This is a genomic window from Photorhabdus stackebrandtii (genome assembly GCF_011189495.1).
Taxonomy (GTDB): Bacteria; Pseudomonadota; Gammaproteobacteria; order Enterobacterales; family Enterobacteriaceae; genus Photorhabdus; species Photorhabdus khanii.
Genome location: NZ_PUJV01000018.1, coordinates 1 through 57671 on the forward strand (window position 1 = coordinate 1; position 57671 = coordinate 57671).

General features: G+C 43.1%; 39 protein-coding genes, 8 tRNA genes and 1 pseudogene (1 of these 48 running past the window's edge). 29 read left to right on the forward strand and 19 right to left on the reverse strand.

Annotated elements, in window-relative coordinates; translation table 11 throughout:
- A partial coding sequence (locus tag C5470_RS22890; protein ID WP_339916738.1) for a transposase occupies positions 1-132 on the reverse strand: 132 nt, incomplete at its 3' end.
- 990 nt (positions 133-1122) lie between these two features.
- Here C5470_RS22890 and rtxA point away from each other — a divergent pair.
- Positions 1123-11373 (forward strand): MARTX multifunctional-autoprocessing repeats-in-toxin holotoxin RtxA, encoded by a 10251-nt coding sequence (rtxA, locus tag C5470_RS14790; protein ID WP_166290312.1) that lies wholly within the window; start codon positions 1123-1125, stop codon positions 11371-11373.
- A gap of 167 nt (positions 11374-11540) precedes the next feature.
- On the opposite strand, the gene ybfF is transcribed toward rtxA, so the two are convergent.
- Complete coding sequence (gene ybfF, locus C5470_RS14795) at positions 11541-12326, reverse strand: esterase (protein ID WP_166290314.1); 786 nt, start codon at positions 12324-12326, stop codon at positions 11541-11543.
- A 471-nt stretch (positions 12327-12797) separates the two neighbouring features.
- Here ybfF and C5470_RS14800 point away from each other — a divergent pair, with 471 nt between their 5' ends.
- On the forward strand, positions 12798-14051 hold the full coding sequence (locus tag C5470_RS14800; RefSeq protein ID WP_166290316.1) for a C4-dicarboxylate transporter DctA: 1254 nt from the start codon (positions 12798-12800) through the stop codon (positions 14049-14051).
- Between the two features lie 135 nt (positions 14052-14186).
- Here the strand turns inward: C5470_RS14800 and C5470_RS14805 are convergent.
- Positions 14187-14519, reverse strand: a pseudogene (locus C5470_RS14805) (integrase core domain-containing protein); the annotation flags it as partial.
- Entirely contained in the window at positions 14453-14680 is a 228-nt protein-coding gene (locus C5470_RS14810) for a transposase (protein ID WP_166290318.1), read from the reverse strand. The gene C5470_RS14810 and the pseudogene C5470_RS14805, both read right to left, overlap by 67 nt.
- 154 nt (positions 14681-14834) lie before the next feature.
- Between C5470_RS14810 and cysM the strand changes: the two genes are divergently transcribed.
- Positions 14835-15716, forward strand: a complete 882-nt coding sequence (gene cysM / locus C5470_RS14815) for a cysteine synthase CysM (protein WP_166290320.1) — start codon at positions 14835-14837, stop codon at positions 15714-15716.
- 386 nt (positions 15717-16102) lie between these two features.
- Here cysM and crr read toward each other — a convergent pair whose 3' ends face one another.
- The 5 genes from crr to cysZ form a co-directional block, all read right to left on the reverse strand.
- Entirely contained in the window at positions 16103-16612 is a 510-nt protein-coding gene (crr, locus tag C5470_RS14820; RefSeq protein WP_133814940.1) for a PTS glucose transporter subunit IIA, read from the reverse strand.
- A 49-nt stretch (positions 16613-16661) separates the two neighbouring features.
- Positions 16662-18389 (reverse strand): phosphoenolpyruvate-protein phosphotransferase PtsI, encoded by a 1728-nt coding sequence (gene ptsI, locus C5470_RS14825; RefSeq protein ID WP_166290322.1) that lies wholly within the window; start codon positions 18387-18389, stop codon positions 16662-16664.
- A gap of 184 nt (positions 18390-18573) precedes the next feature.
- Positions 18574-18831: a phosphocarrier protein Hpr gene (ptsH, locus tag C5470_RS14830; protein ID WP_021323875.1), complete on the reverse strand. Its 258-nt coding sequence runs from the start codon at positions 18829-18831 to the stop codon at positions 18574-18576.
- 612 nt (positions 18832-19443) lie between these two features.
- On the reverse strand, positions 19444-20397 hold the full coding sequence (cysK, locus tag C5470_RS14835; RefSeq protein ID WP_166290324.1) for a cysteine synthase A: 954 nt from the start codon (positions 20395-20397) through the stop codon (positions 19444-19446).
- Positions 20398-20512: 115 nt separating this feature from the next.
- Positions 20513-21283 (reverse strand): sulfate transporter CysZ, encoded by a 771-nt coding sequence (cysZ, locus tag C5470_RS14840; protein ID WP_166290326.1) that lies wholly within the window; start codon positions 21281-21283, stop codon positions 20513-20515.
- A 224-nt stretch (positions 21284-21507) separates the two neighbouring features.
- On the opposite strand from cysZ, the gene zipA reads away from it, so the two are divergent.
- From zipA to C5470_RS14860, 4 genes are all read left to right on the forward strand, one after another.
- Positions 21508-22440 (forward strand): cell division protein ZipA, encoded by a 933-nt coding sequence (gene zipA / locus C5470_RS14845; RefSeq protein WP_166290328.1) that lies wholly within the window; start codon positions 21508-21510, stop codon positions 22438-22440.
- 61 nt (positions 22441-22501) lie between these two features.
- The gene (gene ligA / locus C5470_RS14850) at positions 22502-24520 is read left to right on the forward strand and encodes an NAD-dependent DNA ligase LigA (protein ID WP_166290330.1); all 2019 of its coding nucleotides are present in this window, start codon (positions 22502-22504) and stop codon (positions 24518-24520) included.
- Positions 24521-24750: 230 nt separating this feature from the next.
- Positions 24751-25935: a NupC/NupG family nucleoside CNT transporter gene (locus C5470_RS14855; protein ID WP_166290332.1), complete on the forward strand. Its 1185-nt coding sequence runs from the start codon at positions 24751-24753 to the stop codon at positions 25933-25935.
- 124 nt (positions 25936-26059) lie between these two features.
- Complete coding sequence (locus tag C5470_RS14860; RefSeq protein WP_166290403.1) at positions 26060-26275, forward strand: DUF3820 family protein; 216 nt, start codon at positions 26060-26062, stop codon at positions 26273-26275.
- 94 nt (positions 26276-26369) lie between these two features.
- Here the strand turns inward: C5470_RS14860 and C5470_RS14865 are convergent.
- From C5470_RS14865 to gltX, 3 genes are all read right to left on the reverse strand, one after another.
- Positions 26370-26445: transfer RNA gene (locus C5470_RS14865), tRNA-Ala, on the reverse strand.
- 55 nt (positions 26446-26500) lie between these two features.
- Positions 26501-26576, reverse strand: a tRNA-Ala gene (locus tag C5470_RS14870).
- A 250-nt stretch (positions 26577-26826) separates the two neighbouring features.
- The gene (gltX, locus tag C5470_RS14875; RefSeq protein WP_166290334.1) at positions 26827-28245 is read right to left on the reverse strand and encodes a glutamate--tRNA ligase; all 1419 of its coding nucleotides are present in this window, start codon (positions 28243-28245) and stop codon (positions 26827-26829) included.
- 270 nt (positions 28246-28515) lie between these two features.
- Between gltX and C5470_RS14880 the strand changes: the two genes are divergently transcribed.
- The 6 genes from C5470_RS14880 (at position 28516) to glk (ending at position 30244) form a co-directional block, all read left to right on the forward strand.
- Positions 28516-28591, forward strand: a tRNA-Val gene (locus C5470_RS14880).
- Between the two features lie 29 nt (positions 28592-28620).
- A tRNA-Val gene (locus tag C5470_RS14885) sits at positions 28621-28696 on the forward strand.
- A 44-nt stretch (positions 28697-28740) separates the two neighbouring features.
- Positions 28741-28816: transfer RNA gene (locus C5470_RS14890), tRNA-Val, on the forward strand.
- A gap of 41 nt (positions 28817-28857) precedes the next feature.
- A tRNA-Lys gene (locus C5470_RS14895) sits at positions 28858-28933 on the forward strand.
- Between the two features lie 37 nt (positions 28934-28970).
- Positions 28971-29046 (forward strand) — tRNA-Lys (locus tag C5470_RS14900).
- Positions 29047-29278: 232 nt separating this feature from the next.
- Positions 29279-30244, forward strand: coding sequence for a glucokinase (gene glk, locus C5470_RS14905; RefSeq protein WP_166290336.1), 966 nt, complete (start codon positions 29279-29281; stop codon positions 30242-30244).
- Between the two features lie 675 nt (positions 30245-30919).
- Here glk and C5470_RS14910 read toward each other — a convergent pair.
- Positions 30920-30994, reverse strand: a tRNA-Arg gene (locus C5470_RS14910).
- Positions 30995-31183: 189 nt separating this feature from the next.
- On the opposite strand from C5470_RS14910, the gene mlaA reads away from it, so the two are divergent.
- On the forward strand, positions 31184-31936 hold the full coding sequence (mlaA, locus tag C5470_RS14915) for a phospholipid-binding lipoprotein MlaA (RefSeq protein ID WP_166290338.1): 753 nt from the start codon (positions 31184-31186) through the stop codon (positions 31934-31936).
- Positions 31937-32011: 75 nt separating this feature from the next.
- Here mlaA and fadL read toward each other — a convergent pair whose 3' ends face one another.
- Entirely contained in the window at positions 32012-33325 is a 1314-nt protein-coding gene (gene fadL / locus C5470_RS14920; RefSeq protein ID WP_166290340.1) for a long-chain fatty acid transporter FadL, read from the reverse strand.
- Positions 33326-33882: 557 nt separating this feature from the next.
- Here fadL and fadI point away from each other — a divergent pair.
- The 3 genes from fadI to sixA all read left to right on the forward strand — a co-directional run bounded on the left by fadI (position 33883) and on the right by sixA (position 38132).
- On the forward strand, positions 33883-35193 hold the full coding sequence (fadI, locus tag C5470_RS14925) for an acetyl-CoA C-acyltransferase FadI (protein WP_166290342.1): 1311 nt from the start codon (positions 33883-33885) through the stop codon (positions 35191-35193).
- Positions 35193-37376, forward strand: a complete 2184-nt coding sequence (gene fadJ, locus C5470_RS14930; RefSeq protein WP_166290344.1) for a fatty acid oxidation complex subunit alpha FadJ — start codon at positions 35193-35195, stop codon at positions 37374-37376. Before fadI ends, fadJ begins: the two co-directional genes overlap by 1 nt.
- Positions 37377-37649: 273 nt before the next feature.
- Positions 37650-38132 carry a phosphohistidine phosphatase SixA gene (gene sixA / locus C5470_RS14935; RefSeq protein WP_166290346.1) on the forward strand — a complete coding sequence of 161 codons (483 nt, stop codon included), beginning with the start codon at positions 37650-37652 and terminating at the stop codon, positions 38130-38132.
- Between the two features lie 4 nt (positions 38133-38136).
- Here the strand turns inward: sixA and smrB are convergent, their stop codons facing one another.
- A complete protein-coding gene (gene smrB, locus C5470_RS14940; RefSeq protein ID WP_166290405.1) occupies positions 38137-38679 on the reverse strand; it encodes an endonuclease SmrB in 543 nt (180 codons plus the stop codon).
- 236 nt (positions 38680-38915) lie between these two features.
- On the opposite strand from smrB, the gene hutI reads away from it, so the two are divergent.
- The 3 genes from hutI (at position 38916) to hutC (ending at position 41966) form a co-directional block, all read left to right on the forward strand.
- A complete protein-coding gene (hutI, locus tag C5470_RS14945; protein WP_166290348.1) occupies positions 38916-40175 on the forward strand; it encodes an imidazolonepropionase in 1260 nt (419 codons plus the stop codon).
- Positions 40172-41128: a formimidoylglutamase gene (hutG, locus tag C5470_RS14950; RefSeq protein WP_166290350.1), complete on the forward strand. Its 957-nt coding sequence runs from the start codon at positions 40172-40174 to the stop codon at positions 41126-41128. The genes hutI and hutG overlap by 4 nt, the downstream gene beginning before the upstream one ends.
- 106 nt (positions 41129-41234) lie before the next feature.
- Positions 41235-41966 carry a histidine utilization repressor gene (hutC, locus tag C5470_RS14955; protein WP_339916725.1) on the forward strand — a complete coding sequence of 244 codons (732 nt, stop codon included), beginning with the start codon at positions 41235-41237 and terminating at the stop codon, positions 41964-41966.
- Between the two features lie 102 nt (positions 41967-42068).
- Here the strand turns inward: hutC and C5470_RS14960 are convergent, their stop codons facing one another.
- Positions 42069-42710, reverse strand: a complete 642-nt coding sequence (locus C5470_RS14960) for an HAD family hydrolase (RefSeq protein WP_166290352.1) — start codon at positions 42708-42710, stop codon at positions 42069-42071.
- Positions 42711-43120: 410 nt separating this feature from the next.
- Here C5470_RS14960 and hutU point away from each other — a divergent pair, with 410 nt between their 5' ends.
- From hutU to C5470_RS15000, 8 genes are all read left to right on the forward strand, one after another.
- On the forward strand, positions 43121-44800 hold the full coding sequence (gene hutU / locus C5470_RS14965; protein ID WP_166290354.1) for a urocanate hydratase: 1680 nt from the start codon (positions 43121-43123) through the stop codon (positions 44798-44800).
- A gap of 8 nt (positions 44801-44808) precedes the next feature.
- Positions 44809-46353, forward strand: coding sequence for a histidine ammonia-lyase (hutH, locus tag C5470_RS14970; protein WP_166290356.1), 1545 nt, complete (start codon positions 44809-44811; stop codon positions 46351-46353).
- Between the two features lie 85 nt (positions 46354-46438).
- Entirely contained in the window at positions 46439-47836 is a 1398-nt protein-coding gene (locus tag C5470_RS14975; RefSeq protein ID WP_166290358.1) for an amino acid permease, read from the forward strand.
- A gap of 181 nt (positions 47837-48017) precedes the next feature.
- Complete coding sequence (prmB, locus tag C5470_RS14980) at positions 48018-48950, forward strand: 50S ribosomal protein L3 N(5)-glutamine methyltransferase (RefSeq protein ID WP_166290360.1); 933 nt, start codon at positions 48018-48020, stop codon at positions 48948-48950.
- Between the two features lie 105 nt (positions 48951-49055).
- Positions 49056-50141, forward strand: coding sequence for a chorismate synthase (aroC, locus tag C5470_RS14985; RefSeq protein ID WP_166290362.1), 1086 nt, complete (start codon positions 49056-49058; stop codon positions 50139-50141).
- Positions 50142-50228: 87 nt separating this feature from the next.
- Positions 50229-51029 carry a sulfite exporter TauE/SafE family protein gene (locus C5470_RS14990; protein ID WP_166290364.1) on the forward strand — a complete coding sequence of 267 codons (801 nt, stop codon included), beginning with the start codon at positions 50229-50231 and terminating at the stop codon, positions 51027-51029.
- Positions 51030-51051: 22 nt separating this feature from the next.
- The gene (locus tag C5470_RS14995; protein ID WP_166290366.1) at positions 51052-51603 is read left to right on the forward strand and encodes an elongation factor P hydroxylase; all 552 of its coding nucleotides are present in this window, start codon (positions 51052-51054) and stop codon (positions 51601-51603) included.
- Between the two features lie 21 nt (positions 51604-51624).
- Positions 51625-51903, forward strand: coding sequence for a YfcL family protein (locus C5470_RS15000; RefSeq protein ID WP_036838273.1), 279 nt, complete (start codon positions 51625-51627; stop codon positions 51901-51903).
- Positions 51904-52064: 161 nt separating this feature from the next.
- Here the strand turns inward: C5470_RS15000 and mnmC are convergent, their stop codons facing one another.
- Together mnmC and C5470_RS15015 are read right to left on the reverse strand one after the other, a co-directional pair.
- Positions 52065-54107 carry a bifunctional tRNA (5-methylaminomethyl-2-thiouridine)(34)-methyltransferase MnmC2/FAD-dependent 5-carboxymethylaminomethyl-2-thiouridine(34) oxidoreductase MnmC1 gene (mnmC, locus tag C5470_RS15010; protein ID WP_166290368.1) on the reverse strand — a complete coding sequence of 681 codons (2043 nt, stop codon included), beginning with the start codon at positions 54105-54107 and terminating at the stop codon, positions 52065-52067.
- Positions 54108-54604: 497 nt separating this feature from the next.
- Complete coding sequence (locus C5470_RS15015) at positions 54605-55150, reverse strand: hypothetical protein (RefSeq protein WP_166290370.1); 546 nt, start codon at positions 55148-55150, stop codon at positions 54605-54607.
- A gap of 605 nt (positions 55151-55755) precedes the next feature.
- Between C5470_RS15015 and fabB the strand changes: the two genes are divergently transcribed.
- Positions 55756-56970 (forward strand): beta-ketoacyl-ACP synthase I, encoded by a 1215-nt coding sequence (fabB, locus tag C5470_RS15020; protein ID WP_166290372.1) that lies wholly within the window; start codon positions 55756-55758, stop codon positions 56968-56970.
- Between the two features lie 457 nt (positions 56971-57427).
- Here the strand turns inward: fabB and C5470_RS15025 are convergent, their stop codons facing one another.
- Positions 57428-57671, reverse strand: the end of a protein-coding gene (locus tag C5470_RS15025) for a tripartite tricarboxylate transporter permease (RefSeq protein WP_166290374.1). Its footprint extends 1277 nt past the window's final position; the window shows 244 of its 1521 coding nt (coding positions 1278-1521); its start codon lies off the right edge, out of view; the stop codon is at positions 57428-57430.

The following is a 57671-nucleotide window of genomic DNA, read 5'->3' on the forward strand; positions in this document are numbered from 1 at the left end:
TAACACCCAGAACATCCCATTCATCACACGGCGGTGTTCAACATGTGGACGTCCTGCTCGCTTTGAATGTACAGGGGGCAAACAAGGTTCTATCAATATCCAGGCGTCATCAGGAATGTCGTAGCGGACCATCATCTTTTTCCAGTATTAAACTAATTAGATGATAATACTATCAACTTACATTAAGGGACACAGCCTAGTATTAAGAAGTTCCGTCGGCCGAAGTTTACATTGTCATAGGGATGATATCTTTCCTCGCTGAATTTCGGTGAGGAATATATTTAACCTGAGCTCGCTTGAGCAGGAAACTAAGAGTAAAGAATGGGTTGAATATCCTGACGGACGAATTGATATTAATAGACAAACGATAGATTACTAAAACAACGGTTAAAACCTGATTGTACTGGTTTAAATCGGAGGTTAAAAAATGGCTTGCTTTTCTACGGTTTGATTTAAATTATGCCTCTTTTTATACCTTTAATATGATTTAACGCTAAAATACCCATTTAATCATTATAACCTTTTTGGTTTATTAATCCGTCAGACTTTTCACTCAGGGCGAGATCTCATATTTTTAATATTGATGTTTTACTTAAAAACAAATTAATTAAAACTAAAAAAAGTACACGCTGAAGTTATCAAAGCCTATTAATAAAAGCGTATTGAATGGACAAGATTATCAATGTCCATCTATTGGTTGTTTTTTTGTGCAAAGTGAAATCCTGCCTTTGGCAGAGGGTTGTGACGAGAAAGTTTAGTAATAAAATTATTTTCGCAGTTATTATGGGTTTAATATTAATATCATTGGTCATAATGCACATTATTATATTTTCATAAAGATAAAATAAACAACTGTTCATAATCACGTAAAAATTATATTTTATGTGGGCGAAGATAGGCTTTTTGTGTTAAATATTGTTTTTGGATCTTTGATTTATTTTATTCGATGAGTTCATTTGAAAGTGACTATTGATGTATCAGATTGGGACTTTTATGAGTTTATTGTTTTATTGTGCATTTTTTATTAATAAATCATTTCAAATAAAGCTTAATTGAATATTCAACCGGACCATTATATCCGTCAAATGTGGTTTTAACTTCTATTAAACTAAGGGATTGTTTATGGGTAAATCATCAAGCAGGGGGGCGCAGTACTTCTTTACTGGCGATTATTCTGCTGACGATAATGATAATGACATTAATGCCATTGGATTTGGTGGTTACATTTATGCCCGCGGAGGGAATGATTATATTACGTTGGGATCGATTGCGGCCAAGGTGTATGCCGGTGCGGGTGATGATACGGTAGTGGGTGGGGCGGTCTATTTAAAGGTCGTGGATACCACCGGTAATCTGACAGTAAAAGGCGGTGAGGGTTACGCAGGGATTGATAAAAATGGCGATGGGAATATTTTGTTTTCCGGCATTGCGGGTGGCGTTGCTATGGATCATACAGGTAACCACGGTAATCTGGATTTTACCGGAGCGGCTATTTATAACGAAATGAACCGCAACGGTTTGACAGGGAACGTATTCTTCAAAGGTGCTGGTGGCTACAATAAATTGTGGCACGAAACTAATCAGGGCAATTTGTACTTTGAGGGTGCCGGAGCGGGTAACAAAATCGATCGTATCTGGTATAACCACTACAACGGCAGCCGTGGCGATGTCACACTTAATGCCGCCGGTGCTGCAAACAGTATTAGCTCGCGGGTGGAAAACGGCGATATCGTTTTCGATGGTGCAGGGGTTGATAATCACATTATACGTCAAGGTAAAGAAGGTAATATTACTTTGCATGGTGCGGGGGCATCTAACCGAATTAAACGTACTCGTCAAAAAGAAGATATCTATGTGCAGACTCGTGGTGATATCACCTTTAACGGCGCAGGCGGCTATAACCGAATTTATTCTGATATTGCGCATGGTAATATTAATTTTTCCGGTGCCGGTGCTTACAATGAAATATCAAGATTAGGCGCGAATGATGGTTTTCGTGATGAGGCGCTGGAATATGCTAAGGCCGAAGATATCCTATTAACGACAGCAACGATGGAAGGAAACTGGATTAAGGAATCCCAGCGAGTGACGGGTATTAAATCGACTGCCGAGCCTGATACTTATCTCTTCGCGTTTGCTGATAAGATTTATACGAAAGTCAGCAAAATTAGACTCAAAAATGATCCTGAAACCGGAAAGCTTAATTATTACGCTACTTCCTGGTATAAGGAGGGCGATTACCTTAAAGATCTTGCTGCAACAGCTATTTCTTCAGATAACGGATTTACCAATATAAACCTCAATGGCGCTTACCGTCTTTACAATTTAATTGTTGAACATCATCAGCCTGTCACTATTCATTCCGTTGAGGAAAGTTTATCTGAAAACAAGTGGGTTATTTATGCCGGCGGGACGACGGTCAAAGCGGAAGATATCACCCTCTCTGATGCGAAAATGGGAGGACGTTCGATCTTTTCCAACAATCAGAAAGTGGATGTTTCCGCAGTGAAATCGCGTCGACAGCCAAATAGTTATGTCTATGCCAAGTATATGGGGCAATACACCAAGGTGGTGTTGGTTAAGCTGGAAAACGATCCTGTTACACAGGAGCTCAAATACTTTGCCAGCGCGTGGTATAAAGCGGGTGATCATACCAGCAATTTGGCTGATGAAGAGATTTCAACCACAAATGGTTATCACACGATGGGCCCCGGTGGCTACATGCTAAGTCAACTGCAATATAGCCTGAATACAACGATACGTCGTGCTTCTGATCGGTTGGCGCATATCGAAGAGTACCGTCAGCAAGAACTTGTGAATTCATCTGTCAACAACGGCGACAGCTCCGGTGATATTCAGTTTAGCGGCCTCGGCGGTGGAAACGTTATTACATCCAGCGTCACCCGTGGCAATGTCAATTTTGAAGGTGCCGGTGCCGCTAATGTGATTGTGAAAAGGGGGGAAGAGGGCAATCTGACATTCCGTGGTGCAGGTCTGGCAAACGTCGTTGTTCACCAAAGCCAATGTGGAGAGATGAATGTTAATGCCGGCGGTGCGGCAAATGTTTTCGTGCGGGTTGGGGATGGACGGTATTTGGCTCATCTGCTGGCGGTTGGCAATATCTCGATCCATAAAGGCAATGGCAACAGCCGGATTGTCATGTCGGGTGGTTACAACACCCATAGCCAAATAGGTCATGGCAGAGCGAGTTGGTCAGGGGCAGGCGGTTTTAATGTCATGGTTCAAAAAGGTCGCGGGGATGTGTTCTCAGTACTTTTTGGCGGCGCTAATGTGCTGACTAAACTTGGTGCCGGTGATCTGTTTTCGGGTATGTTCGGCGGCGCCAACATTATCACGCATCTCAGTGATGGGATGGAAACGTCAAATACCACGGCAGTTGCGCTGGGTGGTGCCAATATTCTCACCAAAAAAGGGCAGGGCGATACACTGGCAGTCATGGGTGGAGGTGCCAATGTACTGACTCACATCGGTGGGGGTAACACAACGGGTGTCATGCTAGGTGGCGCTAATATCCTGACCAAAGTAGGGAACGGCGATACTACCGGCACTATGCTTGGGATAGGTAACGTACTGACTCATGTCGGTGATGGTCAGACATTGGGTGTCATGGGAGCTGCCGGCAACATCTTCACTAAAGTTGGGGATGGAACGGCAATTGCGGCTATGCTCGGTGCAGGTAACATTTTTACTCATATTGGCAATGGTGACGCATGGGCGTTGATGGGCGGTCTGGGTAATATTTTCACCAAAGTGGGGGAGGGCAATGCGCTGGCGCTGATGGCAGCGGTTGGCAATGTGTTTACCCATATTGGCGACGGTACCAGCGTTGCCCTGATGCTGGCAAAAGGCAATATCGCCACCAAAGTGGGTAATGGCATGACTCTGTCAGCAATGATTGGTCAGGCCAATATTTTTACCCATGTGGGTGATGGCGATACTTTTGCCGCCATGATCGGTGGCGCTAATGTGCTGACAAAAGCCGGTGATGATCTGACAACCGCTTTGATGATCGGTAAAGCCAATATCTATTCACATGTGGGAGGTGGCGCCAGTATTGGTTTGTTTGCCGGTGAACTGAATGTCATGACCAAAATCGGCGATGGTATAACACTGGCGGCCATGTTTGGTCAGGCCAATATCATGACTCATGCAGGTAAAGGTTTAACCGGTGTTTTGGCACAAGGTGAAGCGAATATTGTTACCAAAGTGGGTGATGATTTTATGGGGGTGCTCGCTGGGGCGAAAGCTAACGTCATCACTCATGTTGGTGACTCGACAACCGCGGCTGTACTGCTTGGTGAAGGCAATATTCTGACGAAAGTGGGAAAGGGCGCAACGATTGGCCTGCTGGTGTCCGATGTGGGTAATGTCATGACGCATATTGGTGATGGACTGACAGTGGGTTTCGCCAAAGGTCAAGCCAATATCATGACTAAAGTGGGGAACGGCGCCAGTATTAATGCAGTTTGGGGGGAAGCTAATATCCTGACTCATGTGGGCAATGGCGATCGTTATAACTTCACTAAAGGTAAAGCGAACATCATAACCAAAGTGGGTGATGGACAAGAAGTGACGGTAGTTCAGGGTGATGCCAATATTATCACTCACATCGGTAATAGTGATGACTACATGGGAGCCTGGGGTAAAGACAATGTGATTACCAGAGTCGGTGATGGGCGTAATGTGGTGCTTGCCAAAGGTAAGGCGAATATTGTGACTCAGGTCGGTCACGGTGACAGTTTTAATGCTTTATGGAGTGAAGGCAATATCGTTACCAAAGTGGGTGATGGTATGCAGGTGACTGCGGCAAAAGGCAAAGCCAATATCACGACCACGGTGGGGAATGGTTTAAGCGTGATTGCGACGTATGGCGATTTTAACGTGAATACCAAAGTGGGTGATGGTGTTTCAGTTAACGTGGCGTGGGGTGAGCACAATGTTAATACCAACGTTGGAAATGGCCTGAATGTTGCGGTGACGAAAGGTGAACATAACGCTAATATTCACGTTGGTGATGGTCTGGGTATCAATGCTGTTTATGCGCGTAATAACGTGGTCATTAAGATTGGTCATGGTGATTCCTACAACCTTGCTGTTGCAGAAAGCAATACCCAAAGCAACAAACTCTCTTCCTTCTTTGAGCAAATCAAACAGACGGTATTAGGTGTGGGTGGCAGCCAGGCGATTAATTATCTGGTTCAGGGAGATGAGGCGAACACGTCTGGAACACATACCGCTAGAGGTGCGATTAATTTAACCGAAATTTCTGCGATTGACGGCTTTAAGATAGGTGAAATTGCGCCAATAAGTTCAGATTTAAGCAGTCGTCTTAGTGGTCTTGTGACAGAGGTAGAAACGCCTAAGCTCGATCATCTTCAGAGTGTCTTCGATATTAACGATAATTTTGATTCAGACCAGCAAACCAACCTGATCATTAATGGTGATTTTGAGCAGAATGGTTATGGCTGGCAGGCAACTCATAGTATTGAAGCCAATCATTCGGCGGTGACTTACGGTCTTGATAACACTGGTCATGGCTTATGGGTGAGTGAACTTGATGTGGATGAAAACACCTCTATTTATCAGGATCTGCAAAATTTATTTGAAGGTGAAAATATTTCATTGCGCTTTGATTTTGCAAGACGTGCAGATTCTTATACCGATGATGGTATGGAAGTGTTGTGGAATGGCAAACTAGTCTTCTCAGTTGCCGATGATAAGGTTGGATGGCAAAACAAAAATCTGAATTTAACCGCCAAAGCGGGTAATAACCGAATTGAATTTAAAGGTACAGGCAAGAGTGATGGGCAAGGCTATGTTCTGGATAACATTGTGGCGAAATCTAACGGGCAAGGACAATTCGATATTGTTCGTGAATACATCAGACAGGACAAAGCAGCACAACAGGCGTTAGGTGATAAAGCGAGCGTTGAAGCGGATCGGCAGCATCTGGAACAAGAGAAAGATAAGCAGTTGGCAGCGATTGCAGTAACACAGTCTCAATTGGAATCAATCGATCAGGCAGCGCTAAATGCCAATGGTCAAGTACAGCGTGATGCAGTAAAAGAAGAATCACAGGCAGTAACCGATGAATTGATCTCCATGACTCAAGGTCTGGATAAACTTAATGGCTGTGCAAATTACCACGGTAAATCAGGTGAACGGTGGCGAAATCAATTTGCTGCCGGATTTCTGGATAGTGTTCAGCGTAAATGGGATCACACTAAATCCATTGCACAGGAAAAGTTAATCAGTGCGCAGCAACATGTTACCGGTAATCAGCAAAAAGTAAGAAAAGCGATTGTGCAATCGGAGGCTGGCGTAGTGAAAAGTGAGCAGTACCGTGCTAGCGCGAAACAAAATATTACCGACGCGCAGAAAAAAGCCGAATTGAGAAAGGAAGAGGCCTTTTTACAGCAACAGCGGGCAGAAAAAGCTAAAGGTGACGCCAACGTCGCCTGGCAGCAGGCGGAAAGTCGGGGCAACCGCGATATTGCCACGGCTGAGGGTAAAGTGGTTCAGGTACAAACGGATGTGAAAAGCGCGAAGCAAAGTGACGACGCCAGACCGCAGCGTACGGGCGCACTTGGCAGTGGTTTGTCTGGAAAGGCTTATAGACCAACAGATATGTCTGAAATCACCAGCCATGTTAATCCTGAATTTATCGTACATGCTGATGGGCGATTCAGCACAAAACTGATAGCAGAAGATCCAGCTGTGTTGCAAGATGCAAAAGATCTTATTAGTCAATTGCAGGTCAATGATGGCCTCCGTTATTTGGTCAAGGATCGATTCCCGGTGGATAAAAATTTGCTGACAAAATCTGATGGCAGCATGTTGGGTGAACAAACCGCTGATCCCCAAAGTCATGAATTAATAAAAAGGGATATACTGCAAAAAATTGATAATAAAATCTTTGACTTTACCGCGCATGGAAAAGAGCTGGAGGCTTATTCATTCTATTTTAGCCAGGATAGTAATTTGTTGGAAAAAATCAGCAAAATCATTCCTGAAATTGGCAGTGTGCTCCTGACTAAAGGAGATACGGTTGAGTCCAAGAGACTCATGAAAGGATTATGTTTTGCTTTATCTGCCCGCTACTTAATGGAAGAACGGGTGCATGGTGCCGGGGGCGGTAAAGCTTATATGATGTGGTTGAAGGATGCCGTTAAAGCTTACAACGACAAATCAGTCAATAAGAAAACAGATATCAACGCCATTGAATCCTCTCTGCTGACCCAATATCGCCGCCAAAATATTGGTCCGGCGATTGAAGATTTACTGTCGATGCAATACAGCCAATTTATGGACAGCTCTACCCCAGAAGCCTATACAAAAGCCAATGCAGCCTATGGTGGAAAACTGAAAGCGAATGGGTTGGCTGGGTCGAACATTAATAATGCGTTGAATTACTCCGCTGAAGGCTATGAATCTGTCATGGATAAGCTGCGTGATGTAAAAAAATCGACTTACATGACATTTATGTCTGAAGATCATGCAATGTCAGTGGTAGTACATAAAAAAGATAATCAAACGGTTTGGTCATTTTATGATCCTAACTATGGAGCCAAGTCGTTTGCTAACTATGGTGATTTCTGCCGTTTTATGGACTCTTTTCATAAGGGGTTTATAACCAATTATAAATTTCAGGCGAGTGAAAAGTCTGGTCAAAGCTTCTATGTTCAGTTCAATAAGTTTACCGAGGGAACCATTGCGAAATATGACGGTGTTTGGAAAACGTCGCGTGATGGTGAACAAGACTATGTATTGCGGGCGCTAAAAGAGCAAGGAAAGACGTTTACCCTAGGTTCAGGCGTTATCGGGCGTGTGGTTGATTACCGTGAAGGTGATATCACCCTGGAAGTGACAGTGAGGCAAGGTAAGCAAAGTAAGACAGTTCTGGTTGAAGTTGGCAGTAACAACTTTAAGCAGGCTGCCAGCTTTGTGCAGTCGAATATCAATAAAGTGCTAACTTATCCGGCAATAAACAAGCTGATACTGAAAATGCCGGTTGATGGTAATACGATGTCCCCTGTGCTGGAGAAATTGTCATCAAGTGATCCGATTAAAAACAAAAATTCCGGGGTTTGGGGACGCGTTACTGTCACACCACAAGCCGATGATCGTGAAACCCGTTTTAGTAGCCAGATCATTCTCCAGATGGAAGATGATCCGATCGTCGCCAAAGCAGCGGCTAATCTGGCAGGTAAACACCCGGATTCCAGTGTGGTGGCTCAACTTGATTTTGATGGCAAGTACCGTGTTGTTTATGGTGATCCGGCCAAATTATCAGGTAAGTTACGCTGGCAGATTGTCGGTCATGGCCGTGGCGAATCAGAACAGAATAACACCCGTCTGGGTGGCTACAGTGCTGATGAACTGGCAGTAAGACTAAAACAGTTCAGTCTGGATCTTAAACGGGCGGGTAGGCCTAGCCACATCAGCATTGTGGGTTGTTCTCTGATAAGCGATGACAGTCGGGATGGTTTTGCCCACCGCTTTATCACTGCGTTGGATCAGCAAGGTATTCGCAGTAATGTTTCCGCTCGTCGTAGCGAAGTCGCGGTCGATGCAACAGGTCGTAAATTTACCCGTGATGAAAAGAATCAATGGGTCAATAACCTGCCTGATAACAAAATTGTCTTCAGATGGAACGAACAGGGTGAACTGAAGACCAGTACAGAAAGGGTGATTCGTGGTATTACTGAAAATGATATTAACCTCGCCAAAGTGGGGTACACGAGCGCTGATGCGGTTACCAGGGGAGCAATTGCGGATAATTACCGTGCTTTCACTGCACCAAAGAAGCGTAAAAAAACGCTTGAGATTAACGCAAACGATAAACTGAATCACCCGCTCAGTTATTCCGGCAATATTCAGGTCAATGTCGGTGAGGGGGAGTTTAACTTGTTCAATTGGGGAACGTCGAATGTGGGCATCAAAATAGGGAGCGGTGGTTTTAAATCACTGACCTTTGGTGACAATAATGTGATGATTCACATTGGTGATGGTGACAGCAAACAGAGCTTCGATATCGGCGGCTATCAGGCACTTGAAGGTGCGCAGATGTTTATCGGTAACCGTAATGTGAGCTTCAACCAGGGTCGCAGTAATGATCTGATCGTGATGATGGATAAATCAGTCCCAACGCCGCCACTGATTAATCCGTTTGATGGTGCTGCACGTATTGCCGGCATATTGCAAAATGTTGTCCGTTCCGGTAAGGGGCAGGGTTGGCTGACGGCACAAGATCAGCAGTGGACAATCGCGGGTGCGGAGAAGTTTGTGCAGGATATCGCGGGTCTGGATCAAACCAGCGATGTGAACTACAAGACGTTGGTTGACTTGGATTCTCAGCATGAACGCAGCAGTCGTGGTTTAAAGCATGATGTTGAAGCGACGTTGAATAAGAAATACCACCAATGGCTGAACGGTAATGTGATTGATGTGGGCAGGATGAGCCATGCGGATAAATTCCGTCAGGCCAATCAGAAGCTGGCTTTTAACTTTGCCGCAGGTGGTCAGGGTGCGGATATCCAAGTGACAACCGGTAACTGGAACTTTATGTTCGGTGACCATATCCAGTCGATTCTAGATACCAACCTGGGCTCGCTATTTGGTCTGATGACTCAGCAATATTCAGCTACGGGTATGGTGAAAACAACTTTTACCTACAATCCGCAGGATTTGCCGCGCCAGCTAAAAAACAAGTTATTTGGCCGCTTGGCGGGAGTCAGTGCGGATACCACCTTTGCAGATATCTTTGGGGTGAACTACACCGCAGAGGGTCGGATTGTCTCCCGTACGAACGAACCTGTTGATGGTGAAGCGATTCTGCGAGAGGTGTTGGACATTATTGGGGAATTTAGCGGCTTTCAACTGAAGACCTTCACTAACCCCGAGAAATTGCTTGATGGTTTGAAAGCGAGCATTGATATGGGAGAAGAAGGGGTTAGGTCATTTGCTGAAAGTCATGGCCTGAAAGAAAAAATTCCTGGTAAAAACTGGGAACAAAGATCTTTGGTCAGCGTTGATGGAGAGAGTGCTCAGGCCAATCGTAAACCAGAGCGGGCACTTGGCTTTAATTCACTGAATTTACCTAACGTGTTTGTAACGATGTTCAGCGAAGATAAGCAAACAGAAATGAAATCGTTAGTCACTGATTTGAAAAAAAATCTGACGGCGGATTTGCTTAATATGGAGGAAAAAGCGTTTGATTTCCTGCGTAATAGCGGCCATTTGCACGGTGACGGTGATATCCATGTGTCACTGGGGAACTATAACCTTAACTGGGGGGGCGACGGTAAAGATCTCGGTGCTTATCTGGGCGATAACAACAACTTTTGGGGCGGGCGCGGTGATGATGATTATTACTCGCTGGGAACCTCCAATATCTTTGCTGGCGGTGAAGGAGATGATTTGGGCGTCCTGATGGGGCAGGAAAACTGGATGTTTGGCGGTCATGGTGATGATACTGCGGTGGTGGCCGGACGTATTAACCATGTCTTCATGGGTGAGGGTGATGACCGAACGTTTGTTTTTGGTGAAGGTGGCTTTATTGATGCCGGTAACGGACAGGATTACGTCGTCGCTTCGGGTAACTATAATCAAGTGGATAGCGGGGAAGATCAGGACTACGTTGTGACCATCGGCAATAACAACCGGGTTGGACTGGGTGAAGGCAATGACTGTGCCAGGGTATTTGGTAATGACAACCGGATCGATGGTTATTCCGGCAATGATACGGTTAAACTGATGGGTTACCATGCGGTGATTAACGGTGGAGAAGGCGATGATCACCTGATAGCGGCGGCTATTTCGAAGTTCAGCCAATTTGACGGCGGTGAAGGACAGGATCTGCTGGTACTGGGGGGGTATCAGAACAACTTCGAAGGTGGTGCGGGTGCAGACAGCTTTGTGGTCAGCACAGAGGTGATTGATAATCGGGTTAACGATATCAGCGCAGAAGATATGATCCTCTTTAATAGTAATGACTGGCGAAACTTATGGTTTCAGCGCAGCGGATATGATCTGGTGCTGTCAGTGAACCGCCATACCCGGAACAAAACCGCTCAGGATATATTTGAATCGGTAGGTTCAGTCACCTTTACAGATTACTTTAATGGTCATCGTGCCAAATTAGTGGCTCAAATGAATGGCAAGGAAGCATCAACAGAGCGCGAATTTACTGCACTGTCAGATAATGCGGTTGACTCATTGATTCAGGCAATGAGTAATTTTGCTCCCAGTGCAGGCGATAATGGTTTTATCGAAAGTCTGGACAGTAAGGCAAAAATGGCTATTACGACGGCGTGGACAGATACAATGATTGGAAAAGGGAAATTTGCTTAACAAAATTGCGAAATTCTTCCGCCTAAATTCTCATTGAGAGCGAAGCGAACTTTTAGGATTAGGGGGAATGGATAGCAAACAACAAGTCACCTAACGCGTTATAATATAAAATAAGATTGGCTCACAGAAAAGTGAGCCAATTTTTATCGCGAGTTAACTTGCCTGCATTATGCCGCATCAATATTGAGAAAACGGTGAATGGCTCTTAAAACTGCATCGGGTTTTTCTGCGTGGACCCAGTGACCGCAATCGGCGACAACCCAGGCTTTAGCTTGTGGAAATTGTCTGGTGATATCATCCTGGTACTCTTCCTGAATATAAGGAGAAAGGCCGCCGCGAATAAACAGAGCGGGATGAGGCCATGCGGGTATTTCCTGCCAGCCAATAATCTTTTCATATTGATTGATTAATGTCGGCAAATTGAATTTCCATTCTCCCTGACGGAATGATTTCAATAAAAACTGAATCACGCCTTCTTCCTGAATATCTTCCCGCATAATTTCGGTGGCTTCCTGACGGGTATAAACGTTGGCTTTCGTCACTTTATTCAATGCGGTAAAAATTTGGTCATGACGGCGAACCTGATAGGCGATTGGCGCGATATCAATAAGAACAATTTTTTCTATCCGTTCTGGCGCCAGGGCGGTCATTGTCATTGCGATCTTGCCACCCATTGAATGACCAATAATAATGGCGGACTGAATTTGCAGATGATCCAGCAGAGAAATGACATCTTGCGCCATATCGTGGTAATCCATGTTATCTGCCCGTGGAGATAAACCATGATTACGTACATCAACCTGAATAACTGGATAATATTGCTGTAAATCACGGGCCAGGACCCCAAGATTATTCAGATCGCCAAATAACCCGTGGATCAATACCACAGGAGTGGAAGAGACAGGATTTTCCGGTGTCTGTATATGATGATTTAACTGACTGTTTAATTTCATGATGAGAATAGTTTTCCTTCGGGTATTGAGATCATGCTGTGTATGTTGTGGGATATTGTTGCTTAAATTGTAACAAAGCAACCAGGCTATGCAATTATAGTTAATAGTTCCTTGTAATTAAATTGTCCCTAAAACGTTCTGTGTGTCAAAAACTTGTTAATTTTCATGCTAATACTTAATAAATTAAAAAGTAAAGACTCTTCAAGTTACTGATATTTTTAAATAGGAGGTTTTAAATAACTTGTGAGATAATTGTTGGTTCAATCATCTTAATGTGGTTATTTATTGTGTGTTTATGTGATCTATATCTTAAAAAATTGTGTGTTAATTTTAAATTTTTGTGAAAAAATAATGAAAATTTACTTTATATTTTATGTAAATAAAGATATAGGGTACATTTAACAACAATCACAATGTTCTAATAAGAATAAATAGAATCTGATTTTATACTATGGATTAGGGAATTAATAAGTGAAAAAAAATTTACTAAAGAGCCTTTATTTTCAAGTTTTGGTTGCAATAACTATCGGTATACTACTGGGGCACTTCTATCCTGAGCTTGGTGCGGAAATGAAGCCATTGGGGGATGGATTTGTTAAATTAATCAAGATGGTTATTGCGCCAGTTATTTTCTGTACTGTTGTGACTGGTATCGCCGGTATGGAAAGTATGAAAGCTGTGGGTAAAACAGGCGCTATTGCATTAGTCTATTTTGAAATAGTCAGCACAATTGCTTTAATTATTGGGTTAATTGTTGTCAATGTTGTTCAGCCTGGTGCAGGGATGAATATTGATCCCGCTACGTTAGATGTTAAAGCTGTCTCTATATATGCGGAAAAAGCGGCTGAACAAGGGATAATCGCATTTTTACTTGACGTTATTCCGGCCAGTGTTATCGGGGCATTCGCCAGTGGTAATATTTTGCAGGTTCTATTATTTGCTGTGTTATTTGGCTTTGCGCTTCATCATTTGGGAGAAAAAGGGAAACCAATCTTTAATATTATTGATGGTTTTTCCCAAGTTATATTTGGTATTATCAACATGATAATGCGATTAGCGCCTTTGGGGGCTTTTGGTGCCATGGCATTTACCATCGGGAAATATGGTATTGGTTCATTGATACAATTAGGGCAGCTAATAGTTTGTTTTTATATCACTTGTATTCTATTTGTCGTATTTGTTTTAGGAACAATCGCGAAAGTGACCGGATTTAGTATATTCCGGTTTATTAATTACATTAAAGAAGAATTGCTAATCGTATTGGGAACATCATCTTCTGAATCTGCATTACCGCGTATGTTAGATAAAATGGAGAAAGCGGGATGTCAGAAATCCGTTGTTGGTTTGGTGATACCGACAGGATACTCATTTAATCTGGATGGTACTTCTATTTATCTGACAATGGCTGCGGTATTTATTGCGCAGGCAACCAATACACATATGGATATTATGCATCAAATAACGCTATTGGTTGTGTTGCTTTTATCTTCTAAAGGTGCTGCTGGTGTGACAGGCAGCGGGTTTATTGTATTAGCGGCAACAATTTCTGCTGTTGGGCATTTACCACTGGCGGGTCTGGCATTAATCCTGGGAATAGATCGTTTCATGTCAGAAGCAAGAGCGTTAACCAACCTGATTGGCAATGGGGTTGCAACGATTGTAGTAGCAAAACGTTGTCGTCAGCTTGATGAAGCTAAATTAAACGAAGTGTTAAATGCTAAATAAGCGCATCTTTAGATTTCTGCCTGCTTGATGATCACTCAATAAAAACAATTCCGGCCGTTGGGCCGGAATCTTTACATCCAGTCAAAATAGTCGAAAATAAATATTATTTTTCCTACCTTAGCAAGACTGTTGTGGTCAACGAAAATGGGTCACCGCCTGAGAGTTTTTCCAAAATAAATTTTCTGATTCATTCGGTGTCAACCCATTGTTATACCAATGGGGACGAAGTTGGCTGTAATAGCCCGTTATATAACTGATGATGGAGCGCGTGGCTTCCTCCGCATTTCGATACCCTGTCAATGGGAGCCATTCACTCTTCAGGCTCCTGAAGAAACGCTCCATTGGCGTATTATCCCAACAGTTACCCCGACGGCTCAGGCTTTGCTTGATCGGGTAATGACTCAATAATTTCCTGAACGCTTTACTGGTGTAATGACTGCCCTGATCACGATGAAACAGAACACCCTTGGTGAGAGTCCCGGTCGCTCATCCCTTAACTGATTAACCCACTTACCCATGGCAGATTTACTGACATTCATGACTCTGGCTGCCTCGGCGATAGAATAGTTGTGTTCAAGCACCAGTAGTGCGGATTCCAGTTTGAATTCTGAACTAAAACGTCTTTGCATAATGTCACCTATTTTTTATTGAGGTAAGAATATCACCTCTGTAATGGTGACCAAAATTAGTGTGCCACATCAGTGGTTGTTTAGTTAAGGTCTTGCGATATATTCCTGAATATGGTTATTTCGTTCTTTTATTAAATAAAAATAGGTAATAGCTGTGACAAGCTTGGAACATTTTATAGGTAACACTCCGCTGGTAAAACTACAACGAATGACCAATAAGCTGGGTGTGGAAATATGGGTAAAACTTGAAGGTAATAATCCGGCTGGTTCAATAAAAGACAGAACAGCGCTGTCAATGATTCAGCAGGCTGAATTGCGGGGTGAAATTTTTCCGGGTGACGTATTGATTGAAGCCACCAGCGGAAATACAGGTATTGCGTTAGCAATGATTGCTGCGGTAAAAGGTTATCACCTTAAATTACTGATGCCTGATAATATGAGTCTTGAGCGCCAGGCTTCAATGCGCGCTTATGGTGCGGAGCTTATTTTGGTGAGTAGAAACGTGGGTATGGAAGGCGCACGTGATTTAGCTCAACAAATGGAGCGTAATGGTGAAGGTAAAGTTCTTGATCAATTCAATAATCAGGATAACCCTTTAGCTCACTTTACTACTACCGGCCCGGAAATTTGGCAGCAAACACAAGGACGCATTACGCATTTTGTTTCCAGTATGGGAACCACGGGGACAATTACGGGTGTTAGCCGTTATTTAAAAAGCCAGAATAACAGTGTTCAGGTTATTGGTTTACAGCCAGCTGAGAACAGCCATATTCCAGGTATTCGCCGTTGGTCGCCGGCTTATCTGCCCGGTATTTTTCGAAAGGAGCTGGTGGATCAGGTGTTAGATATCAAGCAGGAAGAAGCTGAAGAAACTATGCGTTTGTTAGCTCAAAAAGAAGGGATTTTTTGTGGGGTTAGTTCCGGCGGCGCTGTTGCCGGTGCATTAAGCGTTGCGGCACAAAATCCAGGTTCTGTGATTGTTGCAGTTATTTGCGACCGTGGTGACAGATATCTTTCTACTGGAGTATTTAATTAATCTGGTTATAAGATGTTAGCCAATATTGTTATACCCTTCATCTTTCAAGTTGCTGCTTTGTTGGCTGCTTTCACTTACCCCAGTCACAGAGTTATCTATGCTCCTGGGGAGGCGTTCATTTGCCGCCGCGCTGCAACTTGAAATCTATTGGGTATATAAAGTTACAACAATGGCTGAAAAGAGGAAACCGCAGAGAGCGTTGGAACTGTTGTGTTGGCAGATATCAAAAGCCGTCATGAGTAGAGCAAAGTAGCGATAGGCTCTACTCACACTATCCGATTTTTGAATGCAAAGAGTGATATAAATCGAATAATGGAATAAAAAAACAGCCGTTGTTGTCGGCCGTTTTTTTAATACAAAAGGGTATTGTGGTAGTTAAAATGTTGCTACTTTTTAATACGCATAATGGGTGTTTCACCAACAGTGACAGAGCCACTCAGTTTGGACAATTCTTTAATTTCATCCATGTTGGAAATAACAACCGGTGTCAGTATTGATTTCGCTCTTTCTTCAAGGAATTGAAGATCAAACTCCAAAACTAAATCACCTTTCTGGACACGTTGACCTTCTTCAGCAATGCGCTTAAAGCCTTCTCCTTTAAGCTCAACGGTATCAATACCAAAGTGGACAAATAGCTCAATACCGCTGTCCGATTCGATAGAAAACGCATGGTTGGTTTCAAATATTTTACCGATCGTCCCATCAACTGGTGCAACTATCTTACTGCCGGTAGGTTTTATAGCGATACCATCGCCAACAATTTTTTCGGCGAAAACAACATCTGGAACATCTTCAATATTGACAATCTCACCAGATAAAGGTGCGATAATTTCAATAGTGCCGCTGTTTTTTTTATCATCTGAAACTAGAGATTTCAGTTTATCAAACAGACCCATGAATCTTCTCCTAATTGTTTATACTGGACCGCGTTTTAATCAATTATTGTTAGCAAAGTGTTTTTTCTTTGATAAATGTATCAACCAACTCCATCAACCCCTGAGCGGTAGACTGAGAAAGGGCTTGCTCAGCCAGCGCTTTTGCATCTTCGTAACGCGTATTACGAATGATTTTCTTGATGCGGGGAATAGAAATTGCACTCATACTAAACTCATCCAGCCCCATACCTAATAACAACAGTGTAGCACGTTCATCACCTGCAAGCTCGCCACACATCCCCGTCCATTTACCTTCAGCGTGTGAAGCGTCAATGGTTTGCTTAATCAGGCTCAATACTGCTGGTAGCATCGGGTTATAAAGATGAGAAATCAATTCGTTACCGCGGTCTACAGCAAGAGTATACTGAGTTAGATCGTTTGTCCCAATACTGAAAAAATCAACTTCTTTTGCCAGGTGATGAGCAATGACTGCTGAAGCGGGTGTTTCTACCATCACACCGACTTCAATTGCTTCATCGAATTTTTTACCTTCTTCACGAAGTTGGCCTTTCAGCAATTCAAGTTCTGCTTTCAGCTGTAGTACTTCTTCTACAGAAATAATCATTGGAAACATAATACGTAATTTACCGAAAGCAGATGCACGTAAAATAGCACGTAACTGAGAATGTAAGATCTCTTTTCGATCAAGGCAAATACGAATTGCACGCCAACCAAGGAATGGATTCTCTTCCTTCGGTAGATTCATATAGGGCAGATTTTTATCACCGCCGATATCCATCGTACGTATAATAACCGCTTGGCTACCCATTGCTTCGGCGACGGATTTATACGCCTGGAATTGTTCTTCCTCTGTTGGCAGCGTATCACGATCCATAAATAGAAATTCTGTACGGTATAAACCGACACCTTCGGCACCATTACGTTCAGCACCAGTGACATCACGGACGGTACCGATATTGGCACAGACTTCAACCTGATGACCATCAAGAGTCATTGCAGGCAGATCTTTCAGTTTCGCAAGTTCAGCTTTTTCTGCCAGATATTCGTTTTTGGTTTTTTTTAGCTGTTCAATTTCTGTATCAGATGGATTGATATAAATATAGTTATTTACCGCGTCTAGGATTAGGTAATCACCATTTTGGATTGCTGTTGTCGAATTGGTGGTACCGACGATCGCCGGAAGTTCAAGAGAACGGGCCATGATTGAGGTATGGGAAGTACGGCCACCTAAATCAGTAATGAAACCAAGAACTTTTTCCAGATTGAGTTGCGCAGTTTCAGATGGGGTCAAATCGTTGGCGATCAGAATAACTTCTTCTGAAATTGAGCCCAGATCGACAATGGACATACCCAGAATGTTTTTCAGCAAGCGTTTACCGATATCACGCACGTCTGTAGCACGCTCTTTTAGGTATTCATCATCTAATTCTTCAAGGGCTTGGGCCTGAGTCTCAATCACGGAATAAACTGCGGCATCCGCGGCTTTGAAATCGTTTTTAATTAACGAAATAATTTCTTGCTCAAGTTCTTCATCTTCCAACAGCATGATATGCCCTTCGAAGATTTCAGCTTTTTCTTCTCCGAGGTTTTTTGCCGCTATGTTTTTGATTATTTCTAACTGAGATGAGGCTTTTTCACGACCTTGCTTGAAATGGGAAATTTCCTGTTCGACTTGTTCTTGACCGATTTTTTTTTGATTGATAATAATTGGGTCTTCTTTCAGTAATAATGCCTTACCGAAAGCGATGCCTGGTGATACTAATATGCCTGAAATCATGATGTTACCTAACTACTAATAATTATTCTTTAAAGAGCCAGCCCGCAGATGGTTTGCTGTTTTAGGAAATGCATTTAAACTGACATCCCCAGATAAGACTTTATCCAGGGATGAGGAACGGCTAAGTGAATATCAGTTTATTCACAATCTCTGAATCTTGACTGGCGTTGTGGTCAACGGAAGGTTATTCCAGTTCTGCCATTAATTTAACCAGATGCTCAATCGCTTTTTGCTCATCTTCGCCTTCAGCAGAGATGGTCACAACCGTGCCTTGAGTTAGTCCTAAAGTTTGTAGCTTAAACAAGCTTTTCGCACTGGCCGTTTTGCCGCCCGAGGTTAGTGTAATGTCGGAAGAGAAACTTTTTGCTTCTTTAACAAACTGTGCAGCGGGACGGGTGTGTAGGCCATTTGGCGCAGTAATAGTGACTTCTTGCTGGAACATGACGTTTCCTCAATAACTTAGATTTTTGCTATGTAAGTTAAAAAATTGTAATAAACAAATCTTAACTTGAGTATTCATTAACTACCTATCTCAGTAGAGCGATTTTATGCCTAAAGTGCGAGCCCGGCAATGTTTTGACAAAAGCGATAAATTGCTTTTGAGTGCCCTTTAGTTTTGTCCGAAGGGGAGAGAAACGAATCACTCCTTACGTACTATACGTTACTACGCGTACGCTCCGGGCTATGCGTGCTGTCCGTGTTCACTATCTTTTACAAGAACGTCATTCACAAGAACGGCCTGCATCAATTGCGCCTACTAGGATAGGCTATAAGATTGATAATGTAATAAAAGATTTTATCGATTATCAAAAAAATTATTCTTTTCGATGCTTCTGATTGATAGTTTGAAGTAAAGGTAGATCACGGGACTACTTAACTGAAACTACTACTTCTGTTAATTAATTTCGAGCATCGAAATAATTATTATTGGTTAAATACTAAACCCATTGTAAGAAATCATCTGGTAAAGTGTAAAAGTTTGATCTACTACACAGAAAAAGCACCATTTAGGTGCTTTTTTATCAATAAAACTAAGTAACTTACTTAAATACTTTTATTCATCAGACAAGTCAGTAAACAATGCACTGCTCAGATAGCGTTCTCCTGATGAAGCCAGAATGACGACGATATTTTTATCTTTATACTCCGGTTCCTGAGAAAGTCTCACCGCGGCTGCAACGGTAGCGCCGGAGGAAATACCCGCCAAAATGCCCTCTTTCATCATGATTTCACGAGCGGTTTTAATTGCCTCGTCATTACTGATTTTGAATACGCGATCGACCAGTTTCAGATCAAGGTTATCTGGAATAAAACCAGCACCAATGCCTTGAATCTTATGTGGGCCGGGTTTCACTTCTTCACCGGCCAGAGTCTGACTGATTACTGGTGAGTCTTCGGGTTCTACTGCAACCGCAGTGATGTTTTTACCTTTGGTGTTTTTCAGGTAACGGGCAACGCCTGTTAGTGTGCCGCCCGTACCTACGCCAGTAACAAATGCGTCTACTTCACCATCGGTATCTTCCCAGATTTCCGGGCCAGTGGTTTTTTCGTGGATTTCCGGGTTTGCCGGGTTGCTGAATTGTTGCAGGATAATATAGCGATCGGGGTCACTGGCCTGAATCTCATTGGCTTTCTCAATGGCGCCTTTCATACCTTTAGCGCCTTCAGTTAGCACTAGCTTTGCTCCCAGTGCCTTCAGTAGCTTGCGACGCTCAATACTCATCGTTTCTGGCATAGTCAGCGTTAATTTATAGCCACGGGATGCTGCAACATAGGCAAGCGCAATCCCGGTATTACCACTGGTTGGCTCTACCAATTCTTTTCCTGGCTGTAGGATACCGCGTTTTTCAGCATCCCAAATCATGTTAGAACCAATACGGCATTTTACACTAAAGCTTGGGTTACGGGACTCTACTTTCGCCAGAATACGTCCATTGCCAAAGTGTTTTAGGCGAACTAACGGGGTACGGCCAATCGTTAAAGAATTATCTTCGTAAATTTTACTCATACTCGTCTTTCAACTCCCTTTAGTGATATCCGGTCAACGATACGCCAACAATTAGGTTATGGAAATATAGTTTGAATATATTCTTATCGTCTTAAAGAATAACATTTGACTAAATTTATTTTATAATACGAAATCCGTGTTGATCTCGATAGCAATCTACCCACATTGCAGTAGCAGCGCATACTGCGATAGGCATAATCACCAAATTGACAATAGGTATCATTGTCAAAATACTCACTGTTGCACCAAATTGCAGATTATTCATTTTGTTTTGACGAAGGGCGTTACGCATTGTTGGAAAACTGACTTTGTGGTTATCAAATGGATAATCACAATACTGAATCGACAACATCCAGGCACTGAAAATAAACCAAAGCACTGGTGCGATAGTTTGCCCGATAACAGGAATAAAATAGAGAAGCAACAAAACCAGGGCGCGAGGAATATAGTAGAGCAGTTTGACTAATTCCCGTTTCAGGATGCGTGGAACATCTTTTACCAGTTCCATAACTCCGGTATCCGACGCAGAGGTTCCTGTTAAATCAGCTTCCAGTTTTTCCGCCAGTAATCCATTAAACGGTGCGGCTATAAAGTTCGCTATCGTGCTGAATAAATAAGTAAAAATCAGCAAAATAGCAATCACTGCCGGTGGCCATAGAATGTAACTGAGCCATTGCATCCAATCCGGTACTTTGTTCAGTATCCAGGAGATCCAGTTTTCCAGTTGCTGGTAGAGCCACCAAAATGAACCACCAAGTAACAAAATATTTGCCAATAAAGGCAATAGAACAAATCTTTTAATACCTGGGCGAGTAATTAATCTGCAACCTTGCACCAAATACTGAAAGCCGCTCAAATTTTTTGGTGATTTTGTCAAATTAAGCATACTTCCTATTCTCTCTTGTATGATTGAAACGCTATCATATAGGCAGGATTTTCGACTGACTAGTATTGTTCTGTATAAAAAAAAAGCAAAAAATGCTTATCAGGCATATTTATGATAAGAAAAGTGTGTATAAGCTTGCACTTGTGTTATTTGACAAATACAGTTAATACAGAAAATGTTCCGCCGTGGTGGCATATTAATTAAATTAAACAACAGAGATAGCAATGATGCAGGATTTGCGTCTGATATTAATCATTGTTGGTGCGATAGCAATAATAGCTTTGCTGTTACATGGGTTGTGGACCAGCCGTAAAGAGCGTTCTTCGCTTTTTCGTGATCGCCCAGTTAAACGTCATAAACATGATCGTCAGGAGGGTTTCGTCGATGACAGTGATGATGAAGCGTTTGACAATCAACAAAAGCCTTACACCCATAAGCAGGTAAAACCTCATCAGGAATATAAAGCTGAACCGGTTATTGAGCGCCGTCAGCCGAAGTTGACTGGAATGGATATTGCAACGCCTGAGGAAAGTCATGATCCGTTACTGACTGGTCGTCGGCCTGAGGCGACAACCAGAAAAGCGGTAACAGAAATAGAAGAGCAGGAACCTCAGCTTGGCCTGTTTGAATCTGAAGGGCGGGATGAGCCTGAGAAAAATAGACCTCAGACGGAAGAAAAGTCTCAGGATATGGCAAAAGAGGGGGATGGTGAGAAGGAAGTGCAGGCCAAAGCAGCAAAAGAAATCGTTTTGGTTCTTCATGTGGCAGCACACCACGGTCAGGCACTGAATGGTGAGCTCTTACTGCAAAGTATCCTGCAATCTGGCTTCCAATTTGGAGAAATGCAGATTTTCCACCGTCATTTGAATCCATCAGGCAGCGGTCCGGTGTTATTCAGCCTTGCCAATATGGTGAAACCGGGTTCATTTAATCCTGAAACAATGGCTGATTTTACCACTCCAGGGGTTTCCATGTTTATGATGGTGCCTTCTTACGGAGAAGCTAATCAGAATTTTAAGCTGATGTTGCAGGCAGCTCAGCGCATTGCTTCCGATGTAGGGGGAGTGGTGCTCGATGATGAGCGTAAGATGCTGACACCGCAAAAAATTGAATTGTATAAAGCACGCATTCGCAGCACACTTGATGTTCAGGTATAATCAACTTATCGAATGTTCAAGCCTCCGCCAGTCGGGGGCTTTTTATCGCTGGTTATAAGTCATGAAATCAACTGTTCAACAAATAGAAAATCTCAGAATAACATTGCGTCATCATGAATATTTGTATTATGTCATGGATGCACCAGAGATCCCTGATGCAGAATATGATCGGTTAATGCAGGAATTAAAGGCTCTTGAGGAACAATACCCGGAGCTGATTACATCTGATTCACCGACACAGCGGGTTGGTGCTGCCCCTCTGACTGCTTTTGAACAAGTCCGCCATGAAATTCCTATGCTATCACTGGATAACGTATTCGATGAAGAGAGTTATTTGGCGTTTGATAAGCGAGTGCGTGACCGCCTGAAAGATGATCAGGATTTAGTGGTGTGCTGTGAGCTGAAACTGGATGGTTTGGCTGTCAGTCTGTTGTATGAAAATGGTGAACTGGTACAGGCGGCGACCCGTGGTGATGGTACAACAGGGGAAAATATCACATCAAATGTACGGACTATCTACGCAATTCCCCTGCGCCTGACCGGAGAGAATATTCCAACTCGTGTTGAAATTCGTGGTGAAGTTTTTATACCCCAAAAAGGGTTTGAGAAGCTGAATGAGGAAGCACGCCGCATTGGGGCAAAAGTGTTTGCCAATCCACGTAATGCAGCGGCTGGCTCTCTGCGTCAGCTCGACCCGCGTGTTACCGCTAAACGGCCATTGGCTTTCTTCTGTTATGGTGTTGGTGTATTGGAAGGAGGGGAATTGCCGACCAATCACTATGAGCGATTGATACAGTTTAAGCAATGGGGATTGCCGGTCAGCGATAAAATTAAAGTTTGTACTGATAGCCAGCAGGTTATTGATTTTTACTACGATATTGAAAACCAGCGTTCAACATTGGGGTTTGATATTGATGGTGTTGTTATCAAAGTGAATTCGCTGGAATTACAGAAAACGTTAGGTTTTGTCGCCCGTGCACCGCGCTGGGCAACAGCATTCAAATTTCCTGCTCAGGAGCAAATGACGATTGTCCGCGGTGTTGAATTTCAGGTCGGCCGTACTGGTGCGATCACACCGGTAGCGCGCTTGGAACCGGTGCAGGTCTCTGGTGTGACGGTGAGTAATGCGACATTGCACAATGCGGATGAGATTGAACGTTTAGGTTTACGTATTGGCGATACAGTTGTTATCCGTCGTGCTGGTGATGTTATTCCAAAGGTCGTGGGTGTTGTGGAGGACAGAAGGCCACAGGACAGTGATGAAGTTGTTTTTCCTGAACATTGTCCGGTATGTGGGGCGGATATCGAGCGGATTGAAGGGGAGGCTGTAGCGCGTTGTACTGGTGGTTTGGTCTGTGGCGCTCAACGTAAAGAAGCACTGAGACACTTTGTTTCCCGGCGGGCGATGGATGTTGACGGTATGGGAGAAAAGATTATCGATCAACTGGTGGATAAAGAGTATGTTGAAACTCCGGCGGATCTTTTCAGGCTTACTGCGGGTAAATTGACCGGGCTTGATCGTATGGGGCCGAAATCAGCGCAAAATGTGGTAGATGCGTTGGAAAAAGCGAAAAAAACCACATTTGCTCGTTTCCTCTATGCTCTGGGTATCCGTGAAGTTGGGGAAACGACCGCCGCTAATCTGGCCGCTCACTTTGGCTGCCTGGATAAATTACGTGCCGCTGATGAAGAAGCTCTGAAAGAGGTCCAGGATGTTGGTGAAGTAGTGGCAAAACACGTGGTTAACTTCTTCAATGAACCTCATAATCAAAAAGTTATCGATGACCTGATTGATAATACTGGTATCAACTGGGAGCCAGTTATCGTCACAAAGGCTGAGAAGGTTGACAGCCCATTCGCAGGTAAAACAATTGTGCTTACTGGTTCATTGCATCAGTTATCCAGAGATGAAGCCAAAGATAAGCTTGTTGCGCTTGGGGCAAAAGTGACAGGCAGCGTTTCTAAGAAAACAGATTTGGTGATTGCTGGTGAAGCAGCCGGTTCGAAATTGGTTAAAGCTAATGAGTTAAATATTCCAGTTATTGATGAAGAAGAAATGATCCGTTTATTGGGTGAATAACTTTTTATTTGCATTTGGCATACTGATTATTGAGAAGTTTCTCAATAATCAGTCATGTTTGATGATGCGTTTTTGAATTTGGCCTTATACGATTCAGTTAAAAATGTGAGCGGACCCACTAAATAAAGCTTTTGAGTACGAATTATTTCAGTTTAATGTGATATCTATTCCATTTAATCGCTTTTTATTACATAAAATGCATTTATATTCTGTCGTGTTTGGAGTGTGATATGTCTCAGATCCTGCATTTCCTCTTAGCTCTGATTGTCATTGGTGGCCTTGCTATTCTGGCGAGCAGTAACCGTGAGGGTATTCGCCCTCGTTATATTATTCAGTTGCTTGTTATTGAACTTGCCTTGGCGTGGTTTTTCCTGAATTCAGGTGTTGGTCAGGAATTTGTCATGGGATTTGCAGGTTTGTTTGATCATTTACTGAAATTTGCGCGTGAGGGAACGGACTTCATTTTTGGCGGCATGATGGGGGCAAAACTGGCTTTCTTCTTTCTGAATGTATTGTGTCCGATTATCTTTATTTCCGCACTGATTGGTATTTTGCAGCATATCAAAGTATTGCCAATTATCATCCGGGTTATTGGTACTCTGTTGTCTAAGGTCAATGGCATGGGGAAACTGGAATCATTCAATGCGGTGAGTTCTTTAATACTGGGTCAATCCGAAAACTTTATCGCTTATAAAGATGTGTTGGGAAAAATGTCTGAGCGCCGAATGTACACGATGGCCGCGACTGCAATGTCAACAGTTTCCATGTCAATCGTCGGTGCTTACATGACCATTTTGGCGCCTAAATATGTTGTGGCGGCATTGGTGCTCAATATGTTCAGTACCTTTATCATCCTGTCACTAATTAATCCGTATGCTGTTGACAGCGAAGAAGATATTCAGATGAGCAATCTTCACGAAGGTCAAAGTTTCTTCGAAATGTTGGGTGAATATATTCTGGCTGGTTTTAAAGTCGCACTGATTGTTGCGGCTATGTTGATTGGTTTCATTGCCCTGATTGCCGCTATTAACGCGTTGTTTAGCATGATTTTTGATATGAGCTTCCAAGAAATGCTGGGCTATGTGTTCTATCCATTTGCTTGGGTAATTGGAATTCCTGCTGATGAAGCGTTGCGGGTTGGTAGCATCATGGCAACCAAATTGGTTTCTAACGAATTTGTTGCGATGCATAGCTTGCAGTCAATGGCTACAGAACTTTCTCCTCGTTCACAGGGTATTTTGTCGGTATTCTTGGTTTCTTTTGCTAATTTCTCTTCAATTGGGATTGTTGCCGGAGCGATTAAGGGCTTGAATGAGAAACAGGGTAACGTCGTTTCCCGTTTTGGTTTGAAACTATTGTTTGGTTCAACCCTTGTCAGCTTCTTGTCTGCGGCTATTGCAGGTTTGGTGCTGTAAAAAGATAAAGTGTTATAGTGGAATATTGCATCATGGATGATGCAGATTTCTTCTTTCCTTTCGCATATCTTTCCTTTACCCCGTAAACTGAAGTTATCTTTTTTAACCGATATAAATGCAAATTATGGAAAAAGAAAACCTGATAGAAATTGCTAATACCGTTATGCCATTCGGTAAATACAAGGGGCGTACGCTGATTGACTTACCAGAAGAGTATTTATTGTGGTTCGCTCGTAAAGGTGAATTTCCACAAGGTAAATTAGGCGTGCTGATGGAGATGACTTTAGCAATAAAAATAGAAGGATTGGATTCATTGGTGAAACCATTGAAGAAAAATTAGCAGGGATAGCTAGTTTGTTTTTATACAAAGTTGTGATTGTTACGGTGTATAGACAAAAGGCCCTGAAAGCTATGCTTTCAGGGCCTGATAATTTTGGTGGAGCTAAGCGGGATCGAACCGCTGACCTCTTGCATGCCATGCAAGCGCTCTCCCAGCTGAGCTATAGCCCCACGAGTGTGGCTTTCCTAATTTTAGCGCCAAATACTTTATACTGGTAAAAGTATTTGGTGGAGCTAAGCGGGATCGAACCGCTGACCTCTTGCATGCCATGCAAGCGCTCTCCCAGCTGAGCTATAGCCCCAATCAAAATTAATGGAACGGGGCGCATAATATGAAACCCTGCAAATACTGTCAACGGCTAACTTATCATTCTCAGAGCAAGCGTTGAAAAAGTCATCAGTTTTGTGTTGAATCGACAAAATAAAGGCTGAACAATGGGTTGAAATGAGATAGAAAGCGTTTAGGGAAGTGACAAAACGGTATTAATTAAATGAAATTTTTTTGAAAATGGAAGGCACCACACTGAATCAGTGATGCCTTTGTAGCATTAATTACTGCTGAGTTTCACGTTGAGCAATAAATTCTAGAGCCTGATTAATACGGGACAGAGTACGGGTTTGCCCGATAGCATGAATAGTCACATCCACACCTGGAGATTGACCTGCTCCAGTTGCAGCAACACGCAGTGGCATACCGACTTTACCCATACCAACTTCCAGCTCATCAGCTGTAGATTGAATAGCATGATGAACATTTTCAGGTGTCCAGTCAGTAATTGAAGCCAGTTTTGCACAAACAACTTCAAGAGGTTGACGGGCAACTGGACGTAAATGTTTCTTCGCTGCATCTGCATCAAACTCAGCAAAATCCTCATAGAAGTAGCGGCAGGACTCGGCCATTTCTTTCAGCGTCTTGCAGCGTTCACCCAGCAGTTTAATCAGATCAGCCAATTGTGGGCCATTACGGGTATCAATACCTTGTTGCTCAATGTGCCATGCCAGATGAACGGCAACTTTCTCTGGAGGTAGGGCATTAATATAGTGATGGTTCAGCCATTGTAGTTTTTCTGTATTGAATGCACTGGCGGATTTATTGATAGCATCCAAGCTGAAGAATTCAGTCATCTCTTCAATACTGAAAATCTCCTGATCACCGTGTGACCAACCCAGACGAACCAGATAATTCAGCAGTGCTTCTGGCAGATAACCATCATCACGATATTGCATAACACTCACTGCACCGTGACGTTTAGACAGTTTTTTACCATCATCACCGAGGATCATCGAAACGTGTGCATATTCTGGAACTGGGGCGCCCAGTGCTTTTAGGATATTAATTTGACGTGGTGTATTATTGATATGGTCTTCACCGCGAATGACATGGGTGATTTCCATATCCCAGTCATCAATGACAACACAGAAGTTATAGGTTGGAGAGCCATCGGTACGGCGGATAATCAGATCATCAAGTTCCTGATTACTGAATTCAATTGGACCACGGATACTATCATTAAAAATAACAGAACCTTCTTGTGGATTGCGGAAACGGACGACATGGGGTTGATCCGGATTATGTTGACATTGATTATCACGACAATGGCCGTCATAACGTGGCTTCTCGCCATTTGCCATCTGAGTTTCACGCAATTCTTCCAGACGTGCTTTAGAACAATAGCAATGATAAGCAGTCCCTTGTTCCAGCATTTGATCAATAGCCTGATTATAGCGATCAAAACGTTTAGTCTGATAATAAGGGCCTTCATTCCAGTTCAGATTTAACCAGTTCATACCGTCCATAATGGCATCAATGGCTTCCTGAGTTGAGCGTTCAAGGTCGGTATCTTCGATACGCAATACAAATTCGCCTTTGTTATGGCGGCTATATAACCAGGAATAAAGTGCGGTACGTGCACCGCCAACATGGAGATAGCCAGTTGGGCTTGGTGCAAAACGGGTTTTAATTTTACTCATTGGGGATTGCCTTAATTACGTTACACTTTTCAATGAACGTTATTGGTGATTTAAAGTAATAAAAGTGGGAGGTTATTTTATCACTGGACTTTAATTCCTCAATGCTGTTAGCGGGATGTTGTTGAGAAAAGTCAGCATATCTGCTTAAACTGCACCCTAAGTGATGATAATTATCTCACCTTTGTTTAATTTTGAGACGAACGATATTTTTCCCTAGAAAAAGCGTTGACTCATCCTGAACTATCCCTATAATGCGACTCCATCACGACGGGGCGATTAGCTCAGTTGGTAGAGCATCTCCCTTACAAGGAGGGGGTCATCAGTTCGAATCTGGTATCGCCCACCACTCGTTGTGATAAAAATGAATTTATGATTGGGCGATTAGCTCAGTTGGTAGAGCATCTCCCTTACAAGGAGGGGGTCATCAGTTCGAATCTGGTATCGCCCACCAATCATAAATTTAGTGGTTTAAGGCAGCAATAATCATTATGAAGTGGGCGATTAGCTCAGTTGGTAGAGCATCTCCCTTACAAGGAGGGGGTCATCAGTTCGAATCTGGTATCGCCCACCACTTCATTAGATTGTTTCAGCAGTATCACACCTTTTTGGTATGGGTCGTTAGCTCAGTCGGTAGAGCAGTTGACTTTTAATCAATTGGTCGCAGGTTCGAATCCTGCACGACCCACCATTCCAAAAGACGTAGTTAGAGTAGTTCTCCTATAGATGGGTCGTTAGCTCAGTCGGTAGAGCAGTTGACTTTTAATCAATTGGTCGCAGGTTCGAATCCTGCACGACCCACCATCTTGAAAGACATAATTCGTATAATTCCCCATAGATAGATCATCATTAGATCAGTCGGTAGAGCAGTTAGCTTTTAATTCATTAGTTGCAGGTTCTGGCCTGGCAAATCATCTTGAATATGTGATATCCCGGTTGTGCAAGTCATATTCGTGCTCAAATTGCCTATACCAATAATGTCGGATGGGATAAGCTTTACGTAATTGTTGTACTAGCTAATTATTAGGATATAAAAATGAATCTCTATGGATTAGTGGCTGATATTGGTGGTACGAATGCCAGATTAGCACTTTGCAATTTGAAAGATGGGGCTATTGACCAGATTAAAACATATAGTGCAAAACAATACGCTGGGTTGGAGTCTATTATCAGCCACTATTTGGAGGAGCAAAAAGTAATAATAACTTATGCTTGTATCGCTATTGCCTGCCCGATAAATGGTGATTGGGTGGAAATGACTAACCACCAATGGGCATTTTCTGTTAGTGAGTTGAAACAGGCGCTTGGGCTAGAAAAGTTAGATGTTATTAATGACTTCACTGCCGTATCTATGGCTATCCCTATGCTGACAGAGGAATATAAAGTTCAATTGGGAGGGGGAGCAGCGGTTGAAGATAAACCCATTGCTGTTTATGGGGCTGGAACCGGCCTTGGTGTGGCTCATTTAGTAAAAGCAGGCAAGCAATGGATGAGTTTACCAGGTGAAGGCGGTCATGTAGATTTTGCGGCAAATAGTGAAGAACAAGATGCAATATTAGCTGTTTTACGTCGTAAACTGGGGCATGTTTCGGTAGAAAGAATCTTGTCCGGTAGTGGATTAGTGAATCTCTATCAAGCCATTGCAATTTTGGATCATAGCCAGCCGGAAGAATTAGAACCAGAAATAGTGACACAACGAGCATTGGATGAAAGTTGTCAATATTGCCACCGAGCTTTAACACTATTTTGTGAAATTATGGGGCGATTTGGTGGGAATTTAGCTTTAAATATGGGAGCTTTTGGTGGTGTGTATATCGCTGGTGGTATAGTGCCGCGGTTTTTTGATTTCTTTAAGCAATCGAATTTCATTTATGGATTTGAGGATAAAGGGCGTTTTAAAACATTAGTACAACAGATTCCTGTTTATTTGATTACTCATCCGCAACCTGGATTATTAGGCTCAGGGACATATTTACGGCAACAACTCTCATTGATTGATTAAGCTATAAAGACAGATATATACATATTGAAACTAGTGATTGTATATATCTGACTAAAATCTCTGAAAATATAAAATATTGGAATGGTCGCTGTGTAAATAAAATGGAAATTGTGACTTTGTATTATATTTATTTTTGGATAAAGAAATTTATTTTATAATATAGGTAAAGTTATTTCCACTTATGAAATAAAATTATAAATTTGTTGCAATGCTATAGGGATTTAGAGATGTGTTTCAAATGAACAATTGTATGAAACTACCTTGAGAGTGGTATATCATATTGAAAAATATACTAAATTAATTTTTTGAATTGTTGATTATATGGTTAATTAAAGAATTATAAGAGGATGTCAATATCTTAAATACGAGATTGTATTTTATATAAAAAGCATTTTATTTGTTGTATGAAAATATTAATTTATATATGAAAATATTATTGATTGATTTATATATCACTGACTGATGCTTTCAGGATACTTAGAAATTGCATATGATTATAGATTCTTCAAATAGAGTTTCTATTAACATAAATTGGCTGCATTTCATCCAAGCTCTGTTATACTTTTTTATAGAATATTGTATTTGAAACCCATACCAAGAACATGAAATTGTTAGTCTATCTTATTATTTATAAAGGAAAAATCAGCCTATATCACAGTTGGTGAGGTGATCTTCTGGCGTCCCCTGCAGGGATCGAACCTGCAATTAGCCCTTAGGAGGGGCTTGTTATATCCATTTAACTAAGGGGACAATATCTGCATTATAACTGTTTTTCTTTCCTAAGATAAGGTGTTGTGAACTGTTTGCCTATTTAGCAACCACTCAAATTGAATACCATTCAAGTTGAATTGTCAGTAATATTTATATTATTGGTGATCATCGGTGGATAATGCACAAATTGATTTGCCGGATCTAAGAGGTTATTACTTGGAGAAATGTATGAAGTATCGTTTGGGCGGAATCGCTCTTACCGCTGCATTACTGGCGGGATGTGCCAGTTCATCTAATACTGTTGAGCAGGGGCGTTCAGACCCTTTGGAAGGTTTTAACCGTACAATGTTCAACTTTAATTATGATGTTCTTGATCCTTATATTTTACGTCCGGTCGCGGTGGTGTGGCACGATTATGTACCCATGCCTGCTCGAAATGGTTTGGGTAATTTTCTAAGTAATCTCGAAGAGCCGGCTAGCATGGTAAACAGTTTCCTACGTGGTAATCCATATCAGGGAATGAAACATTTTAATCGTTTTTTCCTGAATACCATTTTTGGGATGGCGGGGTTGATTGATGTTGCAACTATGGCAAACCCTAAGCTGGCAAAAGAAGAGTCAAAACGCTTTGGTAGCACTCTGGGCTATTATGATGTGGGATATGGTCCTTATGTTGTATTGCCGGGCTATGGCAGTTTCACTCTACGTGATGAAGGGGGAAATTGGGCTGATATGACTTATCCAATGCTAAGTTATATGAATATCTGGATGTCAGCCGGTAAATGGGTATTTGAAGGTATTGAAACGCGTGCTCGTTTACTGGATTCTGATGGTTTGTTGAAGAATTCATCAGATCCATACCTGATGATGCGCGAGGCTTACTTCCAGAGCCATGATTTTATGGCAAGTGACGGTAAACTGGAAGCCACGAAAAATCCAAATGCTGAAGCATTACAGGATGAGTTGGACAGTATTGATTGATAATTACTTCTGGTTTAACTCTATGAATGAAAAAGGATAGCAGCGGGGCTATCCTTTTTTAGGTGCTACATATTATCAGAATGCGTAGTTGAAATTCACACCATATAACCAGGCAGAACCTTTCGCATCAAATTCGTATGGCTTATTAGATGGATCAGATGATTGTTCAGATAGCTTCTCTTTAACCGTGACTTTTTGACCATGCATATAAGAAACACCTACGTCAACAGACATGTCTTTGTTAAATGCGTAGGTTGCGCCAGCACTCAACCAGAAACGGTCCTGATCAGGAATAGATATAGAACGGTTTTCAGCAGGAATCGGGCTGTCATCAAAGGCGATACCCGTACGGAATGTCCAGTTGTCATCGTGATAATAAGTTGTACCTAAAGCAATCCGGTAGGCATCTTTGAAACCTTCATGTTTACTGAACAAGACTGAACCGTCTTTATTTCTGGTTCCTTTCAGTTCACTAAACTCACTCCAGCCTGTATATGCCAGGCTATAGTGGATAGCCCATTTAGGCGCTACGCGGTTGTAACCGGAAACTTCCCAGATATCTGGTAAATTGAGATCCAATTTACCACCAATAGTTTTACCACCGGTGGCAGGTAATTGCGCAATTTTTCCTATCATAGGAGGAATGTCGTTTTTATAGTCACCGTCTTTAAATTTGACTTTAACTTTAGAACGGTAAGTCAAGCTGTATCGGTTATTTTCATCCACTTCATACATGATGCCTGCATTCCAGCCATAGCCCCAATCTTTGCCGGACAGATTAGCGACTTCATCTGTTGGCTTGATAAGGCCATTCAACTTACTTGACAGAATGCCCGCGTGACGGACGATTTTTGCATCAGCATAAACAGCGTTCAGTCCTAAACCAAAGCTAAAGTTGTCGTTTAAACGATAAGCGCCACTCAGGTTGAAGTTCAACGTTGTCAGATCAGTTTTACCGCCGATAGGGCCTGCTTCATAGTTATTGCTAAAATCAGTAGCCAGACCAAAGTTAGTGGTGACCGAAGTACCAACAAACCATTGATCATCAATCGGCATAATAAAATGCAGATTAGGTATCCACGCGGTAGGCGCAATGTTTTTAGCGTTGGTACTTTTACCCGTCATTGGCGATTTACCGGTAATATCAACATCTGGGTTGATATAGACGGCACCAATAGAAAACGATGGGCGATCAAACAGGGTCATTGCTGCTGGGTTACGGCTGCCTACAGTCGCGTTATCAGCAACAACACCTTCCCCGGAAAAAGCCCGGCCCAGAGCCGAAGTAGAAAACTCATTTAACTGGAAACCAGCAGCGCCAGCATTGGATGAAACTATAGCCACTGCAACCGCTAATGCTGAACGGGTGAACAGGTTTTTCTGGTTCATGACCAAAACCCTCTTGTTTATTATTTAACTATGCCACTTACTTAGCAAGGAGCGCAGGATTGTAGAGTCGGTTTGTCTTGATGACAAATCAGACCAGTCGTGAAGTATAGGTCTGATGACAGTTGGTGTTGCAAGAATGTTTTTAAAATATGACCAAATTGATATCAAAAACGCGACTCAGTTAACAAAAAAATGATTTTTGATGTTAATAAAAACGTTTAACAATGAAATTCTGAGATCAAATTTCAGCAGGATAAATTACTTATAAAGAGTAAGTTCTGGTTTTCTGCTGTTTTGATAAATAGTAGGGTATTTTGTTGAATTCCTCCTTTATTGTTATTTCTTTTTTACCGCTTGCGAACATGCTCTAAGAAGCATTGAAATTATTTAGCTATTAAATAAATTAAAGTTGCGCTTCCTCTCATTTTTAGTTTATTCAGGTTTGCTATTTATAAACATTACGCTAACAATGATCTATCAGGTCAGACCTGTTCAGGTCGATTAAAAAATTTTTTCAGTAATTTGATTGAGTTAACGATAATCTTTCAGGAGCCGTTATGAGTCGTCCTTTAACAAAAGTGACACAGCAAGGTGATCGTATCGCTATTGTCAGCGGGCTACGTATCCCATTTGCTAAACAGGCAACATCGTATCACGGCATACCGGCTGTGGATTTGGGTAAATCAGTCGTCAGCGAATTGGTGACCAGGAGTGGTTTACCCCTTGAAAAGATTGATCAACTGGTGTTTGGACAAGTGGTGCAAATGCCTGAAGCGCCGAATATTGCCCGTGAAATCGTTCTTGGTGCTGGGTTGAGTGTCAATACTGATGCTTATAGTGTATCCCGTGCATGCGCGACCAGTTTTCAGGCGATTGCCAATGTGGCTGAAAGCATTATGGCCGGTACGGTGAATATCGGGATTGCTGGTGGAGCGGACTCCTCTTCTGTACTGCCCATAGGGGTGACTAAATCTCTGGCCCGCACTCTTGTGGATATGAATAAGGCGAAAACTTTATCACAGCGTCTTAAGTTACTTAGCCGCCTTAAATTTCGTGATTTATTGCCAGTATCGCCGGCGGTAGCGGAATATTCGACAGGTCTGCGTATGGGAGATACCGCAGAACAAATGGCGAAGACTTACCGTATCAGTCGGGAAGATCAGGATGCATTGGCACACCGATCCCATGTTCTGGCGGCAAAAGCCTGGGAACGGGGGTTGTTGGTTGATGAAGTCATGACGGCTCATTTCCCGCCATACCGTGAAGCGTTGCTTGAAGATAATAATATTCGTACAAATTCCGTATTAACTTCCTATGCGAAGCTGCGTCCGGCATTTGACCGTAAGCACGGCACTGTTACTGCCGCAAACAGTACACCGCTGACAGATGGTGCAGCGGCAGTCATATTGATGCGTGAATCTGTGGCAAAAGAGTTGGGAATGAAACCGCTTGGTTATCTGCGTAGTTATGCATTCTCAGCAATTGATGTTTGGCAGGATATGTTACTGGGGCCGTCATACGCGACGCCAATAGCGCTCGATCGTGCGGGTATTACGCTGAAAGATCTGACTTTAATTGATATGCATGAAGCCTTTGCTGCTCAGACATTGGCAAACCTGAAAATGTTTGCCAGTGATGAATTTGCCCGTAATAAATTAGGGCGTGCTCAAGCAATTGGTGAAGTTGACATGGATAAATTTAATGTCTTGGGTGGTTCAATTGCTTATGGGCACCCATTTGCAGCAACAGGGGCTCGTATGGTGACGCAGGTATTGAATGAGTTGCGTCGTCGTGGCGGCGGATTGGGGTTAACGACTGCTTGTGCTGCTGGCGGGTTGGGCACAGCTATGGTATTGGAGGTGGAATAATGACTCAGTCTCAGCATGACGCTGCAACCATCACTGCGGATGCAAAACAGACAGCTTCTGTTTTCAGTTTTGATATAAGGCCGGACAAGATCGGTGTTATTACTATTGATGTTCCGGGAGAAAAGGTAAATACGCTGAAAGCAGAATTTGTTGATCAATTTCTGCATGTTTTCAAACAAGCTCAACAATCTTCTGGCCTTAAAGGGTTAATTTTGATTTCCGGGAAGCCGGATACTTTTATTGCCGGTGCTGATATCTCCATGATCGCAGAGTGTAAAACCAAAGAAGAGGCACAAGATTTGGCGGAAAAGGGCCAGAAATTGTTTTCTCAAATAGCCAATTATCCTTTGCCTGTTGTAGCGGCGATTCATGGCGCTTGTTTAGGGGGCGGTCTGGAACTGGCGCTTGCATGTCATTGGCGTATTTGTTCACTGGATGATAAAACCCGTCTTGGATTACCTGAAGTTCAACTTGGGTTATTACCGGGTTCAGGTGGTACTCAGCGGTTGCCAAGATTAATTGGTGCCAGTTCAGCTCTGGATATCATTCTGACAGGCAAGCAATTACGGTCGAAACAGGCATTGCGGCTCGGTGTAGTGGATGATGCGGTGCCGTTGGATATTTTGCTGGAAGTTGCTGTTGAAAAAGTTAAAAAAGGCATTCCAGTGCGTAAGCCTTTGCCATGGCAACAGCGATTATTAGTTGGGCCGGTGGGAAGATATTTTTTGTTTAATATCGTTCGTAAAAAGACGTTGGCGAAAACGCGTGGGCACTATCCGGCTCCTGAGCGAATTATTGCTGTTGTCAAAGAAGGTTTTGAGAAAGGGATGACCCAAGGTTTACGGGCCGAGGCAACGGCATTTGGTGAACTGGCAATGACACGGGAATCCGCCGTTTTACGTAATCTGTTTTTTGCTGCAACTTCACTGAAAAATGAAACGGGTTCATCAGAGAAACCCGCGAAAATCGAACGTGTTGGTATATTAGGCGGTGGTTTGATGGGTGGGGGAATTGCGAATGTAACAACCATCCGCGGCAAACTACCGGTGCGTATTAAAGATATTAATGAAAAGGGTATTAGTCAGGTACTAAAGTACACATGGGATTTATTGTCTAAACGGGTGAAGCAAAAACGATTACGCCCGGCAGAGCGTGCTCAACAAATGATGCTGATTTCAGGAACGACGGATTATCGCGGTTTCGAACAGACAGATATTGTTGTTGAGGCGGTATTTGAGGATTTATCACTGAAGCAGCAAATGGTGGCGGAAATTGAAGAGAATGCTAAACCAGAAACCGTATTTGCATCCAATACCTCTTCACTGCCTATCCATCAGATCGCAGAAAAAGCTCAACGACCAGAGCAAGTTATTGGTCTGCATTATTTTAGCCCAGTGGATAAAATGCCTTTAGTGGAAGTTATTCCACACAAAGGAACCAGTGAAAAAACGATTGCTACCGCGGTTGCTCTGGCAAAGAAACAGGGTAAAACCGCTATTGTGGTCGGTGATAAAGCTGGGTTTTATGTGAACCGGATCCTTGTTCCTTATATCAGTGAAGCCGCGAATTGTCTGGTAGAAGGAGAACCAATTGATCATATAGATAAGGCGCTGGTTAATTTTGGTTTTCCGGTCGGGCCGATAAATTTATTAGATGAAGTTGGCATTGATGTTGGTACCAAAATTATGCCGATTCTGGTAGAGCAGCTAGGGCTGCGTTTTGCTGCACCTGAATCCTTTGATGCGGTACTGAAAGACGGTCGTAAGGGCAGGAAAAATGGCCGTGGTTTCTATTTGTATACATCAGAAGCCAGAAAATTCTGGCAGTTTGGTAAGCGAAGCAAAAAGGTTGATAGTTCAGTTTATACTTTGCTGAATATAACGCCTGAGTCGCGTATGGTCTCTTCAGAAATTGCTCAGCGCTGTGTGATGCTGATGCTGAATGAAGCGGTTCGTTGCCTGGATGAAGGGATTATCAGAAGCCCGCGTGATGGTGATATTGGTGCGGTATTTGGCATTGGTTTTCCTCCATTCTTTGGTGGTCCATTCCGCTATATCGATAGCCTGGGTTGTGCCAGAATGGTGGAGATTTTGCGCAGGCTGGAAAGTCAGCATGGAGACAGATTTGTCCCTTGTGACCTCTTAGTGAAAATGGCTGAACAGAATAAAAATTTCTATCCGTAACCCTATATTATATTTATGAAAAAACTGATCCCGGCGTCATTGAGGCGCCGGGATCATCTTTAGTCTTTTTGAAGAAAAAAGATCTCTTTTAATTTCAGTAATACCCATTGGGTTGTTGTTCAACCATTTTATTTGCTTTTGTTTTGAGTAGAATGCCTGTTCACCATGCCTGAAATGTTTTTGTGATAACAATTTTTATTGTATAACTCAGGTTAGATTACTGATATTTATTGTCAGCAAGATAACTGCGCTAACTCATTCATACGGTGGATTATGCAAGTCTTTATTATGCGTCATGGCGACGCAGCTTTGGATGCAATCAGTGACGCAGCCCGGCAACTCACTCCTCGGGGCTGTAATGAATCACAAGAAATGGCTCGTTGGTTGGCACAACAGGGGCCTCAGATTGATCTCGTATTAGTGAGTCCTTATATTCGCGCTGAGCAGACATTACAGGTTGTTCGCAAATCCTTATCATTACCGGATGGTGAAGAAGTGTTGCCAGGGTTAACGCCATCAGGTGATGCTACTACGGTTAGCAGTTATCTACAGGTTCTTGCTGAACAAGGACATAGCGCTGTTTTGGTTGTCTCCCATTTACCGTTAGTCGGCTATTTGGTTGCTGAATTATGTCCGGCAGAAACACCACCAATGTTTGCAACTTCTGCAATCACATGCGTGGATTTAGACAACCAAACTGGCAAAGGAACTCTTATCTGGCAGGTCAGTCCGTCACAATTGGCAGCAAAGGCCTGATAATTTAGCGACATATGAGATCATCAAGTTCGACAAGTATCAATAATGCAGCGTTGCCACCCCATTCTTTTGGTGCTTGGTGGAAGGCGATAATATCTGGGTGCTGGGCCAGCCATAGCGGGGTTTGCTGTTTGAGAATGTGTTTCCCGTGGCCGTGCATGACGCAGGCACAATAGACATGTTCACGGCGGCAAGCCGCGATCAACGCCCCAATTTCCTGCTTGGCCTGCATTTGAGTGAGTCCGTGTAAATCAAGGAACAGTTCTGGTGAATAGTCACCCCGGCGTAGTTTTTTCAGTTCATAATGGCTTGCACCTTCCCTTACGTAACGGGTAGGGCCTTCTGTATCAAGGTTGGGCTGAAATTCATCAGAAAAATAGTAGTTTGCATCAATTTGCTCTTGCTGTATTCGCTCAGGGGCAATATGGCTGGTCTTTTTTCTTTTGGGAGGATGTAAGACGGTATCCTGGTTCATACGTTTGGTGCCTGCTACTGATTCTTTAAACAAGCTAATCTCTTCCTCGTTTAGGGAATATTTATTCTTCATCATTGCTCAGTTAATCAAACTATTTTGTGACAAGTGTACTGCATCTTTTTAACTATTGAACCTGATTATATTAAATGAAACCTGATTTTACTTGGTTTGTGGTTTAAAAATGCTGACAAGAAAGTGTATCTGGGTAGTCAGCAAAATAATTTGACAATTATTGTTGGTTGGAAAATAAATGTATATACAACTAAGAACCTGACTGATCAGGTATTGACAAATACAGGATGCTAATCATGGCAATAGAACTGCGTGATACTGATGTCATCTGGCGTAACGCAAGATTGGCAACAATGGACCCTTCTATCAATGCAGCTTACGGATTATTGAAAGAACATGATCTGCTGGTGCGTAATGGCAAGATTTTAGCGATTTTGCCCACAGCAACATTACAGACAAGCCGCTGTCAGGTAATTGATGCTCAACAACGTCTGATTACCCCGGGTTTAATCGATTGCCACACCCATTTGGTTTTTGGTGGTAACCGGGCTTATGAATGGGAACAGCGTTTAAACGGTATGTCTTATGCTGAACTCAGTGCTCAGGGAGGGGGGATCAATGCGACAGTTTCTGCGACTCGAACCAGTTCTCTTGAGCAACTTGAACACTCTGCACAGCAGCGTCTTGTTGCATTTATGGCCGAAGGCGTAACGACTATTGAGATTAAATCGGGTTATGGATTAAATCTGGAAAACGAAGAAAAGCTGTTGCAGGTCGCACAAAACCTGGCGCAGCATAATCCGATAGAAATTAGCCCGACATTGCTTGCTGCTCATACTTGCCCACCTGAATATAAGCACAATCCTGATGCCTATATGAATCTGATTTGTGAAGTTATCCTGCCGCAGCTTTGGAAAAAAAAGCTGTTTGAAGCCGTAGATGTTTTTTGTGAAAGTGTGGGATTTAATCTGGCACAAACCGAACGGCTCTTTCAGGAGGCTGAACGCTGGAATATTCCAGTAAAAGGGCATGTGGAACAACTATCCAATTTAGGCGGGAGTGAACTGGTCGCCCGTTATCATGGCCTTTCTGTTGATCACATTGAATATCTGGATCAGACGGGAGTGGAAGCTCTTAGTCGCAGTGGTACAGTAGCTGTTCTGCTTCCTGGTGCTTTCTACTTTTTGCAGGAAACACAACGCCCACCTGTCGATTTATTACGGCAATTTAATGTGCCGATAGCAATATCTACGGATTTTAATCCTGGAACCAGCCCGTTTGCTTCCCTGCGTATGGCGATGAATATGGCATGCGTCCAATTTGGATTGACTCCGGAAGAGGCGTGGTTAGGTGTAACCCGACATGCAGCTCGTGCATTAGGCCGGGAAAAGCGTCACGGACAGTTGCGCGCAGGTGCTTACGCCGATTTTATTGTTTGGGATGCAGAAAATCCCGTTGATATTTTCTATGAGTTGGGCCATAACCCACTGAATACCCGAGTATTTCGTGGAGCTATTACACATTTCGCCACACAGCAGATAAGGAACAGCAAATGAATTTATGGCACGCGACTTCACCGACTATTTGGCAAGGACGAAATGATTTGTCAGAAGCGGATAATGCACTACGGCTTTTTCAAACAGTTAAATTGTCCCCGTATTTTACGCCGGAAGAATTTCCTCACGCTATTGCGCTGTTGGGGTTTGAATGTGATGAAGGGGTAAAACTCAATCAGGGTCGGCCCGGTGCTAATCAAGGCCCTGATTATTTGCGTAAAGCACTGGCCAATATGGCCAGTCATAAAGGACATGACAGATTGGTGGACTTGGGAAGTATTCGCGCTAATCCCAATCAATTGAGTGAGGCTCAACAAGCCCTGGCTGATGCAATTACTCAATGCCAGCATCAGAATGTGCGTACCCTGGTGTTGGGTGGTGGACATGAAACCGCTTTTGCCCATGGTGTTGGGATTTATGATGCTTTCCCACATCAACGCGTAGGTATTATTAATTTCGATGCTCATCTCGACTTACGGCGATCACCGCAGCCGACTTCCGGCACACCCTTTCGTCAGCTTGCTGAATATTGTCAGCAACACCAACGCCAGTTTCACTATACTTGTATTGGTGCAAGTTTGGCGTCTAATACCCAGGCATTAGTAGATGAAGCCAACCGCTTAAACGTTATGATCATCTGGGATAATCAATGCAGCGAAACCATGCTGGACAAAGTGCAGCGGCAGATACAAGATACACTCCAGCAAGTTGATGTGATTTATATGACAATCGATCTCGATGTATTGCCTGCTTATCAGATGCCGGCAGTCTCTGCGCCGGCGGCACTGGGGCTGCCATTGGAGCGTCTTCTGCAATTGATTCAGCCAATCTGCCAGAGTGGTAAATTACAGGCGGCTGATTTGGTTGAACTCAATCCAACATTTGATATTCAAGGCATCGGGGGAAAGGCAGCAGCACGCCTTGCCTGGCAATTAGCACATTGGTGGTATTGATTACCCAAAATAACAATACTATTGTGCGGTTTTATTTGGCGAAAATAGCCTGATAAAGTGAATGTAATTAATCACTTAACATTTTTATAGCAGCAAGGAGTTTATTGTGACGACACACTTATCAGGATCATTTGCCAAACCTGCCCCTCTATATGCCAGAGTAAAACAGTCCATCATCGAAAAAATCTATACCGGTGAATGGAAATCAAATGATCGTGTTCCATCAGAAGCTGAGTTAGTTAAACAGTTTAACTGTAGCCGTATGACTGCCAACCGTGCGTTACGTGAGTTGACTGCTGAGGGGCTGTTAGTGCGGCTACAAGGGGTGGGATCGTTTGTCGCTGAACCGAAAGGACAATCCGCACTGTTCGAAATTCACAGCATTGCTGATGAGATCTCAGCCCGTTCTCATCAGCATCGTTGTAAAATAGTCAAGTTATCAGAGCTGAATGCTGACGTAAAACAGGCTGCTGAATTGGATATTATCGCGGGTACGCCGATTTACCAGTCGATTATTGTTCACTATGAAAACGATATTCCTGTTCAGATAGAAGATCGTTACGTCAATGCTCAAGCGGTTCCTGATTATTTGCAACAAGACTTCACAACACTTACGCCACACGATTATTTGTCAATCGTTGCACCGCTAACGGAAGGTGAACACATTGTCGAAGCCATCGCCGGTGATCCCCGATCCTGCAAGTTGCTGCAAATTGAATCGGGTTTCCCTTGTTTATTAATCAGCCGACGAACCTGGTCAACTCATTACACCGTTTCCAGTGCCAGGCTGTTATTTCCCGGTAATCGGTATAAATTAAAAGGGCGTTTCAGCTCATAGTCAGTTTTGTTAAAAGAAAACTATTGTGGCAATTTATCCTTAATAGATAGTTAAAACCTATCGACGTATTTATATGGTTTACCGAAGCGTTGGGTTATTTCCTTACTGACAATTGATTTTTTTCCGCATGAGCTGATAGGGTTCCCACAGATCGTTACCTTCATAATGCATTAGTGCGATTTCACATATTTTATCCGTCCCATTGATAGCAACTGTATTGGTAAGGGCATTAAACAAGGGGATGTCAGAGCCAGCATCGCCATAGGCGATACATGTTTGCAAATTCAGCCCATATTTCTGCGTATATTTTTTAACTATCTGTAATTTACTTTCTGGCGTGAGTATCTGCTGTGGATCAACTGGCTTACAAAAAGGCAAAGCAGGAAAATTTGATGCAACCACAGTATCAACCCCAAATTTTCTCAGATGGCGGGCAAAAAAATCGGGGGATAGGGTAATTACCATCGATATTTCACCTTTGGCTCTGATATCGCCAAATACTTCTTTTATTCCCTCAATCCACGGCGAAGCATGAAAAATTTCCTCAACATCAGCGTCCTGTAAGTTTGACCATAAGAGTTGTAATTCAGCAGCAAACCTTTTGGTATCTATTTCCCCTTCAGAAAACTGTTTTTCCAGCAGGTGAAGTTCTGCCAGACAATCCATTGCACGGGCAATTTCCAAGCTTGCAGTGGTTCCTCTTAGAAGAGTGCCGTCCATATCAAAAACATGTAATATTTTCATAATAAACCTAAATAAATTTTTCGTTATAGAAATAGGTTAAGTTTGTTCGGAATGGTAAATATATAGGGATTACTCATCTGAGTAATCCCTCGTTTATTCAGCTGGTTCACATCCATGAATGGCTTTGCCGTTATCAATTAATATAACTCGTAAACCTTTTCAATTTTTCCTTATGTAAACTATATTTTTGTAAAATTAATGTAAATAATTTGTGATTATAAACACAAAAATAACAAAAACATTACTCCTTGATAATCAGAAAGAAATAATGTTAACAAATTGATTTATAAGAAAATAAAGATAATAAGTTCATAAATATATTATTTTGGCTAACGATTTGGTCTATTGAATAGACATGTATATACAACTATACATTTAACAAATATCCAAAGAGCAAAAGGAGTCAGACCGTGACCGCCCAGAATAATAAATTTCGTAATGTCGATATCCGGGCACCCAGAGGGACGCAACTTACAGCCAAAAGCTGGTTAACCGAAGCGCCTCTGCGCATGTTAATGAATAATCTTGATCCAGAAGTTGCTGAAAACTCGCATGAACTGGTGGTATATGGGGGCATTGGTCGGGCTGCCCGAAACTGGGAATGTTATGACAAGATTGTTGAAACACTGAAAAAACTGGAAGACGACGAAACGTTGTTAATCCAATCGGGTAAACCGGTTGGGGTGTTTAAAACGCATAAAAATTCACCACGGGTACTGATTGCGAATTCGAATCTGATACCGCATTGGGCTACCTGGGAACACTTCAATGAGTTGGATGCGAAAGGATTGGCTATGTACGGTCAGATGACTGCCGGTAGCTGGATCTACATTGGTAGCCAGGGGATTATTCAAGGCACCTATGAAACGTTCGTGGAAGCTGGTCGTCAGCATTACAACGGTAATTTACAGGGGCGTTGGGTGTTAACTGCTGGTTTAGGCGGTATGGGGGGAGCACAACCGCTGGCTGCAACACTGGCCGGAGCATGTTCTCTGAATATTGAATGTCAGCAAAGCAGGATCGATTTCCGCCTACGTACTCGTTATATCGATGAACAAGCTAAGGGTCTGGACGACGCACTGGCCCGGATCGAAAAATACATTCAGGAAGGTAAAGCCATCTCTATCGCACTGTGCGGTAATGCTGCTGAAATTTTGCCAGAATTAATTCGTCGTGGCGTGCGCCCGGATTTGGTTACTGACCAGACAAGCGCACATGATCCTCTCAACGGTTATCTGCCGAAAAACTGGAGCTGGGAAGAATACCGCCAGCGTGTGATATCGGCACCAGCGGATGTTATCCAGGCAGCAAAATCTTCAATGGCAGAGCATGTTAAGGCGATGTTGTCTTTTCAGAGACAGGGAATTCCTGTTTTTGATTACGGCAACAATATTCGCCAAATGGCGTATGAAGTTGGCGTAGAAAATGCCTTCGATTTCCCTGGTTTTGTTCCTGCCTATATTCGCCCGTTATTTTGCCGTGGTATCGGGCCTTTCCGTTGGGTAGCACTTTCTGGCGATCCACAGGATATCTACAAAACTGACGCCAAAGTTAAAGAATTGCTCCCTGATGATACACATTTACATCGCTGGTTGGATATGGCCAGAGAACGCATCAGTTTTCAGGGATTACCTGCCCGTATCTGCTGGGTTGGTTTAGGCGAACGCGCCAAACTGGGGTTAGCTTTTAACGAAATGGTACGCAGCGGTGAGCTTTCTGCGCCGATTGTTATTGGGCGTGATCATCTGGATTCCGGTTCTGTCGCCAGTCCGAACCGGGAAACCGAATCCATGTGTGATGGTTCTGACGCCGTTTCGGATTGGCCGTTGTTGAATGCCTTACTTAACACCGCCAGCGGTGCTACCTGGGTTTCTCTGCATCATGGCGGCGGCGTCGGAATGGGCTTCTCACAACATGCAGGTATGGTGATCGTTTGTGATGGAACCGATGAAGCCGCAGAACGTATAGCCAGAGTACTGCACAACGATCCGGCTACCGGAGTCATGCGTCATGCTGATGCAGGTTATGAAATCGCTATTCATTGTGCCAAAGAGCACGGATTAGATTTGCCTATGCTCAATACAAAATAAGGAACATTATGAAACAATTAACTCTCTATCCAGGCAAATTGACCCTTGATGAACTGCGTCAGGTTTATCTGCAACCCATAAAAGTCACTCTGGATAGCCAAACTTTTCCGGCTATTGAGCACAGCGTGGCATGTGTTAATGCTATTCTTGCTGAAAAACGCATCGCGTATGGAATTAATACCGGATTTGGACTATTAGCCAGTACCCGGATTGAGGAAAATAATTTAGAAAAACTGCAACATTCGCTTGTCGTATCTCATGCTGCCGGGATAGGTGAAGCGCTGGACGATAACATGACCCGGTTGATCATGGTATTGAAAATCAACAGCCTCTCCCGCGGTTACTCAGGCATTCGTCTGGAAGTCATTCAGGCGTTGGTCGCTTTAGTTAATGCGGAAGTTTATCCCTGTATTCCTTGTAAAGGATCTGTCGGCGCATCTGGTGATTTAGCACCGTTGGCTCATATGAGTTTGTTATTACTTGGGGAAGGACAGGCGCGTTATCAGGGAGAGTGGTTGCCAGCCAAAGACGCTCTGGCAAAAGCCAATTTACAACCTATCACATTGGCGGCCAAAGAGGGTTTAGCGTTGCTTAATGGAACTCAAGTCTCCACCGCTTTTGCGTTGCGTGGATTATTTGAGGCAGAAGATCTGTTGGCGGCAGCTATAGTTTGCGGCTCTTTGTCCGTAGAAGCGGCGTTGGGTTCTCGCAAACCATTTGATGCCCGCGTGCATGAAGTTCGTGGGCAACAGGGGCAGATTGACGTAGCTGCATTGTATCGTCATGTATTGGAAGAGAGCAGTGAACTATCAGATTCCCATATGGATTGTCCAAAGGTACAAGATCCTTACTCATTACGTTGTCAGCCACAAGTCATGGGAGCTTGCCTGACTCAGCTCCGTCATGCTGCCGATGTTATTCTGACGGAAGCTAATGCTGTATCTGATAATCCATTGGTATTTGCTGAACAGGGTGAAGTGATTTCCGGTGGTAATTTTCATGCTGAACCCGTTGCAATGGCATCTGATAACCTGGCGCTGGCATTAGCGGAAATAGGTGCATTGTCAGAACGACGTATTGCGTTGTTGATGGATTCACATATGTCACAGCTTCCGCCTTTCCTGGTTGAGAACGGAGGTGTGAATTCCGGTTTTATGATTGCACAAGTGACGGCAGCGGCTCTTGCCAGTGAAAATAAAGCGTTAGCCCATCCTGCGAGTGTTGACAGTTTACCGACTTCGGCCAATCAGGAAGATCACGTATCAATGGCTCCGGCTGCCGGGCGTCGTCTGTGGGAGATGGCAGAAAATACCCGGGGTATTCTGGCAATTGAATGGTTATCCGCCTGTCAGGGAATAGACTTCCGAAATGGCCTAAAAAGCAGTCCGATTCTGGAAAAATCGCGTCATATTTTGCGTGAAAAGGTAGATTATTACGATCAGGATCGTTTTTTTGCGCCAGATATTGCTGCTGCGGTACAACTATTGGCTGGGCAACACCTTTCCTCACTACTTCCTGCTGGACAGATATTACAGACTAAAAATAACCGTTAAATAAACCGAGGGCCGGCTTCTGTCCGGCCTGATCGTTGCAGTTATCTTTCATAAAACCCAATAATAAAAGATAAGAGGGTAAATCATGCAAGCCACATTACACCTAGAACGAGGACTCAACGCTCGCCATATTCGGTTTATGGCGTTGGGTTCTGCGATTGGCACCGGTCTTTTTTATGGTTCTGCTGAGGCAATAAAAATGGCAGGTCCGGCGGTATTATTAGCTTATTTAGTGGGCGGCGCCGCTGTCTTTATGGTCATGCGCGCTCTGGGAGAAATGGCGGTCCACAAACCGGACGCCGGTTCTTTTGCCAGTTACGCCCATCAATATTTAGGCCCGTTACCGGGGTTTATTACGGGTTGGACTTACACTTTCGAAATGATAATAGTCTGTCTGGCTGATGTAACGGCTTTCGGTATTTATATGGGGCTATGGTATCCGGAAGTGCCGCGTTGGATATGGGTACTCAGTATTATTTTCATTATTGGCGCGCTGAATCTTTGTAAAGTCAAAGTATTTGGCGAAATGGAGTTCTGGCTGTCAATTCTGAAAGTTGCGGCGATCAGTGCCATGATTATTGCTGGGGCTGGCATTATTCTGTTTGGTTTCAGCGGCCATTTTCAGGCGACAGGCGTTCAAAATCTGTGGCAACACGGCGGATTTATGCCTAATGGATTTGGCGGCATCATTGAGTCTCTGGCAGTCGTTATGTTTGCTTTCGGTGGTATTGAAATCATTGGTATAACATCCAGTGAAGCTAAAAATCCGGCGAAAATGATCCCGCAAGCAATCAACTCTATCCCGGTCCGTATCCTGCTATTTTATGTACTGACTATTTTTGTATTAATGGCAATTTACCCCTGGAGCAGCATCGGTCAGGAGGGCAGTCCATTTGTCGCTATATTTCAGGGATTGGGAATTAATTCGGCGGCGAATATACTGAATATTATCGTGATCACGGCGGCAATTTCGGCTATTAACAGCGATATTTTTGGTGCGGGTCGGATGATGTATGGTATGGCGGAGAAAGGACTAGCGCATAAAAAATTTATGAAACTAAGCCGTAACGGCGTGCCTTGGGTGACCATCATGGTGATGACATTGGCATTGCTGTGTGCTGTTGTCCTTAATTACTTACTCCCTAAACAGGTGTTTGTCATCATTGCTTCGATTGCTACTTTTGCCACGGTATGGGTCTGGTTAATGATTTTGCTTTCTCAGTTTGCTATGCGCAGAAAGATCTCACCGGAAGAAGCACAAAAATTAAAATTTCCAGTACCGATGTGGCCTGTTGCACCGATTCTGACTATCGTGTTTATGCTATTTATTATTGCTGTTCTGAGTTACTTCCCAGCGACACGAATTGCGTTTTATGTAGGAGGCGTATGGATCCTGCTGTTAACTGCGGCCTATTATTTATGGATACGGAACAACATAACCTCCGTTAGCCCCGATCTGCCAATAGAACGTCATATTGAATAATATAGAGAAACCGTTTTGTCAGCCGGTTGAATAAGACGGTTTCCGCAGAAAATTGGTCAAAAATCTGCAATAAAACATCAGCGCCATCCTTTTATTGTAATTAGCCTGACATGAAAGCTGATTTGTCTCAGTGATCGTGGCAAACTAACAGGTCAATGAATTTACGGGGTTGGAGGGGCTTTTGGACAAGATTTTTATCGATGAGGCAGTGGCTGAATTATATACCATTCAGGATATGTTGCGCTGGTCTGTCAGCCGGTTTAATGCGGCGAATATTTATTACGGACACGGTACAGACAATCCTTGGGATGAAGCTCTGCAGCTGGTTCTTCCATCGCTGTTTCTGCCACTGGATATTCCACAGGAAATGATGACGGCACGGCTGACATCAACTGAACGTCATCGTATTGTCGAACGGGTTCTTCGCCGTATTAATGATCGTATTCCTGTTGCTTATTTGACTAACAGAGCGTGGTTCTGTGGTCATGAATTTTATGTTGATGAACGGGTTCTGGTTCCACGCTCACCGATTGGTGAACTGATTAATAATGAATTTTCAGAACTGATCTCTGATGAACCAGCCAATATCCTTGATCTCTGTACAGGTAGCGGTTGTATTGCCATCGCCTGTGCATATGCTTTCCCGGAAGCGGAGATAGATGCGGTGGATATTTCCGCTGATGTATTGGCAGTGACTGAACAAAATATTCAGAATCACAACCTTGAGCATCGGGTAATTCCCATTCGTTCCGATCTGTTCCGCGATATGCCACCTGTTAAGTACGATCTTATCGTCACTAATCCGCCTTATGTCGATGCTGAGGACATGAGTGACTTGCCAGAAGAGTTCCGCCGTGAGCCTGAGTTGGGGCTGGCTGCGGGTTCCGATGGTTTAAAACTGGCACGCCGCATTCTTGCAACCGCTCCCGATTTTCTGACAGAACAGGGTGTGTTGATTTGTGAAGTTGGCAACAGCATGGTGCATTTGATTGAACAATATCCTGATGTGCCATTTACCTGGCTGGAATTTGAATATGGCGGAGACGGTGTATTTATGATGACACGTCAACAGCTTATCGAATATCACGAGCATTTTCGTTTATTTAAAGACTGATAGTGGGGTGGGTTGTCGCTGCGGTTATTAATGCAGAACTTGCAGAGTTAAATATCGAGCTAAATAAACATTAAATAAAAGAACAACTAACAGGAAGGAACTGGGATGGCTGGAAATAGTATCGGGCAGTTTTTCCGGGTCACCACCTTTGGTGAATCTCACGGTTTGGCCTTGGGATGCATCGTTGATGGTGTGCCGCCGGGTATCACAATCACAGAAGCGGATTTGCAAATTGATTTAGACAGGCGCCGTCCGGGAACGTCCCGTTATACAACGCAACGCCGTGAGCCGGATCAGGTTCGCATTCTTTCCGGTGTATTTGAAGGGGTAACGACCGGTACCAGTATCGGTTTACTGATTGAAAATACTGATCAACGTTCTCAGGATTACAGTGCGATTAAAGACGTGTTCCGTCCGGGACATGCTGATTACACTTATGAACAGAAATATGGTATCCGCGACTATCGTGGTGGTGGCCGTTCTTCTGCCCGTGAAACGGCAATGCGGGTTGCGGCAGGTGCGATAGCGAAAAAGTATTTGCTGGATAAGTATGGTATTCGTGTCCGTGCCTGTTTGAGTCAGATGGGTAATATCCATTGCGAATTAAAAGATTGGGAACAGGTGGAACAAAACCCATTTTTCAGTCCTGATGAAACCAAACTTGAACAACTTGATGCCCTGATGCGTGAGCTGAAAAAAGCGGGTGACTCTATTGGTGCGAAAGTGACGGTTGTGGCGGAAAATGTGCCAGCCGGATTGGGAGAACCTGTTTTCGACCGCCTTGATGCTGATATCGCTCATGCGCTGATGAGTATTAACGCAGTAAAAGGCGTAGAAATTGGTGAAGGTTTTGGCGTTATTGATCTGCGTGGCAGTGAAAACAGGGATGAAATTACGGCTCAGGGTTTCACCAGTAATCATGCGGGTGGAATTCTGGGGGGGATCAGCAGCAGCCAGCCAATTGTTGCTCATATTGCGTTGAAACCCACTTCCAGCATCATGGTGCCGGGTAAAACGATTAACCGTCAGGGTGAAGAGGTTGAAATGGTAACCCGTGGTCGCCATGATCCTTGTGTTGGTATCCGGGCGGTACCGATTGCAGAAGCCATGATGGCTATTGTTCTGATGGATCACCTGTTACGCCAGAAAGCACAGTGCGCGGATGTTGAATCCAGTCTTCCGCGTTGGTGATTAGGCAGATGAAGCTAGCCTTGAAATCCCGGATATTGAAATGGGTAGCTGGATACGGATAAGCGGTTTCTTTTGATGGGATAAAATATGGATTGGTTATTATCAGGGGCGGAAATTTATGGTCTGCTCTTTCTGGTTGCGATAATCGCTGGATTTATCGACTCGATTTCTGGCGGTGGCGGTTTACTGACCATCCCTGCGTTACTATCAGTCGGCGTCTCGCCTGTGCAGGCGCTGGCGACAAACAAATTGCAGGCAGTGGGGGGGTCTTTCTCTGCCAGCCTCTATTTTGTCCGTTATGGTGCGGTTGATCTCAAGTCTCAGCGCTTTGCCATACTAATGACATTGTTTGGTTCAATGGCGGGAGCGATGATTGTCCAGTTTATCAAACCCGATTTTCTCCGCCAGCTATTACCGGTTCTGGTTATCGTTATTGGCCTTTACTTCTTGTTGACTCCAACGATAGGCAAGGAAGATTGCCATCGTCGTCTGGCTCCAGTGGCATTCGCCTGTCTTATCGGGGGTGGATTGGGTTTATACGATGGCGTATTTGGTCCCGGTGTTGGCTCATTTTATGCGTTAGCTTATGTTACCCTGTGCGGCTATAACCTGGCGAAATCCACCGCTCATGCCAAAGTACTGAACTTTGCCTCTAACATGGGTTCACTGGTGCTGTTTATCCTTGGTGGTCAGGTTTTGTGGGTATTGGGTCTTGTTATGCTGGCAGGGCAGGTAATCGGTGCACGGCTGGGCGCACGTTTGGTTTTAACACATGGTCAAAAACTTATTCGCCCTATGATAGTGACTATCTCTTTTTTGATGAGTATTAAGTTATTGGATGATAATCACGGAGATACGATCCGTACCTGGCTGGCGTTTTATTTCTGATTCAGGATTTTGTTTTTAATTCATGACAATGCATAACTATCAACAACTTATAGATATTTTTAATCGCTGTTTTGGTGATGAATACAATACACGTCTGGTAAAAGGTGATAACGAACCTATTTACTTGCCGGCAGATGAAGACATTCCTTATAACCAGATTGTATTTGCTCATGGCTTCTATGCCAGTGCGTTACATGAGATTGCCCATTGGTGCATTGCGGGTAAAGAGCGTCGGAAACGGGTGGATTTTGGCTATTGGTATTGCCCTGATGGGCGTGATGCACAGACGCAAAGTGAATTTGAGAAAGTAGAAATTAAGCCTCAGGCGCTTGATTGGATATTTTGTACCGCTGCGGGTTTTCCGTTCAATATCAGTTGTGACAACCTTGAAGGGGATTTTGAACCTGATAGGCTGGCTTTTCAGCGTAAAGTTCATGCTCAAATCATGAACTATTTAGCGCAGGGAATACCGGCAAGAGCGGAGTGCTTTATTCAGGGACTACAATCGTTCTACAATACGCCCCCATTGAAAGTGGAACATTTTCCTTACCCGGAAGATATATTCGCAGATTGAAATTGAATTTAAGGAAAGATGATGCTCGCTGAGTTTGAAACGCGTATTTTGGCGCAAATTGATGACATGGTAGATCATGCCAGTGATGATGAATTATTTGCTGGTGGCTATCTCCGCGGGCATCTCACTTTGGCGGTGGCAGAATTGGAACAGGAAGGCGCTCATACGGCTGAACAGCTTCATGATCGTGTTGAAGAAAGTATCCAAAATGCGATTAAAGCAGGAGAATTGGCACCACCGGATCAGATTCTGGTTCTCCATACCTGGCAGCGTCTGCTGGATAATGCTAAAACTCAATGAATTGATTAAAGCAATAGGAAAAACGAACAGTTGTTGGGCTGGTAGGAATTGTCATCGGATATGTAATCAATAATCGCCAACAAATCAGCCCTGGCTGTTTCCTTCCATTCAAGAACGAGCACGAAGTTTCCTGTTAATCAATTCCTGAGCGGTACAATTCCTTATGGTTTTTCGGTTTTAACTTCGCGGCCTTTCAGTAGCTTTCTGATCCAAAAACGGTTTGGATGAAGGGCTGCCAGTGTTTCATTATCCAGTGGCAATGGTTCATCAAAGATTTGCCCTGCAAGGATTTCTGCACTGAGTGGGGCAGAGCATAACCCACGGGAACCTAATGCTCCAATAACAAACAGATTGGAATAACAGGGGGCATCTGCGACAGGGTTCCCTGTGCGGATTTGTTCTGATAGATTCTGATAATTTGCCATTATTTCATTGAGATTAGGCACATTTCCCACCATTGGCATATGGTCACGAATAACGCAGCGAATACCTTGGCGAGATTTTCCGGCAGAAATATCAACCTGGCTTACCCATTCGGCATCGGGTAAACATTTCAGTAATCGCTCACGATTCTCTTGTTGTTCTGTTTCAGAATATTCGCTATCAAGCCGATGGCGCTGATAACTGGCCCCGATGCAGTGGTACTGATTGGTTGGATTAGCTGGTGTCATATAGCCATCATAGCAAAGCACATTTTTCAACTTACTCAGCTCTGCTGTGGTTGGAATATGACTGACCTGACCACGCACGGCGGTAACCGGCAATTTTTCAGTTTGTTTAAACTGGGGCAGATGATGACCGTTGGCAATCACAACCGTTTTATGATGCGTGTTTAAGCGTTGTCCTTGATGTATCAAATGCAGTTGCCAACCATTTTCGCTACGGTCAAGATCGGTAATTTCATGATTGAAGAAACAGAGCATCCCTTGCTGTTGTGCTAATTCTGTTGCCGCTTTGGTCAATTCGGCTGGGCATAGCCACCCGCCTCGTGGATAGTGAATACCGTGGTGATTAATATCCAGTCCACATTCTTCACTTAATTGGTGGCGGTTCATACCGACAGCGATTTCATCCGGCCATTCTGTTGCCAGAATTTTTTCAATTTTCCTGCTACTTTTTTCATCATAAACAAACTGGCTGACACCACACCATTGATGACCAAAACGAACTCCCTGAGCGGATAGCTGATCATACTGACGGCGGGCAAAAGTAAATGCAGATGTAAAGAATTTTTCGAGCCCATTACTATTACCGTTAAGTAACGGGTAGAGCGCTCCCTGACGATTACCGGACGCACCTTGTGCCGGAAATTCATCCTGACAATAAAGCGTAACTTGTGCTCCACGGCGCAGTAGCGCAAGAGCGGTGAGAATACCGGCAATACCACCGCCGATAATCGCGATATCATCTGTGTGGCTTGCCGCTGGACGGGCAAACCACGGTGTGGGCAATGACTGATATTTTTGCGCTGTCAGAACTCCAGTTAGCATTTCTCTTTTGCGACCAAATCCTTTTACTTTACTGACACTAAAACCTGCTTGTTGTAAACCACGACGGACGATACCGGCAGAAGTGAAGGTGGCAAAGGTGCCGTCTAGGCGGGCAAATTGTGCCATTGTGGCAAACAGTTGTTCGCTCCACATTTGTGGGTTTTTTGCAGGCGCGAAGCCATCTAAAAACCAGGCATCTATTTTACCGTAGAGGCTGGAATCCATTATTGGCAACAGATCATTGACGTCACCAAACCATAAATCCAGTGTGACCGTTCCATTTGCCATAATTAGCCGATGGCAGCCAGCCAACGGTTGAGGCCATTGCTGGCAGAGCTGCTGCGAAAAAATGTCAAGCTCAGGCCAGCGTTGATGAGCTGTCTGTAAGTCACTGGTTTTCAGTGGGTATTTCTCGAAACTAATGAAATGCAGATGTTTCAATGGGGCATCAGGATTTTGCTGCCGAAATGCATTAAATGATTGCCATAGTGTCAGAAAATTCAAGCCTGTTCCGAAACCTGTTTCTGCTATGACACAGTTGGTACGGGAATGTGAGCTGAATCGTTGGGGAAAGCGGTTGCCGTTAAGGAATACATAACGGGTTTCTTCCAATCCATCCTGATTTGAAAAATAAACGTCGTCGAATTGAGCTGAAACCGGAGTACCCTGATCATTCCAACTCAGGGTTGCGGTACAGATGGCAGAGTTTTTCACGGTAATGCCTGCAATGTTACTGATAATAACGTGATTTTAACGGTGTTAAGCTTAATGTGCCACCTGATAGGAGAAGAGATTGGAAACCCATAAACCAGAAGGCTGGTGCTGATGAAAATCGCCGAGAAAAAGAAAATATTATCTGAAAAAACATAAAATGGTATCTTTATACCATCAGGCCATTTACGGGTTGATTTATGAAGATAAAATAAAGGAGGGTGACTTATAAAAATTATTCAGAATTGCCAGTAAAACAGTATCAGTAAAGATAAAAAGCGAATATGATTAACGTTGATTAAATGTAAAATACAATATGCCATGATGATTAAACTTAATAAAAATCAGGTGTTAAAAGTGGTAAAAACAACAGTGAAAACTTCATAAAACTCAGGTTGGGATCCCACTTTAGTTATAAAAAGAATATTATCTGAAAAACTGCACCTTAATCAGTTAGTATCCAACTTTTAGGGTGCAGTTCAACAAAGCGGGGTTTAAGTTTATAAAGGAATATAAAATTTACACAGTTTTTTGAATTCCTTTGATTGTGCTTCCTTTAAGTGTGAAGAAATCATATCAATCATTGATATCACTTTTCTCTTGGCGGCTGCTTTATCACCGTTTTTGTGATTGACTTCTTCAATATAAGATGAGCATAACTTACAAAATTCAGCTACTCTTTTTTTAAGGACATTTGAGTCTTTATCGATAAAATCGTAATAGCGGTGATTATTAGCCTGCTTTAGGTAATCTGAATTTGGTATAGGTGCTCGTATGAATGTTTTCTCTGAGTTTAATCCAGAAATATCCTTATCATGGCTCTTGTATATAGACTCTAATAACCGCTGATTTTTACTGGATATAATCATAATTAGCCCATAAAGTGTGATGAATGCTCCAATTAGGATATGGTTCTGTTGTGACACAACCAATCTAATATTGTTAATTTTGTTGCCGTATTGTGATGAGATATTTGTATCCATATTAAAAGCTACTAATATCCATACAATACCAACGCTTAATAGAAGATAACCCAGTCCTCTCATTATTAACCCCCATAAAGTTAGTGGGTGGAAGTGCTCTAACTCACTTAGGTCTTACAATGAACCGACCATTTTATATGACATAATATCATTACAATCATTTTGTGTGTGAATAATGGCTTTATTACTAATAAAGTCAGAAAATTTTCTATTTCAAAATGTTTGTTACTGTAAGTTTGGAGAATTTAAGTCATTCTGTTAGTAAGATAACATAAGGTCCGGTTCTTTTCATAAAAATTCTATTCATGGTTATAGCAGCTGTTATTAAACTTGTTTCTAATTAGAAGAAAACGTAATAAAAATAACAGATATAGTCGTCTCTATATAAATTAAACTTATTAATCATTATTCAGTTGCCTGATAAATTCAGGTGTGTTGCATGGAGTGCCTGAAATTTATTGTCATCCATTGCTATCTAAATAGTTTATGCCACGTTCTATGTAGGTTAGTTGTTGTTTTGACCAGAAAATATATCAGGATCTTTCGATGGATGAATTTTTCTTCGTAATTTTATCCTGATCGGACTTGTTCGGCGTACAAGTGTACGCTAAAGTGCTGTTAGCATTGATAGAGATCCCGCAGATAAACATATTTTAATGAGGTATTTAATGAAGCGTGCAGTGATCACTGGATTGGGTATTGTCTCCAGCATTGGTAATAACCAGAAAGAAGTACTGGCATCTCTGAAAGAAGGCCGCTCCGGGATAACTTTTTCCGAAGAATTCAAAGAGATGAAAATGAGAAGTCACGTCTGGGGTAATGTAAAACTGGATACTACAGGGTTAATAGACCGAAAAATTCAGCGTTTCATGAGTGATGCTTCTGTTTATGCTTATCTGGCAATGGATGAAGCAATTAAAGATTCTGGCCTGACTGATGATCAGGTTTCTCATATTCGCAGTGGATTAGTTGTGGGTTCTGGTGGTGGTTCTCCACATAACCAGGTGGCTGCTGCTGATGGTATGCGTTCTCGTGGTCTGCGTGGCGTAGGGCCTTATATGGTGACCCGTGCGATGGCTTCCGGTGTGTCAGCTTGCCTTGCAACCCCTTTTAAAATCAAAGGAGTAAACTACTCTATCAGTTCTGCTTGTTCTACCTCGGCTCATTGTATTGGTCATGCGGCTGAACTTATTCAGTTGGGAAAACAGGATGTTGTTTTTGCCGGTGGTGGTGAAGAGCTGTGCTGGGAAATGAGCTGTGAATTTGATGCAATGGGTGCACTTTCAACGAGATATAACGAAACTCCTGAACAAGCTTCCCGTACTTATGATAAAAACCGTGATGGTTTTGTTATTGCTGGCGGTGGCGGTATCGTTGTTGTTGAAGAATTGGAACATGCATTAGCACGCGGCGCACACATATACGCTGAAATTGTTGGGTATGGTGCAACATCTGATGGTGCAGATATGGTGGTTCCATCTGGTGAAGGTGCAGTTCGTTGTATGAACATGGCGTTGCAAGGTGTGAAAGATTCTATTGACTATGTGAATACGCATGGTACTTCCACTCCAGCGGGTGATTTGAAAGAGTTGGAGGCTATCAGGGAAGTCTTTGGTGATACAACACCGGCAATTTCTGCAACAAAAGCGATGACAGGCCATTCATTGGGTGCTGCTGGTGTACATGAAGCGATTTATAGTCTGCTGATGTTAGAACATAGTTTTATTGCACCGAGTATTAACATTGAAGATCTTGATGATAAAGCGGCGGGCATGAATATCATTACGAAACCTACCGAACAAAAGTTGAATACAGTAATGTCCAACAGTTTTGGTTTTGGTGGTACGAATGCTTCCCTGGTGATGAGCAAGTATTTGGGGTAATTCTCCTCGTCAGGTTTGGACAGTGCTCAGATAAAAGCAATAACTTTTGGCGCATTTTAGGCGACCAGAGTGAGCGAAACGAGTCAACCTCGTGTACTACGTGTATTAATTATACACTTCAGTTTATGTGCGCTGTCCGTATCACCATTATTCTGTTTCCTGATCCTACTAATCACACACTCGGAGAGGCCTTCAGAATATATGGGGTTAAAGAAGAAGATCGTCTGCAATTGTTAATGATATTGCATGTTCGTTATTATTTAGTGATTATTTAACAGTGAATCAAGAATTTTGACTCATGGGTTCGGTAAAAATTTGAGGTTAAATATCAATGAAAGTCCATTTTGCTGGATTCTAATTTTTTGTGAAATATAATATTAATGTGATGTGTATTGTTATCTCCTCGTTAGTAACAAAAGCCCATAATTTTTTGATGATAATTATGGGCTTTTGCTTATCAGGTTTTAGTTTCAGTCACCATTTGCTGAGTACAGCGTTTACGGATAATGCGTAATATTGGCGGAATAATCAAAACCAATACTGCCAATACTAATAAACTTTGAGCAATTACACTGTTCCACAGAATACCAAATTCTCCATTACTAATAGAAAGTGCGCGACGTAAATTTTGTTCCAGCATTTCTCCCAGTACGAAACCGAGAATTAATGGCGACATGGGAAAGTTCATTTTCCTCAGAATG

Bases quoted from the DNA above. Each gene is read 5' to 3' on its own strand.
- C5470_RS15000 (WP_036838273.1), top strand. From the start codon at position 51,625: ATGCTCGCTGAGTTTGAAACGCGTATTTTGGCGCAAATTGATGACATG.
- zipA (WP_166290328.1), top strand. From the start codon at position 21,508: ATGATGCAGGATTTGCGTCTGATATTAATCATTGTTGGTGCGATAGCA.
- C5470_RS14995 (WP_166290366.1), top strand. From the start codon at position 51,052: ATGACAATGCATAACTATCAACAACTTATAGATATTTTTAATCGCTGT.
- fadL (WP_166290340.1), bottom strand. From the start codon at position 33,325: ATGAACCAGAAAAACCTGTTCACCCGTTCAGCATTAGCGGTTGCAGTG.
- C5470_RS15015 (WP_166290370.1), bottom strand. From the start codon at position 55,150: ATGAGAGGACTGGGTTATCTTCTATTAAGCGTTGGTATTGTATGGATA.
- C5470_RS14990 (WP_166290364.1), top strand. From the start codon at position 50,229: ATGGATTGGTTATTATCAGGGGCGGAAATTTATGGTCTGCTCTTTCTG.
- hutI (WP_166290348.1), top strand. From the start codon at position 38,916: ATGGCAATAGAACTGCGTGATACTGATGTCATCTGGCGTAACGCAAGA.
- rtxA (WP_166290312.1), top strand. From the start codon at position 1,123: ATGGGTAAATCATCAAGCAGGGGGGCGCAGTACTTCTTTACTGGCGAT.
- ptsH (WP_021323875.1), bottom strand. From the start codon at position 18,831: ATGTTCCAGCAAGAAGTCACTATTACTGCGCCAAATGGCCTACACACC.
- glk (WP_166290336.1), top strand. From the start codon at position 29,279: ATGAATCTCTATGGATTAGTGGCTGATATTGGTGGTACGAATGCCAGA.
- fabB (WP_166290372.1), top strand. From the start codon at position 55,756: ATGAAGCGTGCAGTGATCACTGGATTGGGTATTGTCTCCAGCATTGGT.
- C5470_RS14855 (WP_166290332.1), top strand. From the start codon at position 24,751: ATGTCTCAGATCCTGCATTTCCTCTTAGCTCTGATTGTCATTGGTGGC.
- ligA (WP_166290330.1), top strand. From the start codon at position 22,502: ATGAAATCAACTGTTCAACAAATAGAAAATCTCAGAATAACATTGCGT.
- cysK (WP_166290324.1), bottom strand. From the start codon at position 20,397: ATGAGTAAAATTTACGAAGATAATTCTTTAACGATTGGCCGTACCCCG.
- mlaA (WP_166290338.1), top strand. From the start codon at position 31,184: ATGAAGTATCGTTTGGGCGGAATCGCTCTTACCGCTGCATTACTGGCG.
- fadI (WP_166290342.1), top strand. From the start codon at position 33,883: ATGAGTCGTCCTTTAACAAAAGTGACACAGCAAGGTGATCGTATCGCT.
- smrB (WP_166290405.1), bottom strand. From the start codon at position 38,679: ATGAAGAATAAATATTCCCTAAACGAGGAAGAGATTAGCTTGTTTAAA.
- C5470_RS14960 (WP_166290352.1), bottom strand. From the start codon at position 42,710: ATGAAAATATTACATGTTTTTGATATGGACGGCACTCTTCTAAGAGGA.
- ptsI (WP_166290322.1), bottom strand. From the start codon at position 18,389: ATGATTTCAGGCATATTAGTATCACCAGGCATCGCTTTCGGTAAGGCA.
- C5470_RS14860 (WP_166290403.1), top strand. From the start codon at position 26,060: ATGGAAAAAGAAAACCTGATAGAAATTGCTAATACCGTTATGCCATTC.
- hutH (WP_166290356.1), top strand. From the start codon at position 44,809: ATGAAACAATTAACTCTCTATCCAGGCAAATTGACCCTTGATGAACTG.
- hutG (WP_166290350.1), top strand. From the start codon at position 40,172: ATGAATTTATGGCACGCGACTTCACCGACTATTTGGCAAGGACGAAAT.
- C5470_RS14810 (WP_166290318.1), bottom strand. From the start codon at position 14,680: ATGCAAAGACGTTTTAGTTCAGAATTCAAACTGGAATCCGCACTACTG.
- cysZ (WP_166290326.1), bottom strand. From the start codon at position 21,283: ATGCTTAATTTGACAAAATCACCAAAAAATTTGAGCGGCTTTCAGTAT.
- crr (WP_133814940.1), bottom strand. From the start codon at position 16,612: ATGGGTCTGTTTGATAAACTGAAATCTCTAGTTTCAGATGATAAAAAA.
- ybfF (WP_166290314.1), bottom strand. From the start codon at position 12,326: ATGAAATTAAACAGTCAGTTAAATCATCATATACAGACACCGGAAAAT.
- fadJ (WP_166290344.1), top strand. From the start codon at position 35,193: ATGACTCAGTCTCAGCATGACGCTGCAACCATCACTGCGGATGCAAAA.
- gltX (WP_166290334.1), bottom strand. From the start codon at position 28,245: ATGAGTAAAATTAAAACCCGTTTTGCACCAAGCCCAACTGGCTATCTC.
- aroC (WP_166290362.1), top strand. From the start codon at position 49,056: ATGGCTGGAAATAGTATCGGGCAGTTTTTCCGGGTCACCACCTTTGGT.
- C5470_RS14975 (WP_166290358.1), top strand. From the start codon at position 46,439: ATGCAAGCCACATTACACCTAGAACGAGGACTCAACGCTCGCCATATT.
- sixA (WP_166290346.1), top strand. From the start codon at position 37,650: ATGCAAGTCTTTATTATGCGTCATGGCGACGCAGCTTTGGATGCAATC.